General features: G+C 39.7%; 55 protein-coding genes, 16 tRNA genes, 3 rRNA genes and 1 pseudogene (2 of these 75 only partly in view). 61 read left to right on the top strand and 14 right to left on the bottom strand.

The features are described 5' to 3' along the window. A protein-coding gene (recX, locus tag QFZ72_RS25570) for a recombination regulator RecX (protein WP_307438965.1) crosses the window boundary here: on the top strand, positions 1-552 show its 3' portion. The gene continues 258 nt to the left of window position 1, outside the view; the window shows 552 of its 810 coding nt (coding positions 259-810); the start codon falls outside the window, past its left edge; its stop codon occupies positions 550-552. A gap of 4 nt (positions 553-556) precedes the next feature. Here the strand turns inward: recX and QFZ72_RS25565 are convergent, their stop codons facing one another. Next, entirely contained in the window at positions 557-1228 is a 672-nt protein-coding gene (locus tag QFZ72_RS25565) for an SDR family NAD(P)-dependent oxidoreductase (protein WP_307438963.1), read from the bottom strand. Between the two features lie 69 nt (positions 1229-1297). On the opposite strand from QFZ72_RS25565, the gene QFZ72_RS25560 reads away from it, so the two are divergent. After that, complete coding sequence (locus QFZ72_RS25560) at positions 1298-1636, top strand: YfhH family protein (protein ID WP_252203581.1); 339 nt, start codon at positions 1298-1300, stop codon at positions 1634-1636. A gap of 39 nt (positions 1637-1675) precedes the next feature. On the opposite strand, the gene QFZ72_RS25555 is transcribed toward QFZ72_RS25560, so the two are convergent. Together QFZ72_RS25555 and QFZ72_RS25550 are read right to left on the bottom strand one after the other, a co-directional pair. After that, positions 1676-1834 (bottom strand): YpzG family protein, encoded by a 159-nt coding sequence (locus QFZ72_RS25555; protein WP_307438960.1) that lies wholly within the window; start codon positions 1832-1834, stop codon positions 1676-1678. A gap of 30 nt (positions 1835-1864) precedes the next feature. After that, a complete protein-coding gene (locus QFZ72_RS25550) occupies positions 1865-2029 on the bottom strand; it encodes a small, acid-soluble spore protein K (RefSeq protein WP_252208029.1) in 165 nt (54 codons plus the stop codon). A 112-nt stretch (positions 2030-2141) separates the two neighbouring features. Here QFZ72_RS25550 and QFZ72_RS25545 point away from each other — a divergent pair, with 112 nt between their 5' ends. Continuing rightward, positions 2142-2411, top strand: a complete 270-nt coding sequence (locus QFZ72_RS25545; protein ID WP_307438957.1) for a YfhJ family protein — start codon at positions 2142-2144, stop codon at positions 2409-2411. Positions 2412-2445: 34 nt separating this feature from the next. Here QFZ72_RS25545 and QFZ72_RS25540 read toward each other — a convergent pair whose 3' ends face one another. Beyond that, positions 2446-3426 (bottom strand): metal-dependent hydrolase, encoded by a 981-nt coding sequence (locus QFZ72_RS25540; protein ID WP_307438955.1) that lies wholly within the window; start codon positions 3424-3426, stop codon positions 2446-2448. 331 nt (positions 3427-3757) lie between these two features. Between QFZ72_RS25540 and mutY the strand changes: the two genes are divergently transcribed. Continuing rightward, positions 3758-4846: an A/G-specific adenine glycosylase gene (gene mutY, locus QFZ72_RS25535; RefSeq protein WP_307438954.1), complete on the top strand. Its 1089-nt coding sequence runs from the start codon at positions 3758-3760 to the stop codon at positions 4844-4846. A 166-nt stretch (positions 4847-5012) separates the two neighbouring features. Here mutY and QFZ72_RS25530 read toward each other — a convergent pair whose 3' ends face one another. Continuing rightward, positions 5013-5237, bottom strand: coding sequence for a hypothetical protein (locus QFZ72_RS25530; protein WP_307438953.1), 225 nt, complete (start codon positions 5235-5237; stop codon positions 5013-5015). 88 nt (positions 5238-5325) lie between these two features. Here QFZ72_RS25530 and fabL point away from each other — a divergent pair, with 88 nt between their 5' ends. The 11 genes from fabL to QFZ72_RS25475 all read left to right on the top strand — a co-directional run bounded on the left by fabL (position 5326) and on the right by QFZ72_RS25475 (position 16425). Beyond that, complete coding sequence (gene fabL / locus QFZ72_RS25525) at positions 5326-6078, top strand: enoyl-[acyl-carrier-protein] reductase FabL (protein ID WP_307438951.1); 753 nt, start codon at positions 5326-5328, stop codon at positions 6076-6078. Positions 6079-6176: 98 nt separating this feature from the next. Then, positions 6177-6353: a gamma-type small acid-soluble spore protein gene (locus tag QFZ72_RS25520; RefSeq protein WP_307438950.1), complete on the top strand. Its 177-nt coding sequence runs from the start codon at positions 6177-6179 to the stop codon at positions 6351-6353. A 323-nt stretch (positions 6354-6676) separates the two neighbouring features. Continuing rightward, entirely contained in the window at positions 6677-6997 is a 321-nt protein-coding gene (locus tag QFZ72_RS25515) for a YgaB family protein (protein WP_307438949.1), read from the top strand. Positions 6998-7141: 144 nt separating this feature from the next. Continuing rightward, positions 7142-7672, top strand: a complete 531-nt coding sequence (gene ntdP, locus QFZ72_RS25510; protein ID WP_307438947.1) for a nucleoside tri-diphosphate phosphatase — start codon at positions 7142-7144, stop codon at positions 7670-7672. A 186-nt stretch (positions 7673-7858) separates the two neighbouring features. Further along, entirely contained in the window at positions 7859-9601 is a 1743-nt protein-coding gene (locus QFZ72_RS25505) for an ABC transporter ATP-binding protein (protein ID WP_307438945.1), read from the top strand. Between the two features lie 406 nt (positions 9602-10007). Continuing rightward, positions 10008-10961: an ABC transporter ATP-binding protein gene (locus QFZ72_RS25500; RefSeq protein WP_373464718.1), complete on the top strand. Its 954-nt coding sequence runs from the start codon at positions 10008-10010 to the stop codon at positions 10959-10961. Further along, positions 10942-11910 carry an ABC transporter ATP-binding protein gene (locus tag QFZ72_RS25495; protein WP_307438942.1) on the top strand — a complete coding sequence of 323 codons (969 nt, stop codon included), beginning with the start codon at positions 10942-10944 and terminating at the stop codon, positions 11908-11910. The genes QFZ72_RS25500 and QFZ72_RS25495 overlap by 20 nt, the downstream gene beginning before the upstream one ends. Positions 11911-11962: 52 nt before the next feature. Further along, positions 11963-13573 (top strand): ABC transporter substrate-binding protein, encoded by a 1611-nt coding sequence (locus QFZ72_RS25490; RefSeq protein ID WP_307438941.1) that lies wholly within the window; start codon positions 11963-11965, stop codon positions 13571-13573. 59 nt (positions 13574-13632) lie between these two features. Next, on the top strand, positions 13633-14634 hold the full coding sequence (locus QFZ72_RS25485) for an ABC transporter permease (RefSeq protein WP_307438939.1): 1002 nt from the start codon (positions 13633-13635) through the stop codon (positions 14632-14634). Positions 14635-14651: 17 nt separating this feature from the next. Next, the gene (locus QFZ72_RS25480; RefSeq protein ID WP_307438937.1) at positions 14652-15548 is read left to right on the top strand and encodes an ABC transporter permease; all 897 of its coding nucleotides are present in this window, start codon (positions 14652-14654) and stop codon (positions 15546-15548) included. 307 nt (positions 15549-15855) lie between these two features. Further along, positions 15856-16425 (top strand): YdhK family protein, encoded by a 570-nt coding sequence (locus tag QFZ72_RS25475; protein WP_307438935.1) that lies wholly within the window; start codon positions 15856-15858, stop codon positions 16423-16425. 268 nt (positions 16426-16693) lie between these two features. Here the strand turns inward: QFZ72_RS25475 and QFZ72_RS25470 are convergent, their stop codons facing one another. The 3 genes from QFZ72_RS25470 to QFZ72_RS25460 all read right to left on the bottom strand — a co-directional run bounded on the left by QFZ72_RS25470 (position 16694) and on the right by QFZ72_RS25460 (position 24056). Continuing rightward, entirely contained in the window at positions 16694-17776 is a 1083-nt protein-coding gene (locus QFZ72_RS25470) for an aromatic acid exporter family protein (protein WP_307440005.1), read from the bottom strand. Positions 17777-17977: 201 nt separating this feature from the next. After that, the gene (locus QFZ72_RS25465) at positions 17978-22450 is read right to left on the bottom strand and encodes a glutamate synthase-related protein (RefSeq protein WP_307438933.1); all 4473 of its coding nucleotides are present in this window, start codon (positions 22448-22450) and stop codon (positions 17978-17980) included. Between the two features lie 310 nt (positions 22451-22760). Further along, entirely contained in the window at positions 22761-24056 is a 1296-nt protein-coding gene (locus QFZ72_RS25460; protein WP_307438932.1) for a glutamate-1-semialdehyde 2,1-aminomutase, read from the bottom strand. A 130-nt stretch (positions 24057-24186) separates the two neighbouring features. Here QFZ72_RS25460 and modA point away from each other — a divergent pair, with 130 nt between their 5' ends. From modA to perR, 6 genes are all read left to right on the top strand, one after another. Then, complete coding sequence (gene modA / locus QFZ72_RS25455) at positions 24187-24975, top strand: molybdate ABC transporter substrate-binding protein (RefSeq protein ID WP_307438930.1); 789 nt, start codon at positions 24187-24189, stop codon at positions 24973-24975. Continuing rightward, on the top strand, positions 24965-25621 hold the full coding sequence (gene modB, locus QFZ72_RS25450; protein WP_307440003.1) for a molybdate ABC transporter permease subunit: 657 nt from the start codon (positions 24965-24967) through the stop codon (positions 25619-25621). Before modA ends, modB begins: the two co-directional genes overlap by 11 nt. A 96-nt stretch (positions 25622-25717) precedes the next feature. Continuing rightward, positions 25718-26122: an ion channel gene (locus QFZ72_RS25445; RefSeq protein WP_307438928.1), complete on the top strand. Its 405-nt coding sequence runs from the start codon at positions 25718-25720 to the stop codon at positions 26120-26122. A 63-nt stretch (positions 26123-26185) separates the two neighbouring features. Next, positions 26186-26656 (top strand): thioredoxin-dependent thiol peroxidase, encoded by a 471-nt coding sequence (gene bcp, locus QFZ72_RS25440; RefSeq protein ID WP_307438927.1) that lies wholly within the window; start codon positions 26186-26188, stop codon positions 26654-26656. A gap of 171 nt (positions 26657-26827) precedes the next feature. Further along, complete coding sequence (locus QFZ72_RS25435; protein WP_307438924.1) at positions 26828-27781, top strand: D-2-hydroxyacid dehydrogenase; 954 nt, start codon at positions 26828-26830, stop codon at positions 27779-27781. A gap of 117 nt (positions 27782-27898) precedes the next feature. Continuing rightward, complete coding sequence (gene perR / locus QFZ72_RS25430; RefSeq protein WP_307438922.1) at positions 27899-28336, top strand: peroxide-responsive transcriptional repressor PerR; 438 nt, start codon at positions 27899-27901, stop codon at positions 28334-28336. Between the two features lie 79 nt (positions 28337-28415). Here perR and QFZ72_RS25425 read toward each other — a convergent pair whose 3' ends face one another. Further along, positions 28416-28769: a YgzB family protein gene (locus QFZ72_RS25425; protein ID WP_070877017.1), complete on the bottom strand. Its 354-nt coding sequence runs from the start codon at positions 28767-28769 to the stop codon at positions 28416-28418. Between the two features lie 214 nt (positions 28770-28983). Between QFZ72_RS25425 and QFZ72_RS25420 the strand changes: the two genes are divergently transcribed. The 24 genes from QFZ72_RS25420 (at position 28984) to QFZ72_RS25305 (ending at position 39484) form a co-directional block, all read left to right on the top strand. Further along, entirely contained in the window at positions 28984-29856 is an 873-nt protein-coding gene (locus tag QFZ72_RS25420; RefSeq protein WP_307438918.1) for a nucleotidyltransferase-like protein, read from the top strand. A 241-nt stretch (positions 29857-30097) separates the two neighbouring features. After that, positions 30098-31647 (top strand): 16S ribosomal RNA (locus QFZ72_RS25415). A gap of 233 nt (positions 31648-31880) precedes the next feature. Next, positions 31881-34811 (top strand): 23S ribosomal RNA (locus tag QFZ72_RS25410). Positions 34812-34939: 128 nt separating this feature from the next. After that, positions 34940-35055, top strand: a 5S ribosomal RNA gene (rrf, locus tag QFZ72_RS25405). Together the 16S, 23S and 5S rRNA genes with 16 tRNA genes alongside form the textbook arrangement of a ribosomal RNA operon. A gap of 15 nt (positions 35056-35070) precedes the next feature. After that, positions 35071-35145: transfer RNA gene (locus QFZ72_RS25400), tRNA-Asn, on the top strand. Positions 35146-35149: 4 nt separating this feature from the next. Then, positions 35150-35239, top strand: a tRNA-Ser gene (locus QFZ72_RS25395). A gap of 14 nt (positions 35240-35253) precedes the next feature. Beyond that, positions 35254-35328: transfer RNA gene (locus QFZ72_RS25390), tRNA-Glu, on the top strand. Between the two features lie 16 nt (positions 35329-35344). After that, a tRNA-Val gene (locus QFZ72_RS25385) sits at positions 35345-35420 on the top strand. Positions 35421-35462: 42 nt separating this feature from the next. Then, positions 35463-35539, top strand: a tRNA-Met gene (locus tag QFZ72_RS25380). A gap of 3 nt (positions 35540-35542) precedes the next feature. Next, a tRNA-Asp gene (locus QFZ72_RS25375) sits at positions 35543-35618 on the top strand. Between the two features lie 24 nt (positions 35619-35642). Next, positions 35643-35718: transfer RNA gene (locus QFZ72_RS25370), tRNA-Phe, on the top strand. A gap of 22 nt (positions 35719-35740) precedes the next feature. Further along, positions 35741-35816: transfer RNA gene (locus tag QFZ72_RS25365), tRNA-Thr, on the top strand. A 10-nt stretch (positions 35817-35826) separates the two neighbouring features. Further along, a tRNA-Tyr gene (locus QFZ72_RS25360) sits at positions 35827-35911 on the top strand. An 18-nt stretch (positions 35912-35929) separates the two neighbouring features. Next, positions 35930-36003: transfer RNA gene (locus QFZ72_RS25355), tRNA-Trp, on the top strand. Between the two features lie 27 nt (positions 36004-36030). Then, positions 36031-36106: transfer RNA gene (locus QFZ72_RS25350), tRNA-His, on the top strand. A gap of 31 nt (positions 36107-36137) precedes the next feature. Further along, a tRNA-Gln gene (locus QFZ72_RS25345) sits at positions 36138-36212 on the top strand. A 59-nt stretch (positions 36213-36271) separates the two neighbouring features. Continuing rightward, positions 36272-36346, top strand: a tRNA-Gly gene (locus QFZ72_RS25340). A gap of 8 nt (positions 36347-36354) precedes the next feature. Further along, a tRNA-Cys gene (locus tag QFZ72_RS25335) sits at positions 36355-36428 on the top strand. Positions 36429-36447: 19 nt separating this feature from the next. After that, positions 36448-36536 (top strand) — tRNA-Leu (locus QFZ72_RS25330). 20 nt (positions 36537-36556) lie between these two features. Beyond that, a tRNA-Leu gene (locus QFZ72_RS25325) sits at positions 36557-36637 on the top strand. A gap of 119 nt (positions 36638-36756) precedes the next feature. Beyond that, entirely contained in the window at positions 36757-37683 is a 927-nt protein-coding gene (locus QFZ72_RS25320; protein WP_307438916.1) for a tyrosine-type recombinase/integrase, read from the top strand. Between the two features lie 154 nt (positions 37684-37837). After that, a complete protein-coding gene (locus QFZ72_RS25315; RefSeq protein WP_307438914.1) occupies positions 37838-38701 on the top strand; it encodes a hypothetical protein in 864 nt (287 codons plus the stop codon). A gap of 30 nt (positions 38702-38731) precedes the next feature. Beyond that, positions 38732-39088, top strand: a complete 357-nt coding sequence (locus QFZ72_RS25310; protein ID WP_307438912.1) for a MerR family transcriptional regulator — start codon at positions 38732-38734, stop codon at positions 39086-39088. Between the two features lie 171 nt (positions 39089-39259). Further along, positions 39260-39484 carry a hypothetical protein gene (locus QFZ72_RS25305; protein WP_307438911.1) on the top strand — a complete coding sequence of 75 codons (225 nt, stop codon included), beginning with the start codon at positions 39260-39262 and terminating at the stop codon, positions 39482-39484. A 59-nt stretch (positions 39485-39543) separates the two neighbouring features. On the opposite strand, the gene QFZ72_RS25300 is transcribed toward QFZ72_RS25305, so the two are convergent. Further along, on the bottom strand, positions 39544-40212 hold the full coding sequence (locus QFZ72_RS25300) for a BA5345 family protein (protein ID WP_307438909.1): 669 nt from the start codon (positions 40210-40212) through the stop codon (positions 39544-39546). A gap of 312 nt (positions 40213-40524) precedes the next feature. Between QFZ72_RS25300 and QFZ72_RS25295 the strand changes: the two genes are divergently transcribed. Beyond that, positions 40525-40995, top strand: a complete 471-nt coding sequence (locus tag QFZ72_RS25295) for a hypothetical protein (RefSeq protein WP_307438907.1) — start codon at positions 40525-40527, stop codon at positions 40993-40995. 212 nt (positions 40996-41207) lie between these two features. Here the strand turns inward: QFZ72_RS25295 and QFZ72_RS25290 are convergent, their stop codons facing one another. Next, on the bottom strand, positions 41208-42332 hold the full coding sequence (locus QFZ72_RS25290) for a protein kinase family protein (RefSeq protein ID WP_307438906.1): 1125 nt from the start codon (positions 42330-42332) through the stop codon (positions 41208-41210). A gap of 214 nt (positions 42333-42546) precedes the next feature. On the opposite strand from QFZ72_RS25290, the gene QFZ72_RS25285 reads away from it, so the two are divergent. The 7 genes from QFZ72_RS25285 to QFZ72_RS25255 all read left to right on the top strand — a co-directional run bounded on the left by QFZ72_RS25285 (position 42547) and on the right by QFZ72_RS25255 (position 48222). Continuing rightward, a complete protein-coding gene (locus QFZ72_RS25285; RefSeq protein WP_307438905.1) occupies positions 42547-44031 on the top strand; it encodes a DEAD/DEAH box helicase family protein in 1485 nt (494 codons plus the stop codon). A gap of 95 nt (positions 44032-44126) precedes the next feature. Further along, entirely contained in the window at positions 44127-44387 is a 261-nt protein-coding gene (locus QFZ72_RS25280) for a hypothetical protein (RefSeq protein ID WP_307438903.1), read from the top strand. 922 nt (positions 44388-45309) lie between these two features. Then, entirely contained in the window at positions 45310-45579 is a 270-nt protein-coding gene (locus tag QFZ72_RS25275) for an HK97 family phage prohead protease (RefSeq protein WP_307438900.1), read from the top strand. Then, positions 45560-46921, top strand: coding sequence for a phage major capsid protein (locus QFZ72_RS25270; protein ID WP_307438899.1), 1362 nt, complete (start codon positions 45560-45562; stop codon positions 46919-46921). The genes QFZ72_RS25275 and QFZ72_RS25270 overlap by 20 nt, the downstream gene beginning before the upstream one ends. A gap of 121 nt (positions 46922-47042) precedes the next feature. Further along, positions 47043-47267 (top strand): hypothetical protein, encoded by a 225-nt coding sequence (locus QFZ72_RS25265; protein WP_307438897.1) that lies wholly within the window; start codon positions 47043-47045, stop codon positions 47265-47267. Positions 47268-47489: 222 nt separating this feature from the next. Further along, complete coding sequence (locus QFZ72_RS25260) at positions 47490-47933, top strand: P27 family phage terminase small subunit (RefSeq protein WP_307438895.1); 444 nt, start codon at positions 47490-47492, stop codon at positions 47931-47933. Between the two features lies 1 nt (position 47934). Then, on the top strand, positions 47935-48222 hold the full coding sequence (locus tag QFZ72_RS25255) for a hypothetical protein (RefSeq protein WP_307438893.1): 288 nt from the start codon (positions 47935-47937) through the stop codon (positions 48220-48222). Between the two features lie 287 nt (positions 48223-48509). Here QFZ72_RS25255 and QFZ72_RS25250 read toward each other — a convergent pair whose 3' ends face one another. After that, a complete protein-coding gene (locus QFZ72_RS25250; RefSeq protein ID WP_307438892.1) occupies positions 48510-50363 on the bottom strand; it encodes an AIPR family protein in 1854 nt (617 codons plus the stop codon). Between the two features lie 145 nt (positions 50364-50508). Here QFZ72_RS25250 and QFZ72_RS25245 point away from each other — a divergent pair, with 145 nt between their 5' ends. From QFZ72_RS25245 to QFZ72_RS25230, 4 genes are all read left to right on the top strand, one after another. After that, on the top strand, positions 50509-50901 hold the full coding sequence (locus tag QFZ72_RS25245; RefSeq protein WP_307438889.1) for a hypothetical protein: 393 nt from the start codon (positions 50509-50511) through the stop codon (positions 50899-50901). A 289-nt stretch (positions 50902-51190) separates the two neighbouring features. Then, complete coding sequence (locus QFZ72_RS25240; RefSeq protein WP_307438888.1) at positions 51191-51385, top strand: hypothetical protein; 195 nt, start codon at positions 51191-51193, stop codon at positions 51383-51385. 261 nt (positions 51386-51646) lie between these two features. After that, positions 51647-51901: a hypothetical protein gene (locus tag QFZ72_RS25235; protein WP_307438886.1), complete on the top strand. Its 255-nt coding sequence runs from the start codon at positions 51647-51649 to the stop codon at positions 51899-51901. Positions 51902-52018: 117 nt separating this feature from the next. Beyond that, on the top strand, positions 52019-52186 hold the full coding sequence (locus tag QFZ72_RS25230) for a hypothetical protein (RefSeq protein WP_307438884.1): 168 nt from the start codon (positions 52019-52021) through the stop codon (positions 52184-52186). Between the two features lie 318 nt (positions 52187-52504). Here QFZ72_RS25230 and QFZ72_RS25225 read toward each other — a convergent pair. Together QFZ72_RS25225 and QFZ72_RS29655 are read right to left on the bottom strand one after the other, a co-directional pair. Beyond that, positions 52505-53567: pseudogene (locus QFZ72_RS25225) on the bottom strand (IS3 family transposase); the annotation flags it as partial. 192 nt (positions 53568-53759) lie between these two features. Next, on the bottom strand, positions 53760-54035 hold the full coding sequence (locus QFZ72_RS29655; RefSeq protein WP_373464640.1) for a Mut7-C RNAse domain-containing protein: 276 nt from the start codon (positions 54033-54035) through the stop codon (positions 53760-53762). Positions 54036-54069: 34 nt separating this feature from the next. On the opposite strand from QFZ72_RS29655, the gene QFZ72_RS25215 reads away from it, so the two are divergent. From QFZ72_RS25215 to QFZ72_RS25200, 4 genes are all read left to right on the top strand, one after another. After that, positions 54070-54279: a hypothetical protein gene (locus QFZ72_RS25215; protein WP_307438879.1), complete on the top strand. Its 210-nt coding sequence runs from the start codon at positions 54070-54072 to the stop codon at positions 54277-54279. 264 nt (positions 54280-54543) lie between these two features. Beyond that, on the top strand, positions 54544-55485 hold the full coding sequence (locus tag QFZ72_RS25210; RefSeq protein WP_307438877.1) for a carbohydrate ABC transporter permease: 942 nt from the start codon (positions 54544-54546) through the stop codon (positions 55483-55485). Then, positions 55485-56312 (top strand): carbohydrate ABC transporter permease, encoded by an 828-nt coding sequence (locus QFZ72_RS25205; RefSeq protein WP_307438876.1) that lies wholly within the window; start codon positions 55485-55487, stop codon positions 56310-56312. Before QFZ72_RS25210 ends, QFZ72_RS25205 begins: the two co-directional genes overlap by 1 nt. A gap of 83 nt (positions 56313-56395) precedes the next feature. Then, a protein-coding gene (locus QFZ72_RS25200; RefSeq protein WP_307438873.1) for an ABC transporter substrate-binding protein crosses the window boundary here: on the top strand, positions 56396-57671 show its 5' portion. It continues 8 nt past the right edge of the window; the window shows 1276 of its 1284 coding nt (coding positions 1-1276); the start codon lies at positions 56396-56398; the stop codon falls past the right edge of the window.

The following is a 57671-nucleotide window of genomic DNA, read 5'->3' as shown; positions in this document are numbered from 1 at the left end:
ATGCTGCTGAAAAAAGAGTATGAAGATGCCGTTGTTTCTGAAGTGATGCACCAGCTGCGCCACTATAAATATGTAAACGATGAAGAGTTTGCAGATGCATATATCCGCACGCACTGGAAAACCGGGGGAAAAGGTCCTGGTGTGATGAAGCAGGAGCTTTCATTAAAAGGCATCAGCAAGGACATTGCCGAAAAAGCTCTTTTGCAGTATTCAAAAGAAGATCAAGTGGAACAAGCGATGGTCCACGCCGAAAAGGTTGTTCGGAAAGAAACGAAGATCTCCACTGTACAGATTAAGCAAAAAGTGGAACAGACACTTATGAGAAAAGGCTTCAGTTATGATGTCATCTCTATTGTAAAAGAAGAATTAATGTATGAAAATAATGATGATGAAGAGTGGAATTCCCTTGTTCTTCAGGCAGAAAAACTGAAAAGGAAATATGCCAAAGGAGCACAGTCTCAATATAAAATGAAAATGAAGCAGGCCCTATACAGAAAGGGTTTCTCAATTGAAATCATCGACCGTTATTTAAACGAAGAAGAGCAGGATTGATATCCTACTCTACTATGATTTCGGTTCTGCCGTCATCAAGGCGATAAATCTTTTCTGCAATAACTGCCGGTGATTTAAGACGGGTTTTATCTTTAATGTGTTCATTATTGTCCCAAAAGGGTGTATCCATGCCGCCCATATAAGCTCCGGCAATCGTAATGTCCGTTCCGTCCAGCTCTTTTACAAGACTTTCTGTAAAACCCCTGACGGCGAATTTCGATGCAACGCACACACTTTCGTTTACCTTGCCCCGCAGTCCGGCAGTAGAGATAATATTTAGAATTTTACCTGTACCTTTTTTCATGAATTCTTTTATAAAAGCCTGGGTTAAAAAAATAGTGCCTTTTACATTTGTATCCAGCATTTCACTGATATCTTCAGCTGATAATAAAGTGACTGGCCCAAAGTGGCCTACTCCCGCATTATTAATAAGTACAGCTGCATCGTGCTTGGTGAACAACGATGTGCATAAGGACTTCACTTCATCATGATTTTGGATATTCACGGTATATGTAAAGACTTCAAGCTCCTGGCTTTGCTGCAGAATGTCTTTCGTTTGCTGAAGCCGTTCATGATTTCTCCCGATTAAAATGATTTCATTAAAATCTTTGCTGTATTGCAGAGCGAGTGCTCGCCCAAGCCCTGAACCGGCTCCTGTAATAGCTATAGCTGACATTGGCTCACTCCTTCTAATTATTACTTATATTCTATACTTATTTTAACGAAATGAGAAAGGATGATCATTTTGCAGACAAAACGATACAGTACTCTGACTGAATATGAGCTAAAAACAGAAATTGCCCAGCTGCGTGAAAAAGCGCGTAAAGCGGAACAATTGGGAATGATAAATGAGTTTGCTGTTTTAGATCGTAAAATGACAATGGCGCAAGCCTATTTACTGAATCCGGACAGCTTCTTGCCTGGAGAGGTTTATGAAATTGAAGGAGCACCCGGAACATTTTTCAAAATCTCCTATATGAATGGTGTCTTTGCCTGGGGCTATCGTCTGGAAAGCCCAAGTGATGAAGAGGGTATTCCAATTTCAATGCTCGGTGAGAAAAAGGATGAAAACGAACCACACTGAATGACTTTCATTCAGCATGATTCGTTATTCCTTAAAAATCTATGATCTTTTTTTTGTTTCTGCTTCTAAAATAATTAAGTCCTGGGTCAGCTGTGTCTGTCCATTTACCTGAGAATGTGCATGCTTAGGATTAGCCCAGGGCTGCTGAAACGGATTTGCATATCTGTTGTTATAGAACTTCTTATGGTTTGAACCCATTATAAGCACCTCCGCAAAATTTGTGAAAAATCAAGAACCAATATCATTGCGTTCGCCTGATGCTCTCATTCTTTCCTGCGGGTTAGTGTTGGTTGTACCATTCGCTCTTTTTGAGGCGAAGTCATCTTTTGCTCTTGGTTCTCCCTCAAATTTGTTGCTGGATTGAATCGGAAAGTCTTTTGCTTTATTCCGCATGCGTATGACCTCCAATGGGTTTAAATAGCTTCAATAACTGAAGCGTATTTATAGTATGTGATGCTGCAGCTAAAACTATAAGCATGAATCAATGCCTCAGGGGTGATGAAAAATGGAAACATATTATGAACGTTTAACTAAGCTGCTGATGGAAAAAAATCCGTCCTTAAGCTTTGAAAAAGCCCGCACCTGGATTGAACTCCTCTGGGAGGATTTTGAAGCAACATACGCCAAAGCCGGCGAAAAGTACCGCGGAAAAAATGTAACGGAGAAAATAGTGACGCAATGGATTACCAACTACGGTGAGCATTTGCATGAGTTTTTAGCAACAAATCCTAAATACAAGCATTTACTGAATGATGATGATCATTTGCTGCATTAAAAAACTTGGCTCCGATTGGGGCCAAGTTTTTTATTTATTCGGGAAGAAGATCTAATTTTTTTCTGAGCTTTTCCTCGCTGAATATCCAGCCTGTATACGAACTGACAATGTTTAAATCCTGATCGAGCTGAACGATGGCAACAAAGGGGTAATGCCCTTTGCTCCGGTAGCGCAAGTCGATAAATTTCACCTCGTAATGGTCTGTGTATTCGTCAACCTCCCACCTGTAAACAGGGGAGAAAGATAAGAACGCAGAAATATTTTCATCCCGTTCAGCAGCTTTAATAACATCTGTTTGAGGTACGGGAACCCGTTCATATTCATCAAGGATTGTCAGTTCATTATTAAGTGAACGTCCCACGTAGTAATGGTTTTTTGAAATGATCGCGATCCGCCATTTTCTGAATTTCATCGTTGGGGAAATAATGATTTTTTCTACATCGCCATATTTCGCATGAATTTTATGAACAATTCTTCTCTTCATAATAAATCTGAGAATGTAGTACCCGAACGCAACGATAAAGACTGTTAAAAATGTATAGCCTGCAGGTGCTCCAAATATCCAAACCACAATTCCTGCTGTATAAATCAAGAACAAGATTGGATCAAAGGTATTGATCATGCCAAGTGCGATCCACTTTTGTGAAAATGGGCGAAGTGCCTGGGTTCCGTAGGCATTAAAAATATCAACAAATACATGAAGTACAACAGCGACTGTGGTCCATATGGCCAAATGCAGCAAATCAGCCCGCGGGAAGATCCAGTACAAAAGAGCAGTAATCAAAACGGACCAAAGAATTACAGCAGGTATAGAGTGAGTAATCCCACGGTGATTGCGAATATATTTAGCGTTATTTCTAAATTTTAATACGGTATCAAGATCGGGTGCCTGAGACCCTGCAATGGCTCCGATCATAACGGCCTGTGCAGTCACAGGATCTGTGCCTACTGAGGGATCAAGTGTTGCAAGCCCGCCAAGAGCAATACCCATCACAACATGTGTGCCTGTATCCACTCATTAAAACCTCCTGTCACTATCTTATGATGAAATAAGGTTTTCTCATCCCTTTATTTTATAGGATACATTACTGATTATTATGGTTTATGTGAGAAGGCATGCCTGCCCCTTTTTAATTTGCGGCGAATGCTGTATGATTTTTTAAGAAATAAGAACTAGAAATTTTTGCGCATTGGTGTCTAGCTCCATCGCCCAACTTCTCGGCCAGAACGGATCTGTCATGCCTGCGAAAAACGGGGCTTGCGTTTTTCTTAGTTGAAACAAATGAAAGCCTACCATCTATTTTCCCAAATTTCCTATAAAAATAACATACGGAGGATATTTAAATATGCTCGACTCAATTGATAAAAATTTACATTCATTGAATATAGACGAATTTAGAAAAGATTTAATTTCGTGGTATTTGCTTGAGAAAAGAGATCTGCCTTGGAGACTTAATCAGGATCCTTATAAAATATGGGTATCTGAAATTATGCTTCAGCAGACAAGAGTTGATACAGTTATTCCGTATTTTCTTGCCTTTACAGAAAAGTTCCCGACACTTGAAGCCCTGGCTGATGCGGATGAAGAAGATGTTCTGAAAGCGTGGGAGGGACTTGGCTATTATTCAAGAGTACGCAACTTGCATTCAGCTGTTAAAGAGGTCATGAGCAGCTACGGGGGCATTGTACCTGATACACCTGAGGAGATCAGTAAACTAAAAGGAGTGGGTCCTTATACAAAAGGGGCCATTTTGAGCATTGCCTATAACGTGCCGGAGCCTGCAGTAGATGGAAATGTGATGAGAGTGATGTCGCGTATTCTATCTATTTGGGAGGATATCGCAAAGCCAAAAACCCGCAAGATTTTTGAAAACATTCTATATGAGGTAATCTCAAAGGAACAGCCTTCAGAATTTAATCAGGCATTAATGGAGCTTGGCGCGATTATTTGCACCCCGACGTCACCAACATGTCTTATGTGCCCTGTCAGAGAGCATTGCCACGCGTTCCATGAAGGTGTGCAAAGAGAACTCCCTGTCAAAAGCAAGAAGAAAAAGCCTAAACAAGTCACTATGGCCGCTGCCGTTCTGAAAGATGAAGATGGCCATTATTACATCCATAAACGCAATTCTTCAGGACTTCTCGCTAATTTATGGGAGTTTCCAAACTGTGAAACATCGATTGACATCGTCTCGCAAAAAGAACAGCTTGTGAATTTCCTGAATGATGAATATGAGACAGATGCTGAGCTTGAGCCGCTTACAGGCACCATTCAGCATATATTTTCTCATTTAGTCTGGAACATTTCCGTCTATACCGGTCAGCTTAAACCTGGCAGCAGCTATAAAGATCTTGTAAAAGTGACAGAAACTGAAATGCAGAGATACGCGTTTCCTGTTTCACATCAGAAGATTTATCAGATGTCACTTCAGTAATGTTTTTGATAAAAACGGGTGAGAGTGTGCAGAAATTTGTGTGAGTTTCCAATAATTCACATAATTACATAATTTACAGAGAAAGAAGTTTTAACGCGTGAACAAATAAATTGATATGCGCCATTTAAAAACACACAAAACCGGCCTGTTTAACGGCCGATTCGTGTTAGTCATAGCTTATTTTTGTCCCGTGTGTGTAATCAGCTTCATTGCGTTTTAAACCGCCCCGTTCTTCAATTTCCTGTATGATCTCACGGTGTATTGTTTGCCCTTCGGCGTTTAAATAAAGCATCATTTGCTGAAGTCCATGATGAAAGTAAGCTAATTCATTGTCCTTCCACTCATGGATGGACATCATGGATAATTCAGTCATATCACGGCCTACATACATAAGCAATCCTCCTCTACTACTCGCTTGTCCTATTGTTTGATACAATATAGGCAACTATACGATTAACAGCAAATAAGGAGATGTAAAAATGAACCAGAACAAAACAGCTCTAATTACAGGAAGCAGCCGCGGAATCGGGAAAGCAATCGCACTCCGTCTTGCTAAGCAGGGATACAATATTGTCATCAATTATGCCAGAAGCAAAGGTGCAGCTCTTCAGACAGCAGAAGAAATTGAAGCGCTTGGCGTAAAGGCGCTTGTAGTAAAAGCAAACGTAGGAAAACCTGAAAAAATTAAAGAGATGTTTGCCGAAATAGATGAAACCTTCGGCCGTTTAGATATATTTGTAAACAATGCTGCATCAGGTGTATTAAGACCATTAATGGAGCTTGAAGAAAGCCACTGGGACTGGACAATGGATATTAACAGCAAGGCTCTTTTATTCTGTGCTCAGGAAGCTGCGAAGAGAATGGAGAAAAATGGCGGAGGAACAATTGTCAGCATCAGTTCTTTAGGTTCGATCCGCGTTCTTGAAAATTACACCACTGTTGGAGTATCAAAGGCTGCACTCGAATCTTTGACACGCTACCTGGCAGTCGAGCTTGCATCAAAAAATATTGTGGTGAATGCTGTTTCAGGTGGAGCTGTTGATACAGAAGCACTGAAGCATTTTCCAAACCGCGAGGAACTGCTTGCTGATGCGAGAAGAATGACTCCTGCAGGACGTATGGTGGATATGGAAGATATGGTTGATGCCGTTGAATTTCTCGTTTCAGACCAGGCATCGATGATCAGAGGACAGACCATTATCGTGGATGGCGGACGTTCCCTCCTGATGTAAAAAGAAAAAATTGAACCACAAAAATCAAAAATAAAATTAAAAACTTTGGATATTAATTTCACCTCCGGGACATGATATATTTCGTGGAGGTGATAATCATGGCAAATCAACAACAACCAAACAAAGCTCAAGCTGGCACAAACGTACAACAAGTAAGACAACAAAACGCTCAAGCTGCACAAGGTCAACAACAATTCGGAGCTGAGTTCGCTAGCGAAACAGATGCTCAACAAGTGAAAAAACAAAATCAACAAGCTGAAGCTAAGAAAAAATAAAACTCTTAATTTAAAAACAGCTTAAAAAGAGACACTTCTTCCTTGTGAGAAGAAGTGTCTTTTCTATTTTTATTTAACGTTGAAGCTCGTTTAACTTGATCAGCGGTCAGCTGGCCCTACAATGTAACCTTCCGCACTTCCCCACAAGATGAGTAGATTCACCCGCAAAATACATCCTTCGTATATATCGATAAATTCAGGCTGTTTAACGTTTCCCTAATTTATTGGATACAAACGAAAATCATGTATCTATAACGTGCCGAAAGACACTATTCTGTATCCGACAAAACCTCTTATTCCTCAACATATAAAGTCAAAGGAAAATGATTTATGAAGAAGAAAAAGTATGTGTACAAATCAGCAAGACAGAAGAGAGAGGTGTAGTTGGATTGAAAGATTTTGATCAATTAGTCGGCAATCAGCTCCAGACGATGGAAAAGCTGCTGTGCCTGCAATCTGAAATTGAGAGATGTCAGCAGTTAAAGGAGCAGCTGAGCAATCTTCCGGATGAAATAAAATGCAAGGAGATTGAGTCAGAGATTGACTTTATGAAGGATGAACTGTATATGATTCAGAAAGTGTTTGAAAAGCAGACAGAAGAGGTGATTCTTTCTTATCAGGCTGTTCTGCCATTAAGCAAATAAAGGGCTATTTCGAGAGTCTCCCAAAACCTCAGGGCGGCTCTTTTATTTTCTTTTTTTTCCTGCAAACGGTATAATAGTAAAAACAATTAGTTGAAGATCTTTGCTCTTTCAGCAAAGCGGCTATACGGAAAGTAGGGGAGTAAAATGGGATTTCCCAAGGAAGGAGATAACATACAAATTCATAGCTACAAACATGATGGGCATATTCACCGAATTTGGGATGAAACAACAGTATTAAAGGCTAGTCAGCATTGTATTATCGGCGGAAATGACAGGACGGTTGTGACAGAATCCGATGGCCGAACCTGGATTACCCGTGAACCTGCCATTTGTTACTTTCATACTAAGTACTGGTTTAACGTAATAGGCATGATCCGGGAAGATGGCATTTATTATTATTGCAACATAAGCTCGCCATTCGCATGGGATGATGAAGCGCTGAAATACATAGATTATGACCTTGATGTTAAAATTTTTCCTGATATGACCTATATCATCTTAGATGAAGATGAATATGAATATCACCGTAAAAAAATGAATTATCCTGATGTCATCGATCTAATTTTAAAGAGCAACCTTGAAAAATTGCTGCGCTGGATCAGACAGCAAAAAGGTCCGTTCTCAGCAGAATTTATCGATGTGTGGTATGAACGTTATTTAACACATGTAAAATGATTTGTTATCCGTTCAGACTTCCACTTAGATAGCAGATTTGGGGATGTACAACCTGAAAGCCTGTTTGATAAACAGGCTTATTCTTTTTGCCGGGATATTTTCTAAATCCAATCATGCGCTGCAGAGGCGGGAATGAGATGCTCTGCTTCGCGCAAAATAGACAAAGAAAGGGGGAGACAAAGGCCCTTGAGTTCTGTAAAACGTTACATGAAATTCGTCAAACCATATAAATTTCAAATAGCAGGAACGATCCTAATTGGAATTATAAAATTCTCTATTCCTTTATTAACACCACTGCTGCTTAAGTATGTAGTAGATGATATATTAGGCGGAAAAATGTCAGCTGATGAAAAAACGGCAAAGCTGCTGACAATAATGGGAATCATGTTCGCCATTTTCCTTATAGTCAGGCCGCCAATTGAATATTATCGCCAATATTTTGCACAATGGACAGGCAGCAAAATCCTTTATGATATAAGGGACAGCCTGTTTACACATCTGCAAAAACTCAGTCTCCGCTACTATGCAAACACAAGAGCGGGAGAAATTATCTCGAGGATCATCAACGATGTTGAACAAACGAAAAACTTTGTCATCACCGGTCTAATGAACGTATGGCTTGATATTTTTACAATCGTGATCGCAGTGATCATCATGTTTACAATGGATATCAAACTTACACTGGTATCAATCATTCTGTTTCCTCTTTACGGCTTTTCTGTTAAGTACTTTTACGGAAAGCTGAGATATCTGACTAGAGTCCGATCTCAAGCTCTGGCGCAGGTGCAGGGACATCTTCATGAGCGAGTTCAGGGGATGCCTGTCATCCGCAGCTTTGCCATTGAAGAACATGAGCAGGCTGAATTTGATAAAGAAAACCATAACTTTTTAACGAAAGCACTCGATCATACAAGCTGGAATGCTAAGACGTTTGCTGTTGTGAATACAATTACGGATGTTGCCCCCCTGCTTGTTATATCATATGCAGCCTATCAAGTTATTCATGGGAACATGACAGTTGGGACAATGGTAGCATTTATTGCTTATATTGATCAGCTTTATAATCCGCTCAGACGTCTTGTTACGTCTTCAACTACTCTCACTCAGGCCCTGGCATCCATGGACCGTGTGTTTGAACTAATTGATGAAGAGTACGATATCACAGACAAACCGAATGCTATCGAAGCAAAAGCGGTAAATGGAACAATTGAATTTGAAGAGGTGTCGTTCAAATATGGCGAGAAAGAACCGATGATCCTTGATCATATCTCGTTAAAAGTGAACAGAGGGGAAACGATTGCCTTAGTAGGCATGAGCGGAGGCGGAAAATCCACCTTCATCAGCTTGATTCCGCGTTTTTACGATGTTTCAGAAGGGCGCATTCTTCTTGATGGGATTGATATCAGAGACTACCGGGCTCAAAGCCTGAGAGATCAAATTGGTATGGTTATGCAGGATACGTTTTTATTCAGTCAGACTGTTAAAGAAAATATTCTGATCGGCAAGCCTGGAGCAACGGATGAAGAAGTGTTTGAAGCCGCAAGAGCAGCTAACGCCCATGATTTCATTTTAGGCTTTCCTGATGGCTATGATACAAAAGTCGGTGAACGCGGTGTTAAGCTTTCAGGCGGCCAAAGACAAAGACTTGCCATTGCAAGAGTTTTCTTAAAGAATCCTCCAATTCTTGTTCTAGATGAAGCAACGTCAGCTCTTGATTTGGAAAGCGAGCACCTCATACAGGAAGCGCTGGAGAAGCTTGCTCAGGACAGAACTACGTTTATCGTAGCTCATCGTCTTTCAACCATTACACATGCTGATAAAATTGTTGTCGTAGAAAACGGGAAAATTGCAGAACAGGGGACTCATTCTGAGCTAATGGAGAAACAAGGCCATTATTATTCTCTATTCCAGATTCAGCAATTAGATTAGTCCATGTTTTTCTATCATAATAAAATCATATCTTTAGGAAAAAAGAATTCCATAATAAGTAAAATAAGCAATCCTTTCGGGATTGCTCTTTTTTTTGCTTCAAAAATGCTTCAAAAGTGCTTCAAAGGACATGAATTTAATTAACATAATCACTTTATCAAAGTAATGTAATAAAACTATTTAGGTACAAAGGACTATTTTAATATTTGGAATATTTAGTCTATAATTTGTACATATCCAATTTTTTTGTATTTTGAATAGTATCTTACAGAAATATCATGAGAAAGCATAGAGGATGATCCGACATCATATGTTTTAAGTTGTTGGAAAAAGAGTATCCTCACTGGGGGTGAACGGTCTGACACGGGAAAAAATTTTAGAAATCAGGGATTTAAGCATTACATTTATGCAAAGCAAAGAAGAAACGCGTGTTGTGGATTCCATTCACTTTGACGTACATAAGGGAGAAGTTTTAGGAATTGTAGGAGAATCGGGATGCGGAAAAAGTGTGACTTCGCTTTCAATTATGGGGCTATTGCCAAAGAAAACATCAAAGCTTACAGGAGAAGTGCTGTTTCAAGGGAAGGATCTTCTGAAGCTGAATGAAAAAGCACTCCGGAAAATGCGCGGAAATGAAATTGCGATGGTCTTTCAGGAGCCAATGACTTCGCTTAATCCATTATTTAAAATAGGCAACCAGCTTGAAGAGTCACTTCGTGTTCATCAGAACTTAACTAAAAAACAGGCAAAGGACCGGGTCATTCAAATTCTAAAGCTGGTAGGACTGCCAAGACCTGAGGAGTTATACGGAGAATATCCCCATCAGCTGTCCGGAGGTATGAGGCAGCGTGTCATGATTGCGATGGCGATGATCTGTGATCCGAAGGTGCTGATAGCCGATGAGCCGACAACTGCACTTGATGTAACGATTCAGGCACAAATACTGAAATTAATGAAAGACCTAAATGAAAAGCTGGAAACGTCCATTGTATTTATCACACATGATCTTGGTGTGGTAGCAGAAATGTGTGATCGCGTCATGGTCATGTATGCAGGACAAGTTGTGGAAGAGGGAAGCGTCAAAACCATCTTCAAAAATCCTAAGCATCCTTACACAAAAGGGCTTATGAAATCAGTGCCTGATATCCGGCATAAAAATGACAGGTTATATTCCATTTCAGGGCAGGTGCCGCGTCCTGGCACGGTTCAACAGGGATGTCTGTTTGCAGGGCGCTGTGAATATGCAATAGCTGAGTGCATGAATGATGCACCTCCGCTGTACAAGTTAGAGGATTCCCATCAATCAAGATGCTTTCTGGCACGAGAGGAGGCTATTCATCATGACGAAGCCTTTGCTTAAAGTGGACAAGCTGTCAAAGCATTTTCCGATAAATGGCGGAGTGTTAGGCAGAAAAGTTGGTGCAGTCAAGGCGGTAAATGATTTGTCTTTTGAAGTATATGAAGGAGAAACACTTGGAATTGTCGGTGAATCGGGCTGCGGGAAGTCAACTATGGGCCGTCTTCTGCTGAAACTGATCGATGCTACAGAAGGATCTGTTACTTTTCAGGAAGAACAGCTGCTCTCTAAGTCTCCAAAAGAGATGAGAAAGATGAGGCGGGAGCTGCAGATGGTTTTTCAGGATCCTTATGCATCGCTGAATCCCAGAATGACTGTAGAGCGAATTCTTGAAGAGCCGCTTATCGTACATAAAATTGGAAACAAGGAGCAGCGCAGGCAAAAAGTAAAATCGATGCTGAAAATTGTCGGTCTTGATGAAGCTTATGGAAAAAGATATCCGCATCAGTTCAGCGGAGGACAGCGCCAAAGAATCGGGATTGCAAGAGCCTTAATGACAAATCCGAAGCTGATCATTGCAGATGAGCCAGTTTCTGCTCTGGATGTTTCCATACAATCTCAAATTCTGAATCTATTAAAAGACCTGCAAAAGGAATTTTCATTAACATATATTTTCATTTCCCATGACCTGGGAGTCGTTCGCCACATCAGTGACCGGCTTGGAGTCATGTATTTGGGAAGTTTAGTAGAGCTTGCAGACAGCGAGCAGGTGTACGCCGAACCGCTGCATCCGTATACAAAAGCGCTGCTTTCTGCCGTGCCTCTCCCGGATCCTGAGGCAGTTAAAGAACAGATTGTTTTAAAAGGGGATCTTCCGAGTCCGTCCGATCCGCCTAAAGGGTGTGCTTTTCATACGAGATGCCCTGCCTGCTTTGAACCTTGCAAGGTGAAAAAGCCCGCATGGACTGAAGTAAAAGAAGGTCATTATGTCGCGTGTCATTTATATCAATAATGGCACAGATGTGATTGATAGATTGATTAATAGGAAATAGGGGGATGTATGCGTGAAAAAGAAAAGCCTGTTGGTCTCAATTATGTTTGTGCTGCTGTTATCAGCGGCATTGATGGGATGCAGCTCAAATGACACCTCATCAGATGGTAAATCAGAAGGCGGAAGCAGTGAAAAGAAACAGGAAAGTCTTGTTTTTGGACGTGGCGGGGATTCTACATCACTTGATCCAATTACAACGACAGAGGGAGAAGCATTTAAAGTAACTGTCAACGTATTTGAGACACTGTTGAATTACGGTGAGCAGGATACAACTGTTCAGGAAGGTCTTGCAACAAAATGGGAAGTTTCTGAAGATAACCTGACGTATACTTTTACTTTAAGAGAAGGCGTTAAATTCCATGACGGCACGGACTTCAACGCTGAAGCTGTTGTATTCAACTTCGAGCGCTGGATGAACGGGGATGCCGATAAATTCCCTTACTACACAATGTTTGGCGGATTTAAAAAAGATGATGGCCATGTAATTAAAGAAGTGAAAGCAGAAGGCGAGAATAAAGTTGTTTTCACACTAAAGCGTCCTCAAGCTCCGTTCTTAAAGAACCTTGCGATGTCTCCATTTGGAATTGCAAGTCCTGCTGCTATTGAAAAGCACGGAGATAAATTCAGAGAAAATCCTGTTGGAACAGGTCCATTTAAATTTGTAGAGTGGAAGCCGAACGACAGAATCGTTTTGGAGAAAAATAAAGACTACTGGATGAAAGGATACCCGAAATTAAATCAGGTAATCTTTAAATCCATTCCGGAAAACTCAGCCCGCTTAAATGCATTGCAGACGGGAGAAATTGATTTAATGGATGGAGTGAATCCATCTGATACTGCATCTATTACAAGCAATAAAGATTTACAGACGTTTGAGCGTCCGTCCATGAACATAGGATATGTCGGATTAACGACAAACCGCAAGCCTCTTGATAACAAACTTGTGCGTCAAGCATTGAACCATGCAGTAGATAAACAGGCGATTATTGATTCTTTCTATGGCGGCCTTGCTGAACCTGCGAAAAATCCAATGCCGCCTTCATTAGAAGGCTATAACGATGAGATCGAGCCATACCCGTATGATTTGGAAAAAGCAAAAGAGCTTCTTGCTGAAGCTGGACATCCTGATGGCTTTAAAATGGAGCTTTGGGCAATGCCTGTACCGCGTCCGTATATGCCAGAGGGTATGAAAGTGGCTGAAGTTCTTAAATCAAGCTTTGCAAAAATCGGTGTTGAAGCCGAAATCAAAACATATGACTGGGCAACTTATTTAGACAAAGCAAGCAAAGGGGAAGCGGATTCCTTTATGCTCGGCTGGACTGGGGATAATGGAGATGCTGACAACTTCCTTTATACTCTTTTAGACAAAGACAGCATCGGCAGCAATAACTATACGTACTACAGCAATGATGAACTTCATGACATTCTGATTGAAGCACAGTCTAATGCTGATCAGGAAGAACGCAACGAGCTCTATAAAAAAGCGCAGGAAATCATTAAAGAAGATGCACCTTGGATCCCGCTTGCTCACTCAACGCCAATTTTGGCCGGAAGCAGCAGCTTAACTGGATTCATGCCGCATCCAACTGGATCTGACATTTTAACAAAGGTTGAATTTAAGTAATCTTGAAGGAGGAGGACTTGTCCTCCTCCTTTTTTCAGAAATAAATGCGAGGTGAGACGATGGTTTCATACACAGTAAGAAGAATTGGATTGCTCATACCGGTTTTAATTGGGATGACACTAGTAGTTTTTTCTATAATCAGAGCCATTCCGGGCAACCCTGCACAGGTCATTCTCGGGCAGCGCGCTACACAGGAAGCAATCGAAAAATTAACGCAGCAGCTTGGTCTTGATCAGCCTTGGTACTTACAATATTTTGATTATGTTGGGGGACTTCTGACGGGTGATCTTGGTCAGTCTATTCGAACAGGAGCACAAATCAGCAAGGAAATGACTCCTTATTTGGCTGCAACAATGGAACTGACGATTTTTGCTATGATAATTGCAATCGTGGTAGGGATCAATGCAGGAATCATCAGTGCCTGGTTCCGGAATTCGTGGTTTGATTATACAGCAATGGTTATCGCATTAGTCGGAGTGTCGATGCCGATATTCTGGCTTGGACTAATGGAGCAGTATGTCTTCTCCATTCAGCTTGGCTGGCTTCCTACGACAGGGCGGGAGGAAATTCGGAATCCGATAGATTCTATCACAAATCTTTACTTGCTCGACACCCTTCTGCAGGGCAGATTTGATCAATTTATTGAAGTTCTCAAGCATATTCTTCTGCCGGGAATTGCGCTCGCGACGATTCCAATGGCGATCATTGCAAGGATTACCCGTTCAACTATGATTGAAGCAATGGAGTCGGATTTTATCCGGACAGCACGCGCTAAAGGTCTTCATATGTTCTGGGTTGTATACAAGCATGCTTTAAAAAATGCCATCATTCCGATTTTAACAATTATTGGACTGCAAACTGGTTTATTGCTTGGCGGAGCCATTTTAACAGAAACCATTTTCGGCTGGCCGGGGATGGGAAGGTATATTTTTGATGCCATCAGCTATCGCGATTATCCGGTTATCCAATCCGGAATCTTAATTATCGCAACGATTTTTGTATTTATTAACCTGATTGTTGATCTTTTATATGCTGCAATTGATCCAAGGATTAAATATTAGGAAAGGGGGAGACTGCTATGTCACTACCATCGCTGCAGGAGCAGCAGACTGCCATTATAAAACAGGAGAAGGTTGTCACTCCTTTTCAGCAGAAGCTGCGCGTCTTTTTACAAAATAAATTAGCAATCGCAGGAAGCTTTCTCGTCCTTTTCTTTATTATTATTGCAATCACAGCACCGCTGATTGCCCCTCAAGGCATTGATGAGCAGGAGCTCTCAAAGAGATTGCTTCCTCCTTCATCTGAGCATTGGTTTGGAACGGACGATTTTGGCCGGGATATTTTTTCAAGAGTCCTGTTTGGGGCAAGAATTTCCCTGTGGGTTGGCTTTTTCTCAGTTCTTGGATCAGCAATAGTGGGAACACTTCTTGGTATCATGGCTGGCTATTACGGCCGTGTTATTGATACCATCATTTCAAGGATTTTTGATATCATGCTTGCCTTTCCGAGCATTCTGCTTGCCATTGCGATTGTTGCTATTTTAGGACCTTCCCTGCAGAATGCACTGATCGCCATTGCTGTCATTAACATTCCGAACTTTGGCAGGCTGATCAGAGCGAAAGTGCTAAGTGTAAAAGAAGAAGAGTACATACACGCAGCAAAAGCGGTCGGAACAAGCGATACCAGAATTCTGCTTGTTCATGTTCTGCCGAATAGCCTTTCGCCGATTATTGTACAAGCTTCTCTTGCGATTGCAACTGCCATTATTGAAGCGGCTGCTCTTGGATTCCTTGGACTTGGCGCACAGGCTCCAAATCCTGAATGGGGAAAAATGCTTGCCGATTCCAAGCAATATTTAGTTCAGGCTCCTTGGACACTGTTTTTCCCCGGTCTTGCCATTATGCTTACCGTTCTTGGGTTTAACTTAATGGGTGACGGACTTCGGGATGCGCTCGATCCAAAAGGGAAGCATTAATAAAGCAATCTACATGAAGAGTCCAGATCCTATGAGATTTGGACTCTTCTCATTTGTGGGGAGTACTAACGGGGAAAGAAAGATTTTTTTTATAGATTAGCAGGTATATAATCTTCCGCAGTTGTGTCTAGCTCCACCTCCTAGCCCCTCGGCCAGAACAAATTCACCCAAAAAGTCAAAACCGTACTTTTCGGGTGAATTCTTATCTGTCTGTCGGGTCTGACCAGTCGGTTCCGTTCTTGGTGCACAAATTCTGCACAATTCTTTTGTATAATGTAATCAAAGCTTATGGGAGGATGAGGAAAATATGAAGAAAAAAAAACTGACTATCTTTTTATCGCTGATCACGGCCGTTTCATTGTCTCTTGGTGCTTGCGGAAACAGTGCAGGGGATCAAGGAGAAAAAAAGGAAGATTCGGAACATATGGATCATGGCAGTATGAATCACTCAAGCTCTGGAGAAGTGCCTGAAGGGTTAAAAGAGGCGGAAAGTCCATCTTATGAAGTAGGAAGTAAAGCAATTATCAAAACAGATCATATGGAAGGTATGAATGGTGCCGAAGCTGTGATTTCGGGTGCATTTGATACAACTGTTTATGCCATCTCCTATACTCCTGAAGGGGGCGGAGAGCCTGTTGTGAATCATAAATGGATTATTCATGAAGAAATCAAGAATGCTCCTGAACAACCGTTAAAAGCAGGAGATGAAGTAACTGTCGAGGCGAGCCATATGGAAGGCATGGAAGGCGCGGAGGCTGTCATTGATTCTGCTGAAAAAACAACGGTATATATGGTCGATTACACCCCTGAAGGCGGCGGTGAAGAAGTGAAAAATCACAAATGGGTGACAGAAAGTGAGTTAGGCAAAGCTGAATAATAAAAAAGCCTGTGTTCGCATTGATTGTTGCTATTCGTAAGGTTATTACACACGCATTAAGTTAACAGCCATGATCTTTACATCAAATGTAAGCGGGAAATGGAGCAGAAAAATCACCTTCAGCCTGAAAAAAGTGCGTCAAAGAGATATAAATTAGTTTATACGACGTATCTATATTGAAAATCTAAAACCTAAAAGTTTACAGAAAAAGCCTAAAAAAAGAGAACTAACCATTAACGGTTTAGTCCTCTTTTTTTACTAATTCAAATCAGCTGGTTTCTTCGATTTCATTAATTTGAAGTTCATTTTCATCTTTATGATAATTATGGAAGCTGTTTATAAGAGTATCTAAATGCTCCAGCTGCTCGCTATAGTCAATGATGACAGCTATAAGAGGGAGCAGATGATAGAAGCACTCCTGATCAATGCAGTTTCCTTTAAATTTCATAAAAGTATCGACGAGCTCCTGCTTGTTAAACAGGCCTTCCTTAATGAGGTCAGTTGTGGACTGCGGTTTAATTTTGCCTATAAATTTCAGGAGGCTTCTTTCATGAAAATCGATCAAATAGTCCAGCTCATTGACAAGAATCTCTTTAAAATCTTCTGGAAGGTGATGCAATTCATTTTCCAGCCTGTGGAGCTTTTTCAGGGTATCCAAGGAACGATTCGATGTAACAAGCATTTGCCTGAACAGGACGAGCTTGCGCGATTTTGCATAGATATTTCTTTTGAAATAAGCCCGTTCTTCCTTATACAGCAGATAAAGCTGATCAAGCTTAATCATTTTATCTTTTATTTTCTCAATGTCTGTTTTCAGTTCGCTGTAATCAGAAACCTGCCTCATGTTAATGCGGATCCATTTGATTATTTCCTCCGTATTGTCCACAATCCTGTAGTATAGCTTTGTTTCGTATTTAGGCGGAATAAAGATTAAGTTGACTATGAAGGCCGATAAAACTCCGAGCAGGACCGTTCCAAAACGGATGAGAGAAAATTCAATGAAATCTTCCCCCGGACTTTCTAAGATCGCAATAACTGTAACGATGGATACAGGAATCGTATTTTCAATTTTTATTTTTAAATTAATCGCTATGACAATAATTACAGTTAAACCAATAACAAACGGATGGGGACCAAAGATCAGCCCGAACAGTATGGCAAAGGCTGCTCCGATGATATTTGCCTGTACTTGCTCAATGACAGATAGATAAGAGCGATATATGGTTGGCTGGATTGCAAAAATGGCTGCAATACCTGCAAACGCGGGAGACGGTATTTTTAATAACGTGGCCAAGTATAGAGCCAGCGTAATGGCTATCCCCGTTTTTATAATGCGGGCACCAAGTTTCATAAGGTGTGTATGGACATTCCCTTCTTTACTAATTGTTGTTGGGCTGTTTCGCACAAATGAAAAAGAACAATGTTTGCAGAAAAGCCTTCTTGTTAAATAATTAATGACTATACAACGTTTAAACAAATTATTCAAGTTACATTTTCACGTTTTGGTAAAAAAAAATAACACCTGACAGGCAGGTGTTATTTGAAAGTAGTATTATTCAGTTGATACAGATGGGTCTGCCTGCTCTTTAACAGGCACCAGCTGAATAAAGTTATTTTTTAAATCCTGTAAAAGCGGTTTTAGTTCTTCAGCTTCATCATTTTGACCATGACGCCCGAGAGCATCGATGTATGTTGTAAGCAATTCTGATACATCACTCTGGCCTTTTGAATTTAGAGGTGAAATGTCAATTTTAGCGCCTTTTGCAATTCGGCGTTCTAAAGCCTGCTTTGTTAATCCAAGTTCAGGCTGATGTCTGACATACACAACCCCGCCAGTCATCCCTGCACAAATCCATGGGCCTGGATCTCCCATGACAAGTCCTCTGCCGTTTGTCATGTATTCAAACGCAAATCCTTTAATATTGGCGTTTACTCCCATATTACCCTTCTCATTTGCAGGAATTGGCTTATCAATCTTACCGCCAATAATCATGTCTGCTCCTGACAGGCGAATTCCAGCGCGTGCGTCCGCATTGCCTTGTACTAGCAGCAGGCCGCTTTGCGCGCCATAGCCAAATCCTTTACCAACAGAACCGTTGTAGTACTTTCCGTCAGTTCCTTTAGATTTGAATACTTGGATGCTGCCTCCAAATGACGTTTTGCCTGTGCCATCCTGCGCTCCGCCTTCAACACGGATATTAATGCCGCTTGAATTATAGGCGCCAAGACCGTTTCCTGGAATAGAGCCTTCTTTATAATAAAGCTCAACGTCATCCAGTTTTTTGTACGAGCCGTCGAGACGGCCGCGCACTCTGTGACAGGAAACCCGGCTGCCGAGGATGCGCTGTTCAGATGTAACGCTCGAGAATTCTCTTGAATCATGAAGTTCATTGTCATCGTAATCTAAATACTCAGCTCCGGCTGCAACAGCGAGACGTTTGCTTTCTATGCTTGCTGCAACTTCTTTATGAGAAAGATTTTGAATATCCAATGTTTCAAGCAAGAGTGACAGATCCATTTCTTCTTTGCCGCGCGTTTGCTCAAGCAAGTCAGATCTTCCGACAAGCTCCTGAAGATTTGTAAATCCAAGTGATGCTGTCAGTGCCTGAAGCTCTGAACCGAATGCGCTGAACAAATTAACAAGGCCCTGTACAGCAGGATCGTATTTTCTTGGAACAAAGCGTCTTAAGCCATGTTCTTTTGCCTGTGCTTCTGATTCAATTTGAGTGGCAATCCCCACGTGGCATGTATCTAAATGACAGCCGCGGCATGTTGTACAGCCGATTGCAATCATCGATAATGTTCCAAAACCGACGCGGTTCGCTCCAAGCAGAACAACTTTCATAACGTCGAGTGCACTTTTAATTCCGCCGTCTGCCCAAAGCTCTACTTTTTCACGCAATCCAGCTTCGAGTAATGCGTTATGTGCCGCTTTAACACCGATTTCAACAGGCAGCCCAACATGCTGAAGTGCATGGATGCGGGCTGCACCAGTACCGCCGTCAAAACCGCTCAGCGTGATGATGTCAGCTCCGGCTTTTGCAATTCCTACTGCTATCGTTCCGATGTTAGGAACAACAGGAACTTTAACTGAAACCTTTGCCTGATCATTAGCTGTTTTCAGTTCAGAAATCATTTGCGCCAAATCCTCAATCGAGTAGATATCGTGGTTATTTGACGGAGAGATGAGATCTGATCCGATCGTGGCATTCCTGGATTCTGCAATTTTCGCTGTTACTTTTGAACCTGGCAAGTGACCGCCTTCACCAGGCTTCGCTCCCTGGCCGATTTTAATTTCCAGGAGGTTGGAAGAGTTCAGAAGCTCTGCATTTACGCCAAATCTTCCTGATGCGATTTGCTGTCCGCGTGTGCGCGGATATTTACCGAGCATATCTTTAATTTCTCCGCCTTCACCGTTCAGACTTACCATATTTAATTGTTCAGCAGCTTCTGCATAAGCACGGAATGCTACTTCATTTTGTGAACCGAAGGACATGGAGGCGATCACGAATGGAAGACTGTGCTCTCCGACTCCGATATTTACTTTTTCTTTTGGCACGGCAGTTTTAGCTGTTTTTAAGTCAGTCAAATGACGAATGGTAATCGGATTGCTTTCTTCCTGCTCTGTCAGTTTTTCGCGATAACCGTCATAGCTGCCCGTTTTTGCAACATCGCCAATCGCTTTCCAGATTCTCGGGAAAATGTGGAACGTCTTGCTTGGACGGGCTTTTTCATTTTCAAAGTCCTGGCTTCGTTCAAGTGCATCCGCTTTGAGGCTTTCAAAATTGTATTTAAGAGAACGAGAGCCTAAGAAATTTACAATGTTAAGCTCTTTTTCGATTTCTTCATTTAATCCGATTGCCGAGAAGAGTCGTCCATATCCTCTTAACTCATGAATGCCGATTGTAGAAATGACCTTCTCTAGTCCTTTGTTCAATGATTCATACAAGTTAACAGCAGGTTTTGCTGATTCTTCCTCAGCAACAGTAGCAAAAAGGATATATGGGCTGATTAAATTTGCTCCAAGACCGTATGCAATCATAATGTCATGCAGGGATCTGATGGCTCCTGTGCGAAGAACGATCGAGCAGTTTCTTCGCAGGCTTGCTTGAACCAACGCCTGATCAATAACGGAAGTAATCAAGTGCGGATCAATCCACAGCTTTCCGTTTTGATGGGCTTCCTGATCGTCAAGCACAAGTAATACAGCGCCTTCGTTTACAGCTTGAATAGCTTCAAGCTTCAGACGGTCAAGAGCGTCTTTCAGGCTCTCACTTTCAGAGTACACAGCAGATAGGACATACAGCTGTTTTTCCTTAGAGAATGTCTCGATAACTTCTTCATATGGAAGCTGTTCAATATGCTCAGGTGCCATTATTCCAAGCTTGCCTTCAAGCAATAATGGTGAAGGAAGCTCAATCATAGCTGTTCTTTCCTGCTGCTCAGTCAGTGAAGGGCGTTTCCCGATCACAGAGCGGATGGAGAAATGCTCTGACTCGCGATCACGGTCAATCGCCGGATTGGTAACAACAGCAACACTTTCTTTAATAAAGTCAGCAATGTTTTTCCGGTCTGGATGAATTGCTGCAAGCGGGCCATCATGGCCGAGCGAGCGAATCGGCTCGGCTCCTTTTTCAGCCATTTGCTCAAGCAGCTGAATGTGCTCGCGATCCCAGCCGAATGCAGCGTAATGTCCATTGTGAACTTTGAAAATAGGAGACGCTGAACATTTGCCTTTGCTGATTGGATGCGCCAATCTTCTGCGGTACCCGTCAATATCCGTCCTGCCTGAAAATCTTTTATAGACTTCCTCCTGAAGAGAAGGATACTCAAACAGTTCGATATCATCCTTGTTCCATTTAAGTCCAAGCTTCTCGCCAGGTCCAAGCGGTTTAGGCTCGCCTGCATATAGAGAAGTCGGAATGATTCCCGGTTCCGATGCAAATATATAGGAAGATTTTGATTCTACCTTCCATAATGGTCTGAGTCCCAAAGCATCTACGCTGAATACTGCTTCATCAGCGAATCTCGAGATAATGCCTGCAGGACCTTGTGCGAAATGGCCCCAAGCTTCACGAATATACGTGTATAAGTCCTGAAGGTGGTCTGGATATGCTTTAATTTCATTAATAATAGGAGGAAAAAGAACGTCGAGTGCTTCAAACAGGCTATAGCCGTCTCTTGCCACCAATGTTTCAATCGTTCTGTTCAAGTCTTGAGAATCACTTCCGCCGTCTGTAAGCGGAACATTCATCATTCTTGCTTCGTCACGAAGCTTTGCAATTGTATTGATTTCACCGTTATGACCTAACAGGCTAAATGGCTGCACACGAAAAAAAGTAGATAATGTATTAGTAGAATACCTGTTATGGCCAAGTGTCATCGTTGATGCTGCAAGCGGATTTGCAAGATCATGATAAAACTTCGGAAGTACATCTCCCGCACCCATAACCTTATAAACAGCAGCATGCTGACTGAGTGATGCGACATGTACATTGAGGTTTTTCTCAATCTGAATCGTCAGCTCAAAAAGATCCTTATTAAGAGATTCATGCTTGCCGGCTGGAATCATGGCAAATTGCCAAAAGAGAGGTTCTTCTTGCAGGGCGATGGGTCCTAGTGCAGATGATGTTGTGACTTTATCTGTTTCGAAAACAAGTTCGAAATTCTTTTCGGATAGAAGGTTTTTGATTTCTTTTTTCAATTTATCAGGGCTTTCGTTTTTAGACAAAAAGAGGTGTCCGACGATAAAATCGCCACGCTCGGCTAGCTGCTGATCAAGATTTGCGTCTGCAAGCTTCTGCTTCCAAAGGGCTCTTGGAATATCAATATGAATGCCGACACCGTCTCCTTCGCCGTTTATAAATCCGGCGCGGTGATTCATCGTAATCAATGCATCTATACATAAATCAATGTTTTCTTTAGTCGGCACGTTCCGTTTTTCGATGACTGATACAATGCCGCAAGCGTCATGCTCTGCGTTGTAATATTCCTTAAACTTACTTGGGCTCCAATTTTCTTTCATAAAAGCGGCTTGAAAGGGGAATGTGTTCCCTCTTATAGCCTTCACCTCCCAATAAAATATGAATCTATCATTTAAAACTATAGATTTCTTTGTAAGATTTAATAACAAAATTTTCAGAAATGTAATACTTATCATATCATTTAGATTAAAAAAATTCAATTATTTATGCATATTTTTGGGGGACACATACAAGTTTGAAAAGTTTAAATATTCATAAAAACGCACAGGCGCTTATTTGTAAACGTTTTCATTAGTAATTAAATAAATAAAAAAACAGGGACTAAAATCCCTGTTTGAATAAAATGTATATTTATACATTTTGCAACTGCCTGAATGAGCGCTCGACTGCAAGCAATGTTTCCTTGATATCTTCTTCTGTATGAGCAGTTGTAAGGAACCATGCCTCGTACTTGGAAGGAGCAAGATTAACCCCTTCATGAAGCATCAGTTTAAAGAACTTGGCGAACATTTCGCCATCCGTTCTTTCCGCCTGTTCATAATTGACAACCTTCTCTGTCGTAAAGTAGATGGTCAAAGCACCTTTCAATCGGTTCATCGTAATTGGAATTTGATAGGTTTCTGCATGTTTTTGAATGCCTTCTTCAAGTATTTGTCCAAGTTTATCAAGGTTTTCATATACACCTTTTTCCTGAAGCACTTCAAGACAGGCGATCCCTGATAAGATAGAGGCGGGGTTGCCGGCCATTGTTCCGGCTTGATAGGCAGGACCAAGAGGTGCAACTTGTTCCATGATCTTTTTTTTCCCGCCGTATGCACCAATTGGCAGACCGCCGCCAATGATTTTCCCGAGGGCAGTCAAGTCAGGTGTAACACCAAGCATATCCTGTGCTCCTCCGTACATAAAGCGGAATGCTGTGATGACTTCATCATAGATGACAAGAGCTCCGGCATCATGAGCAAGCTCGTTAATTGCTTCTAAAAAACCTGGATATGGTTCAACAATCCCGAAGTTTCCTACGATTGGTTCAACCAGAACAGCTGCAACCTCGTCTCCCCATTTCTCAAGTGCTTCTTTAAAAGGTTCAATATCATTAAAAGGAACCGTGATCACTTCATTTGCAATGCTTTTTGGAACCCCGGCAGAATCGGGTGTGCCGAGAGTCGAAGGTCCGGAGCCCGCCGCAACCAGCACAAGATCTGAGTGACCGTGGTAGCATCCTGCAAATTTAATGATTTTATCCCTGCCAGTATACGCCCTTGCCACACGGATCGTTGTCATAACGGCCTCTGTTCCGGAGTTGACAAAACGTACTTTGTCCATTGCCGGCATTGCCTCTTTCAGCATTTTAGCGAACTTCACCTCATGGGGAGTCGGAGTTCCGTAAAGCACGCCATCTTCTGCTGCTTTTTGAATGGACTTCGTAATGTGCGGGTGAGCATGTCCGGTAATGATTGGGCCGTATGCTGCCAGGTAGTCAATGTACTTATTTCCGTCAACATCCCAGAAATAAGCTCCTTTTGCTCTTTCCATCACAACTGGAGATCCGCCGCCTACCGCTTTATAAGAACGGGAAGGACTATTAACCCCGCCTACAATATGCTGCAACGCTTCTTCGTGAAGCTCTTCAGATTTAGTGAATTTCATGTTTTCCTCCTGAAAAAAATTTCTAAAGTCTATTCTAGCATGTTTAAAAAGGATGAAAAACTTTTGCGCATTTTTTTAGTATAATAGAAAGAAATAGATGATTCAGTAAGTAAAGGGTGGACGCTGACAAGTGCTGAAAAAATACCTGACTTTTCTTATTAGTATAGTTTTCTTAACATCATGCGTATCGCAGCAGAGCGGTCCTGAAAAGAAAACCGTTTTGCTCGTTTCGGCTGCAATAAGTTTAAAAGATTCATTGAATGAGATAAAAAACCAATTTGAGGAAGAGAATCCTTCTATTGAAGTACGCTATAATTTCAGTTCGACCGGCGCTCTAAAGCGTCAAATAGAACAAGGGGCTCCAGTAGATGTCTTTTTTTCTGCTTCAAAAGATCTTTTTGAACAGCTGGGTAAAAAAGGTTTACTAAACGAATCCCTTCAAATGGATTATTTGGGAAACAGCTTAGTGCTTATTACAAATAAAGAGAATGAAACATTAAAAATGCAGGACCTTGCATCAGGTGATTTTGGCAAGATAGCAATAGGCACACCGGAAACGGTTCCTGCCGGCAAGTATGCGAAAGAAGCTCTTGTGCATGATGATTTGTGGGAAAGGAACAAAGACCGAATGGTTTATGCCAAAGATGTGCGACAGGTCCTGTCTTATGTTGAAACAGGCAATGTTTATGCGGGAATTGTTTACAAAACAGATGCCTGGACTTCAGAAAAAGTGAATCAGACCCCGATAGAACCAGCCTCTTATGAGAGTATTATCTATCCAGCCGGTGTGCTGAATGAAACAGAACACGAAAGAGAAGCCGAAGTTTTTTTTCAATTTCTGCAGAAAGAACAATCGATAAAAGTATTTGAGCAGCAGGGATTTAAGGTGCTTCATAAAGGTGATCGCGATGTGGAGTGAATTCAGTCAGCCTATTGCGCTGTCGCTTCAGGTTGCGGTGGTATCCAGTGTAATAGTCGTATTAAGCGGAACTTTTATTGGCAGGATCATGGCAAGAACCTCGTTTAAAGGGAAAACAGTGATTGAGACATTCCTCATGCTGCCGCTTGTTCTCCCGCCTACGGTTGTTGGATTTCTCCTGATTGTCATTTTCGGAATGAATAGCCCGGCTGGTCAACTTATTGAACGCATGGCAGGATTTCCAGTTATTTTCACCTGGTGGGCAGCCGTAATTGCGGCATGCGTAGTTTCTTTTCCTCTGATGTATCAGGCTTCTAAGCTTGGCTTTCAAATGATTGATCGTGAAATCGAGGATGCTTCGAGGGTAGATGGAGCGGATGAACGTCAGGTTTTCAGGCATGTTTCGATCCCGCTCGCGATCCCGTCACTCGTCGCGGGGGCTGTTCTTGCGTTTACAAGAGCTCTCGGTGAGTTCGGGGCAAGCCTGATGTTTGCCGGGAATATTCCGGGGCAGACGCAGACGGCTGCAACTGCTATATATGTAGCGATCGATTCAGGGGATATGACGATGGCGTGGCTTTGGGCTGGGGCGCTTGTTTTGCTTTCGTTCAGTCTTTTGTTCGTTGTCCAGCTTATAAGAAAATAGATGCGAAATTTAATTTTAAGACAGGCCGAATATTAAGGACCTTCTTGTATATATTGTACCATTACGTGTTTTGGAGACATGAGGTGCTGCACATATATGGGAGGGTTATTTGCTATAGCTGTATCGTTGTGTTTGCTGATGAGTTTTAACATCTTCTTCCGCACATTTAAGGAACGAAATTTTCTATCTATAGATACACTGTTAATTGTCATCTTCTTATATCTTTCAATTTTGATTGGCTTTAGTATGATTTTCTTAATTTTGGACTCCAGCGGGTTTGAGGTGCTTGTTGATAATGGGGTTATTATGGAAGGAACCTATCTTGAGCGTTTGCATACTTGTCTGTATTTCAGCGCTGTTACTCTTTTTTCATTAGGATATGGAGATGTCATTCCGATTGGGTTTGGCAGACTGCTTGCCGTTCTCGAAGCGCTTATAGGATATGTTCTGCCTGCTGTTTTTGTTGCAAGAACGGTGTGGGGACTGGAAAAAGGGTCATAAGTTGAATCATTCTTTGGAATTGGGTAGTCTTAAGCTAAACCAATTTTTGCGGAGGCTGATAGTATGACAACTCAAATCGGACAAACTGCACCAGATTTTGAACTGACAGCTGATAACGGGGAAAAAGTGAAGCTTTCAGATTTTAAAGGAAAGCATGTCATTCTTTATTTTTACCCAAAAGATATGACCCCTGGCTGCACAACGCAGGCATGTGACTTCAGAGATCAGCACAAAAGCTTTGAGGTGCTTGATGCTGTCATCCTTGGAGTCAGTACAGATGCACAGAGCAAGCATGAAAAATTCAAAGCCAAGTACGATCTTCCATTTCTTTTATTGGTTGACGAAGATCACGAAGCTGCTGAAAAATACGGAGTATGGAAGCTGAAGAAAAACTTTGGAAAAGAATATATGGGGATTGAACGTTCAACTTTCCTTATCAATAAGGACGGCGAGCTTGTCAAAGAGTGGCGGAAAGTAAAAGTGAAAGGCCATGTTGAAGAAGCCCTTCAATATATGAAAGAAAATTTGTCATAACAGGCCTTTTTTTTAGAAATTGAGTCAAACGTCCAGACAAAAAATAAGAACCCTGAGTATGTTGTAAAGAAGGCATAACCTCCTCATTCGTTAGCGCAATTAAGTGCAGGAACTTTGGTTCCTGCACTCTTTTTATTCTGATAAAATAAAAGGAAAAAGGGGAATTTGAATGTGAAGATTTTATCAACAGTAAAGCTGCCCGGTTATTTGAAGGAAGAATTAGTAAATGAATTTCCAGAAGTGAATTTTAATTTTGACAACAGGATCAATGAAGTCATGGACGAAGTAAAAGAAGCAGAAGTGATTTTGACATACGGTGAAGATCTGACAGCTGACATTATTGGACAAGCAAAAGAACTGAAATGGCTGATGGTTGCGTCTGCAGGAATGGATAAGCTCCCTTTTGATGCGTTAATTCATCAGAATATACTGGTCACCAACTCTAAAGGTGTGCATAAGATTCCAATGGCTGAGTATACAATCTCAATGATGCTGCAAATTTCAAGAGAGTCACAGCAGCTGCGTGAGAATCAGCAGGAGAGAAAATGGGACCGCAGAGTAAAAATGCATGAACTCCATGGGAAAAAGATCTTTATATTAGGAGCGGGTGCAATCGGAACTGAAATTGCAAGGCTCGCAAAAGCTTTCGGGATGAAAACGGAAGGGATGAACAGATCCGGGAGAATCGTTGAATATTTTGATGAAATCCATACATACAATGGTTTAGAAGAAGGAATGAGAAAAGCAGACTTTGTTGTTTCTGTTCTGCCTAGTACAAAAGAAACGAAAGGGATATTGGATTATAAGATATTCAGCTTGATGAAACCAGAAGGCGTCTTCATTAACATTGGGCGCGGAGATGCGGTATGTGAAGATGATTTAGTAAAAGTGCTGAACGAGGGAAAGCTAAAGCATGCAGTACTTGATGTGTTCAGAGAGGAACCATTGAGACAAGATCATCCCTTCTGGGGAATGAAGAATGTAACAGTAACACCGCATTTGTCCGGCATCACAGAGAACTATCTCCCTAGAGCGATGGATATTTTTAAAACAAACTTGGCGTTATATATAGATGGAGATTATGCATCCATGGAAAATGCAATTGAATTAAGACAAGGATACTGAGGCAAAAAATCACAGCCAGGCTGTCTAACCGCAATTGACAAAAGTCCCAGTCACAATGTACACTATTTATAAATATTATAAAGTAAGAATGTTTTTCAGGAAAGAGGTGCATAGCGGATGTCTGAACATCAGTTAAAAGAAGCACTTGACACGCTGAAGCAGACTGGAGTGCGCATTACTCCCCAGCGTCATGCCATTTTAGAATACCTTATTCAAACTATGACTCACCCTACAGCTGATGATATTTATAAATCCTTGGAAAGCAAATTTCCAAATATGAGCGTTGCAACGGTCTATAACAATTTGCGTGTATTTCGCGAGGTAGGCCTTGTCAAAGAATTAACGTACGGGGATGCTTCGAGCAGATTTGATTTTGTCACAACGGAGCATTACCATGTTATTTGTGAAAAATGCGGAAAGATTGTAGATTTTCATTATCCGGGACTAGATGAGGTAGAACATCTTGCTTCACACGTGACAGGTTTTAAAGTAAGTCACCATCGTATGGAGATCTACGGAGTTTGCGGAAGCTGCGAAAAGAAAGAAATGCATTAAACGGACTGAATGTCTTTATAAGCATTCAGTCTTTTTTTCTAATATAAAAGCGGGGTGCATATACTGCACTCCGCTTTTTTTATTCGACCGTTTTGCGATTGTATTTTTCATCAAAGTCTTTGCCTTCCAGATTCGGATCCAGCGTCAGCGGTTCGTTGCAATACATGCACATATCAACCCTGCCGAGAATCTTCGTTGTTTTGCCGCATGAAGGGCATGTTACTTGAACAGCTTTAGTCGAGAGCATGCCGATCCAGAAGTAAACCACCGTGCTTCCTACTATAGATAATAACCCGAGCATCATGAATATGGTCATGACAATCGGAGAAGTTCTGAAGAAAATACCAATATACATAATAAAAAATCCAATAAAGACTAAACTCAATGCAAACGTGCGGATTTTATTAATCTTGCTAGAATATTTCGCTGCCATTATTCCAACCTCCTAAATACAAATATAGCACAAATGTAAGGGATTTCGCAGAAAATATCCAATGGTCCCTTAAATAAAAACGACATGAAATCTCAGAAAATAATAGATTCTCTCTCAGCATTCACTTATAATTTTGAGGTGCTGTATTTGAAAGGGATTTTATCTCTTATGTAGAATTCTGATATATAGTCATAAATTAAATGGGGGAATCACAATGGAAAATCTTCTCCGTCCTATTTATCAAGAGAGAGCAAGTCATCCAGACACATTAGCAATCGTCATGATTGAAAAGAGAAATCAAACATCACCGCTTACAGATAATTTGGATGTCGCGCTGCTTGTTATTGTAAAAGAAGCGAAGCAGCCTGTTTATATTAAGCATTATGAATCTGACAATCAAAAGGCTTCACTGAATATAGTGACTGATGAACAGATCCAGCAGTGGATCCTGCTTGGGACAAACCGCCGCATCGTAGAATGGATTTTAAATGGGAAAGTTCTATTTGACAGAAATGAATACCTTGGCAAGCTTTTGGATCGTCTAAAAATGTTTCCTTTCTCAGAACGCAGATTAAAAATCGGCCTCGAGTATGGCAAGCTTATTAGAAGATACTTGGAAGGCAAGGTGTTTTTTGAATCAAAGCAGTTCCTTGATGCGTACAATCATATCGTTCACGCCCTTCATCATCTGGCCAGGCTTGAAGTGATTGATCATGGATTTTATCCTGAGGTTACGGTCTGGAATCAAGTGAGGCAGATGGAACCGCAGGTTTATAAGCTGTATAAAGAGCTGGTTGAAAGTGAAGAGTCATTAGAAAAAAGACTTGAACTCCTCTTTTTGGCGAGTGATTTCCTGATCCACTCCAAATCAGAAATTGGTGCAGGACACCTGTTAAGCATCCTTTCTGAAAAAGAAGTGTGGCACTATGCAGAGCTTCTCGAGCATCCGGAAGCTAAATATTATTCGGTAGATTTAAGTGTGTTATTAGAGTTTCTTGTAGATAAAAATTTCGTTGAAGTTGTTCAGATTGAGACGAAAGGACAGAGAATTTTCCATCGCGGATATTCTGTTACAAAAAAGTATTGACTTAAGTTTTTTACGATGATATATTAATAAGCGTCGCTGCTGAAGCAAGTTCAAACATGACGGCGCAGACAGCGACTTTCAATTAAAAAAACTTCTTAAAAAATGTTGACACTGAGTTAACGAAATGTTATATTAAGAAGGTCGCTTCAAGAGCGAAAATGATCTTTGAAAACTAAACAAAACCAAAAGCGTACCAAACGTTTTAAATTTTTAAGTCAGCAACAAATTGAGTCACAAATTTTCTTCGGAGAGTTTGATCCTGGCTCAGGACGAACGCTGGCGGCGTGCCTAATACATGCAAGTCGAGCGGACTTGCTGGAGCTTGCTCCAGCAAGTTAGCGGCGGACGGGTGAGTAACACGTGGGCAACCTGCCTGTAAGACTGGGATAACTCCGGGAAACCGGAGCTAATACCGGATAGTATCTTGAACCGCATGGTTCAAGTTGGAAAGACGGTTTCGGCTGTCACTTACAGATGGGCCCGCGGCGCATTAGCTAGTTGGTGAGGTAATGGCTCACCAAGGCAACGATGCGTAGCCGACCTGAGAGGGTGATCGGCCACACTGGGACTGAGACACGGCCCAGACTCCTACGGGAGGCAGCAGTAGGGAATCTTCCGCAATGGACGAAAGTCTGACGGAGCAACGCCGCGTGAGTGATGAAGGTTTTCGGATCGTAAAACTCTGTTGTTAGGGAAGAACAAGTGCGAGAGTAACTGCTCGCACCTTGACGGTACCTAACCAGAAAGCCACGGCTAACTACGTGCCAGCAGCCGCGGTAATACGTAGGTGGCAAGCGTTGTCCGGAATTATTGGGCGTAAAGCGCGCGCAGGCGGTTTCTTAAGTCTGATGTGAAAGCCCCCGGCTCAACCGGGGAGGGTCATTGGAAACTGGGAAACTTGAGTGCAGAAGAGGAGAGTGGAATTCCACGTGTAGCGGTGAAATGCGTAGAGATGTGGAGGAACACCAGTGGCGAAGGCGACTCTCTGGTCTGTAACTGACGCTGAGGCGCGAAAGCGTGGGGAGCGAACAGGATTAGATACCCTGGTAGTCCACGCCGTAAACGATGAGTGCTAAGTGTTAGAGGGTTTCCGCCCTTTAGTGCTGCAGCTAACGCATTAAGCACTCCGCCTGGGGAGTACGGTCGCAAGACTGAAACTCAAAGGAATTGACGGGGGCCCGCACAAGCGGTGGAGCATGTGGTTTAATTCGAAGCAACGCGAAGAACCTTACCAGGTCTTGACATCCTTTGCCACTTCTAGAGATAGAAGGTTCCCCTTCGGGGGACAAAGTGACAGGTGGTGCATGGTTGTCGTCAGCTCGTGTCGTGAGATGTTGGGTTAAGTCCCGCAACGAGCGCAACCCTTGATCTTAGTTGCCAGCATTCAGTTGGGCACTCTAAGGTGACTGCCGGTGACAAACCGGAGGAAGGTGGGGATGACGTCAAATCATCATGCCCCTTATGACCTGGGCTACACACGTGCTACAATGGATGGTACAAAGGGCTGCGAGACCGCGAGGTTTAGCCAATCCCATAAAACCATTCTCAGTTCGGATTGCAGGCTGCAACTCGCCTGCATGAAGCTGGAATCGCTAGTAATCGCGGATCAGCATGCCGCGGTGAATACGTTCCCGGGCCTTGTACACACCGCCCGTCACACCACGAGAGTTTGCAACACCCGAAGTCGGTGGGGTAACCGCAAGGAGCCAGCCGCCTAAGGTGGGGTAGATGATTGGGGTGAAGTCGTAACAAGGTAGCCGTATCGGAAGGTGCGGCTGGATCACCTCCTTTCTAAGGATATATGAGGACGCTTTTGGTTTTTGTTTGGTTTTGAGAGATCATTCTCTCTATGATAGAAGACAAATCAACTGATTTGTCAGTTGTTCTTTGAAAACTAGATAACGTAATTGATAACAAGTAATTCACTGAGATTTACGCTTACCATAATTAGTGATTTTCTAGACATTTATGTCTAAACAAACAACGAAATGCGAAACGCATCTGATGATGCGATTGACCATTTAGGTTAAGTTATGAAGGGCGCACGGTGGATGCCTTGGCACTAGGAGCCGATGAAGGACGGGACTAACACCGATATGCTTTGGGGAGCTGTAAGTAAGCTTTGATCCAGAGATTTCCGAATGGGGAAACCCACTGTTCGTAATGGAACAGTATCTTTATCTGAATACATAGGATAAAGAAGGCAGACCCGGGGAACTGAAACATCTAAGTACCCGGAGGAAGAGAAAGCAAACGCGATTTCCCAAGTAGCGGCGAGCGAAACGGAATTAGCCCAAACCAAGAGGCTTGCCTCTTGGGGTTGTAGGACACTCTATACGGAGTTACAAAGGAACGGGGTAGATGAAGCGACCTGGAAAGGTCCGTCAGAGAAGGTAATAACCCTGTAGTCGAAACTTCGTTCCCTCCAGAGTGGATCCTGAGTACGGCGGGACACGAGAAATCCCGTCGGAAGCAGGGAGGACCATCTCCCAAGGCTAAATACTCCCTAGTGACCGATAGTGAACCAGTACCGTGAGGGAAAGGTGAAAAGCACCCCGGAAGGGGAGTGAAAAGATCCTGAAACCGTGTGCTTACAAGTAGTCAGAGCCCGTTAATGGGTGATGGCGTGCCTTTTGTAGAATGAACCGGCGAGTTACGATCCCGTGCAAGGTTAAGTTGATGAGACGGAGCCGCAGCGAAAGCGAGTCTGAATAGGGCGTTTCAGTACGTGGTCGTAGACCCGAAACCAGGTGATCTACCCATGTCCAGGGTGAAGTTCAGGTAACACTGAATGGAGGCCCGAACCCACGCACGTTGAAAAGTGCGGGGATGAGGTGTGGGTAGCGGAGAAATTCCAATCGAACCTGGAGATAGCTGGTTCTCTCCGAAATAGCTTTAGGGCTAGCCTCAAGTATGAGAGTCTTGGAGGTAGAGCACTGATTGGACTAGGGGCCCTCATCGGGTTACCGAATTTAGTCAAACTCCGAATGCCAAAGACTTGCTCCTTGGGAGTCAGACTGCGAGTGATAAGATCCGTAGTCAAGAGGGAAACAGCCCAGACCACCAGCTAAGGTCCCAAAGTATACGTTAAGTGGAAAAGGATGTGGAGTTGCTTAGACAACCAGGATGTTGGCTTAGAAGCAGCCACCATTTAAAGAGTGCGTAATAGCTCACTGGTCGAGTGACTCTGCGCCGAAAATGTACCGGGGCTAAACGTATCACCGAAGCTGTGGACTGTTCTTACGAACAGTGGTAGGAGAGCGTTCTAAGGGCGTTGAAGCTAGACCGTAAGGACTGGTGGAGCGCTTAGAAGTGAGAATGCCGGTATGAGTAGCGAAAGAGGGGTGAGAATCCCCTCCACCGAATGCCTAAGGTTTCCTGAGGAAGGCTCGTCCGCTCAGGGTTAGTCGGGACCTAAGCCGAGGCCGAAAGGCGTAGGCGATGGACAACAGGTTGATATTCCTGTACCACCTCCTCACCATTTGAGCAATGGGGGGACGCAGGAGGATAGGGCAAGCGCGCTGTTGGATATGCGCGTCCAAGCAGTTAGGCTGAGAAGTAGGCAAATCCGCTTCTCATATAAGGCTGAGCTGTGATGGCGAGGGAAATTTAGTACCGAAGTTCCTGATTCCACACTGCCAAGAAAAGCCTCTAGCGAGGTGAGAGGTGCCCGTACCGCAAACCGACACAGGTAGGCGAGGAGAGAATCCTAAGGTGAGCGAGAGAACTCTCGTTAAGGAACTCGGCAAAATGACCCCGTAACTTCGGGAGAAGGGGTGCTTTTTAGGGTTCATAGCCCTGAAAAGCCGCAGTGAATAGGCCCAGGCGACTGTTTAGCAAAAACACAGGTCTCTGCGAAGCCGCAAGGCGAAGTATAGGGGCTGACGCCTGCCCGGTGCTGGAAGGTTAAGAGGAGAGGTTAGCGCAAGCGAAGCTTTGAATTGAAGCCCCAGTAAACGGCGGCCGTAACTATAACGGTCCTAAGGTAGCGAAATTCCTTGTCGGGTAAGTTCCGACCCGCACGAAAGGCGTAACGATCTGGGCACTGTCTCAACGAGAGACTCGGTGAAATTATAGTACCTGTGAAGATGCAGGTTACCCGCGACAGGACGGAAAGACCCCGTGGAGCTTTACTGTAGCCTGATATTGAATTTTGGTACAGCTTGTACAGGATAGGTAGGAGCCTTGGAAGCCGGAGCGCCAGCTTCGGTGGAGGCATTGGTGGGATACTACCCTTGCTGTATTGAAATTCTAACCCACAGCCCTGATCGGGCTGGGAGACAGTGTCAGGTGGGCAGTTTGACTGGGGCGGTCGCCTCCTAAAATGTAACGGAGGCGCCCAAAGGTTCCCTCAGAATGGTTGGAAATCATTCGCAGAGTGTAAAGGCACAAGGGAGCTTGACTGCGAGACCTACAAGTCGAGCAGGGACGAAAGTCGGGCTTAGTGATCCGGTGGTTCCGCATGGAAGGGCCATCGCTCAACGGATAAAAGCTACCCCGGGGATAACAGGCTTATCTCCCCCAAGAGTCCACATCGACGGGGAGGTTTGGCACCTCGATGTCGGCTCATCGCATCCTGGGGCTGTAGTCGGTCCCAAGGGTTGGGCTGTTCGCCCATTAAAGCGGTACGCGAGCTGGGTTCAGAACGTCGTGAGACAGTTCGGTCCCTATCCGTCGTGGGCGCAGGAAATTTGAGAGGAGCTGTCCTTAGTACGAGAGGACCGGGATGGACGCACCGCTGGTGTACCAGTTGTCTTGCCAAAGGCATCGCTGGGTAGCTATGTGCGGAAGGGATAAGTGCTGAAAGCATCTAAGCATGAAGCCCCCCTCAAGATGAGATTTCCCATCACGCAAGTGAGTAAGAACCCTGAAAGATGATCAGGTTGATAGGTCTGAGGTGGAAGCGCGGTGACGTGTGGAGCTGACAGATACTAATCGTTCGAGGACTTAACCACAGTCTAATAAAGTGTATAACCTAAGTGAATCTTGTTATCAAACGTTATTTAGTTTTGAAAGAATAACTTCTTTCAAAAAAAAGCTTGAAATCTTTTGATTTCATAGTATAATAATTTTTGTCACTATGTCTGGTGATGATGGCAAAGAGGTCACACCCGTTCCCATGCCGAACACGGAAGTTAAGCTCTTTAGCGCCGATGGTAGTTGGGGGTTTCCCCCTGTGAGAGTAGGACGTTGCCAGGCTGGTGAAAATATTATTCCGCAGTAGCTCAGTGGTAGAGCTATCGGCTGTTAACCGATCGGTCGTAGGTTCGAGTCCTACCTGCGGAGCCATTTTGGAGAGCTGTCCGAGTGGCCGAAGGAGCACGATTGGAAATCGTGTAGGCGGTAACCCGTCTCAAGGGTTCGAATCCCTTGCTCTCCGCCACTACTTATATAAATGGCCCGTTGGTCAAGCGGTTAAGACACCGCCCTTTCACGGCGGTAACACGGGTTCGAATCCCGTACGGGTCACCAACATCATTTTCACTGCGGAGGATTAGCTCAGCTGGGAGAGCATCTGCCTTACAAGCAGAGGGTCGGCGGTTCGAGCCCGTCATCCTCCACCATCTTTACTGAATAAAGCAGCACAAAACTTCATTTATTATTGTCGCGGGGTGGAGCAGTCTGGTAGCTCGTCGGGCTCATAACCCGAAGGTCGCAGGTTCAAATCCTGTCCCCGCAACCAAATGGTCCCGTGGTGTAGCGGTTAACATGCCTGCCTGTCACGCAGGAGATCGCCGGTTCGATCCCGGTCGGGACCGCCATTCTTAATTAAAAAAGAATAAAATGGCTTGGTAGCTCAGTCGGTAGAGCAAAGGACTGAAAATCCTTGTGTCGGCGGTTCGATTCCGTCCCAAGCCACCATTTTTACTTCATACTATTAAATGCCGGTGTAGCTCAATTGGTAGAGCAACTGACTTGTAATCAGTAGGTTGGGGGTTCAAGTCCTCTTGCCGGCACCACTTACAGTGTGGAGGGGTAGCGAAGTGGCTAAACGCGGCGGACTGTAAATCCGCTCCCTCCGGGTTCGGCGGTTCGAATCCGTCCCCCTCCACCATTTTATAAAAAAGAATATAGGGGCATAGTTTAAAGGTAGAACAGAGGTCTCCAAAACCTCCGGTGTGGGTTCGATTCCTACTGCCCCTGCCAATAATTTAAATCTTATATAGTATAATGGCGGTTGTGGCGAAGTGGTTAACGCACCAGATTGTGGCTCTGGCATTCGTGGGTTCGATTCCCATCAGTCGCCCCATTTTTTACTTAATAGGTTTTTTGTTCTGTTTTGGGCTATAGCCAAGCGGTAAGGCAACGGACTTTGACTCCGTCATGCGCTGGTTCGAATCCAGCTAGCCCAGCCATTTTTCATTAAGAGTCATCTTTGTGCAGCTCCTGCATAAAATACATTACGATACGATTTGCGGAAGTAGTTCAGTGGTAGAACACCACCTTGCCAAGGTGGGGGTCGCGGGTTCGAATCCCGTCTTCCGCTCCAATAGTTGAGGCGGCATAGCCAAGTGGTAAGGCAGAGGTCTGCAAAACCTTTATCCCCGGTTCAAATCCGGGTGTCGCCTCCAATTTTTATTTATCACCCTTGCCGGGGTGGCGGAACTGGCAGACGCACAGGACTTAAAATCCTGCGGTAGGTGACTACCGTACCGGTTCGATTCCGGTCCTCGGCACCATCTTCATCACAATTTCATTTGCCGGTGTGGCGGAATTGGCAGACGCGCACGACTCAAAATCGTGTTCCTCTGGAGTGTCGGTTCGACCCCGACCACCGGTATCAAAGATCTAATGAAATCAAGACTTCAACGATTATGTTGAGGTCTTTTTTTGTGTTTACCAACACGACATAAATAATTCAAAATCGTGTGCGTCGAATCGTGTGCGTAGGGGGTTGTGGTGGGTAGAAGAGGAAAACTTACAAATGAAGAACTACTAATTCTAAAGAAGAAGATAACAGATGATGAAGCTTTTGAAATTTTTTTTAGAGATTGTTATTTAAGAAACTTGAGACCAGCTACCATTGAGTATTATAAAAACGAATTCCATGCAGCGAAGAAAATTATTAAGAAGCAACTAGTTGATTGTCAGCAGTTTGATATTGAAACATTCATTTTAAAAAGCAAACAATTCATGAAAGTAACAAGTATCAATACTCGTTTAAGAGCTCTTAAATCTTTTTACAATTTTTTATATAAGAACAAGCACAATGATAAAAATCCGATGAAAAATATTAAGCTGTTAAGAGACAGACAAAAGACGATTGAAACCTTAGATAATAAAGAGATTGAAAATTTGCTGAAAATAATACGACAACAAAAATCGTTCATTGGCTTTAGGGATGAAGTAATACTATTAATATTTTTAGATACAGGTGTTCGTTTATCTGAGCTAGTAGGAATAGAAGTAAATGATGTAATGGATAATTCTATTATAGTTAGAAAAACTAAAAATTTATTTGAAAGAACAGTTTACCTATCTGATGTTACTGTAGATCAATTAAAAAGATACATCAAGATTAGAGGGAATGTAGAAACAGATAAACTCCTCATTACTCAAGATAATGGAGAACTGAAGCCACACAGTATACAAACGAGGTTTACGAAGTATGGGAAGGATGCGCGAATAACAAAACGTGTAAGTCCTCATACCTTTAGACATACAATGGCAAAACGAATGATAGTAGCAGGAATTGATGCATTTAGTCTTATGGCAATTTTGGGCCATCAGGACATAGCAATAACAAAGAAGTATGTAAATCTATGGGGATCTGATATTGAAAAGAAACATAAGGAGTATGGAGCATTAAGAGGGATTAAATTATAAAGGTATACGAACTTGTGTTCGTGTTATAAAATTAATAAAAGAGATGGTAAATGAGTTTGGCGGCTCTACCATCTCTAAATACAAGACACAGAAGATTGACCTCTGTATACTAATTATTACAGGTCTTCTTTGTTGTGTCAAAGGGAGAAGAACAATGAAGTTAATATCTATTCTAAGTGGTAAAGGATTTGTAATGTATAACAAAGAGTTAGCCCATGAAGTTTCCGTAAATGGATCTATTATCTTTGGTCAGTTATGCTCAAGTTACGAAAGCTTCGGTAGCAAGAATATGTTAAAAATCAAGAACAACAAAGAATATTTCTTCTTAACATCTGAAACGTTAGAAGAAGAAACTGCATTAACTTACAAGCAACAACTCAAAGCAGCTAAAGAATTAGAAGAACATGGCTACATTGAAACAAGGGTAATGGGAATGCCTTCAAAGAAATACTTCCATATCACTCCTAAAATTGAAACTAAATTAGTAGGAATACCTAGCTCTTCCAAAAGGGAAGACTTGATTAACTCTTTAACTGATGAATCAGAAGACAATAAGCAGTCTCCAAGGTATGACGAAAGGGAATACCTAGCTTTACCCAAAGGGAACACCATGCCTGACCAAAAGGTAACCCTAAAAATAAATAATAAAAAAGAACAAGATAAAGATATTTATAATTTCAATTGTAATTACAAGGAACCTCTGTCTTCAGATGAATTTAGTCTTTTACTAACCAATGCTGCTAATGAACTGTATACCAAGTTTTCTATTGGAAGGTATTCTAAGAAGCAATGGAATACACTTATTGAAAAATTTGTAAATGATACAATTGAAAGCAACAGGTATTTAAAGGTACCATTACATAAGATTAAAGGATATGCTTTTAAGTCTCTAGAAATAATCACGAATAACTCAGACTATAAACATTCCGAAGAATTTGATGAGTATAAAGAAACGATGTACGAGCTTTCAAACAACAAGACTAAAAATAGTCACTTATTTAACTGGTTAGAAGTTTAATTAATAATATTTTTTCCTAGGAGGCTCATAATGAAAATTAATGAAGTGTCTGCTATGCTAGGCTTAAGTGCTTCAGCTTTAAAAAAGTATTATCTCCTGTTTGAAAAGAATAATTATAAGTTCACTAGAAGTAAGCAAGGTCAGCTAGTTTTTTCTGAATATGAAGTTGAGTTGTTTAGAAAGCTAATCCATTTAAAGAATGAACCTGGAAATACTGTGGAAAAGTCAGTAGAAATTTTATTGAATAAGGAGCCACAAAAGAACAAAGAGCTTGATTTAATGCAATTATTGATTCAACAAGGAATACAGCTAAATATTATTTTAGATAGTATTAAAGAAATTGATAATAAGATTAAAAAATTAAATAAAAAAGTAGATAAGCTATAAGCGTTAATTAATAAGAAATTCGAGAAGGTTAGATAACGAGGTAAAAGGATATCCTCGGATAGTCTTCAAAAGCTCTAGAATGCCCCAGATTACACAAGAAATAGCTGGATAATAGATTAATATTATCTAGCTTGTTTTTATCTTTAAATTAAATATGGGAGGTGATTAAAAATGAATGCAGAAAAATTATTCCAAATGATTAAGGAATTAGATAACGGCGAACGTTGGAAGTTATTGGATATGATGTATGATGAATATTACAATGTAAGAAGTAATCCAAACACGGAAGAGCGACTTTCTAATTTAGAGAAGGATGTAGAGTTCCTTTCTAAAAAAATCGGAATCCACGATATGTACTTCAATCGAATTCATAAAGAAGATGAAGATCGAGCTTAATGCTCGATTTTTTCCTTTCATCAATTAATGAAAGTTAGGATATTGCAAATATGGTATATTTATTGATCTAAGTCAATTCTTTCACGAGCTTTACTAAATTCTTTATTTAAAAAAGAATTTAAAAAGTTACCTTGAAAATGTATTAAGTTTTCTGAGTAATACTTAAAACCTTTATATACAGAAAAGGCTAAATATATTAACAATATAATCAAAAAGATTACTAACCAGTTTAGCTCATTTTCATGAGCAATAAATAGGACAGATATGAATGAAAATATAATTGAAACAAGCAGCGCCCCTAAGCCGTGTATTGTGGTTAATAAATATCTATACCGTTCTGCCACATATTCACGTTTATCTTTATCTATTAAAAGGAGCTGTTTATGCCAATGATACTCTATTAAATAGTATGCTTTATGTTGACTGATTTCATGCAAGTTTATTTTGAAAGCTTCTTTATTTTCGACTAAAGCGATTGTTTTTGAGATTATTTTAGAGGATTGATTTGTGAAAATCCAATTAAGAGAAAAATAAATTTGATGCATTAAATAACCAATCACTACTCCTACAAATCCTAATGCAATGAGAACGCCTAATAATTGAGGTACGGTAAAATCTTTAGTAAATAACACTCCATTTTCTACAGATAGATAACTTATGTAGGAAAATAGTATAAAAACCCATCCAGGTATTCCCCATCTAATTAGATACTTAGTCTCAATGTTCAACGTGAATACCCCATCTCTAAAATTTATTTCTCAATCTATATTACTATTTATTTACAAATAAAACCATAAACATTTAATAAAATTTTCATTTGATTAATACTCAGCGTCATCACACGCCCCTACGCTGCATTTATCTTTAGCTCTCCTTAATAATTATATTAAAGAGACATCCAGGAAGCGTGTAAAATGAGCCTTAAATAACTTTTTAAATAATTTTTTAATTAAATTTTTCATTTTTGCTTTACACTTTGTCATTCTTACCCTATAACAACTCCGTAAGAAAAACAAAACAAATTTACGGAGGTCATATTAATGGAAATTTTAATGAAAAGTTATGAGGATCGATTTTATCCGGCTGGGGATGTCTCAGTAGTAAAAGATGCTTCATTAGCAAAGATAAGATATTTATTCAATGTTTACAGCGCGGAAGATGGAAAGAGAACTGGATCAGCATTGTTTAAAACAGAAGCTGATGATAAGTGGCTTGATTACGAAGATTTTGTTCTGAAATATTTCGGCTTTGATATAAAAAGACTAAATTACAAAGATGTTGAAACTGAGCATATTGGTTGGGAAGACGAAGATGGAACTTTTAAGACTAATGAGGAAGTCTCAGAACGATTAAAAAAAGCCAGGGAAGAAGCAGAAGCTGAACGAGAGGAATATAAATCACCAACTAAAGAGGAGCGATTAGCCAGTCTTATCGAGTGGAGAGATAGGATCAATCAACAAATTAAAGAATTAACTGAAAATCCTGAAGCCGACGATAATATTTGGTTTTAGGCGTAGTAAGAGAATCGAGCATAATGCTCGATTTTTTTTTGCATAAAATCAATATTTTTATTAATTAAAACAAAAAGGACCTAAGTGGTCCTTTAGCAACTTCTTCAATTTGAGCGACCCATTCATCAATAAGATACTGAATTTTTTGTGCGGAAAGTGACTTATCAATTTAATACAAGAAGCTGTAAGTTAAACGATAATATCCAAATTTTTTAGAACGGTAAATCATCATCGTCTATTTCTATTTGTAATTTTATGGTAGATAATCTTACATCTATGTTATCTAGTACTATTTTTTGCTTATCTGGCCCTAATCCTTGTAAAAATTGATAAAAATTAATAACTATTGAAAGGGGTATATCTTTTATTGGTTTAAATGTATAAGGGTTATTAATAAAGCAATTTATTAATTGTCTATTATCCTGTATATAATCTTCCAAAGAACTATTTAGAATAAGAGTAGATAATTCATTCATTATTATATTTGGTTCTTTAACAGGCTCATATCTATTTGTATGGCTTACTATATATCTTGAAAGTACTTCTGCAAAATCCCTATATAAATTCTTTTCCTCTTCTGTAAACTTTATTGCAAGTACTCCTTGGGAAATATCAACTGAAATGTCTTGAAATTTTAAATATCTTTCACGTGGATCTAATTGGTTCATCTTATCAATTATATATTTAAATTTAAAATTAGGTAGATTCTCACCAAGAATCCTACTAAACAGATTTCCAACAAAGTAGATTTCACTTTGATGGTTGTATATTCCTTCAGAGGCCGTTTCGTTTGGCAACTGTGTTACAGGCCAGTTCAAAAAGACACTTCTCCCATTCTTATCTTCGCCTACTAACTTTTTCCCAAATCCAAAATCTATGACCTTAACATTCTCTTGATTATCTATCAATATGTTTGCAGGACGAATATCCCTGTGCAATATATTATTAGATTCTAGATATTCAAATGCAGATATTGTTTCAGTGAAAATTTCTGACCAGTCTTTCCAAATAGGCTCAAATTCGTCAATTTGAACTCCTTCTATATATTCCATTTGAAGATACCCTAGTTTATGTTCAGGATATAAATAGTAATTATAAACTCTTACAATGTTAGTGTGGGAAATAGTAAATAAAATTTTAATCTCATCGACAAATCGTTTATAATTTTCGTCAATATAGTTAAGATCTTTTGGTACGTACTTTTTAAATGCAAAAAACATATCTGTAGTTTCATCTTTAAAGAGGTGAGTATCTCCAGTTCCTCCTTGACCAAGGGGTTTTATGTGTATAAATTGTTTTTCCGTATTAAATTCAACTACGGTACCTGGTTTAACCATTTATCCTCATTCCCATCCTACCTATTTTTGTATTATTTTAACATAAATTTCTTTTTGTATTAACGTAATAGTATATTTTTAAATTTTGGTTTACACTTCGTCAATTTGACCCTTGAATAATAATTTGTAAATTCTTTTCCGGTTATGATTTACGTTTTTCTTTCTTCTGATAGAAAGCATATATAAAGAAATTTAATCAATCGGAGGAATCAAATTGATCAGTAAAGTTTATGTAAGCGATGTAATTACAGCAGATGTCGTTAAGAAGTTAAAAGCAGGCGGAAATTATCTTATTGGTTCTGAAATGGGCAGTGGGAAAAATCATTGGGCAAGAAATATATTGCTTCCTTATACTTTAGAAAACAGAAAACGAACTTTGATAATAACACATCGTGCTCAAACAAAAGCACAGCAAAACTCTTACTTAGCTTCATTTAAAGAAGAGTGTGAACGTCAATTCTTGGGCGGATTGTTTCGTACCGAGTCTTATCAAACTTTCTCAAACATGATCAAACGTAACGATCCAGAAATTAATCGATTCGATTATATTGTTCACGATGAAGCTCATGCTCTTGTTAGTGATGCTTCTTTCAATACTCAAACAGAAATTGTCTTCAATTTCTTAAATAAAAATATCGATTCTATCAAGATCCTTATGACGGGAACTTATGACGGACTTAAATATTTACCTTGGAAGAACAAGCTAGAAATTCTTAAAGAAGCGAATTATTACAATAACAACATCAACAATTTGTATCGTTATGAGAAAGACGAAACAATCTTGGCCATAGTTGATAATGAAGTCAAACAAGGAAATAAAGTTCTGGTATTCCATAATTCAATTGATACAACATCAGGCTTTAATATTGGCAATAGCGCAATTCTTCATGCTGGCAATCGTCTGGCTTCAAAAGAATTCAATCAAATAGCTACAACTCAACAATTTTCGGTTGATGTTTTAAATACAACAAAGCTTATGACTGAAGCAACAGAAATTAAGGACAAAAAGTTGAAAGCAATCGTTAACCACGGGCTAAGCGATATTGATGTTGTTGCTCAAGCACCAGCTCGAAGCAGAGACGAAGAAGGAATAGATTATTACTACAAACGAATTTCAAAGAAGTCTATTCTTGCAAAGCTGCGTTATCTTGACAAACAACTTGGCTATTATGAAAAATTTGATGAGCTAGGCGAGATCGAATTTGTTAAAGAATATGGATTGAACATCATTCATAAGTCCATGAAAGCTTTCTATTTGGACACTGTTATTGATCCAGTTAGCAATCAACAATATACACGATTGCGAGTATCAAACACAGGTTTAGCATCTTTAAGCTATCAATATGACTATTACGAATTCATGAATGAGTATGGATTCGAATCCGCAATTAGCAAGTATTTTCCTGATAAAGCTTACATTGACTTGGAACAATTAAAGCGTGAAGCATTCATTCAATTAGATATTGTTAAGAACTACATTGGGAAGAAAGTTTTCAAAGAACAGCAGCAGGAATTATGCAATGTAATTTGCAGCAAGTACGGATTACGAGCAAAGAACGGTTCTACAAAAGTCGGCATGAAAACTATCAATGCATTCTTTGAAGAAAATAATATCGGTTTTGTTATTGAGAGCCTTCAAGATAAAGACAGAAATTCAGAGACTTTCAATAAAAGGTATTGGATTCTTTCAAAACGCTAATGTTCTCAAAAAAGTTACCTTTGTTATTTAAATAGAAACATAACTAATTTGAGAACATTTAAATAACTAATCATAACTTCAGGAGGAAATTAATCATGGCAAAACGACACTTAACATTTGACGAACAAATTGCAGAACAACAACAAGAAGTATGGGAACTAGCTGGAATCTGCGATATCGACCAGTTGAACCTTCGAAATCGTATCTTTGAAAAAGGTCTTGTTATGGAAGAATCAGAATGCTTAATGACTCTTTATAAAAAGGATTCAGTTGATGTCAAAAAAGATTATTTTTTAGTCTTGGCTGAAATGAAGAAGTTTTATAGGAAAATATCAAAGTCCAGCTGTCGGAAGTAAGATTGCTTAGTTAAGCAAATAAGTATCAAAATATCGTACAGGATCTTCCATCTATGTATATATAATATATAGAGCGTTGCACAACCGTGCAATTATTCTATAACTTCTTTTCGATTTTAGAAGTTCTGAAATTTGTGAGTTGACGAGCCTTCAAGCTTCAAAACTTGAACGATTCACGTTTTCTTAATGCTTTAGATTCATTGAATACTTCCTATTTTAATTGCAACACAATGAGCCGGTCACTTCCATGTCTCGGCTTCTTCTTTTACAATTTAGCTGATAATCAGCAAACAATATAAGCACTTCGGTGCTACATGACGATTTAAATGTTGTCATATATGATTTCTCCGTGAGAATGGCTAGCCACCATTCTTTATTAAATTTAAAATTGTGGCTCACTCTAGCCATATATATACATGAGTGGTTGAGTCTGCGATGACAGTTCATATAACTAGAGCAACCAATCAATCAAAGAAGCATCCTAATAAGATGCTTTCTTTTTTTTATTATGCGCTCTTGCAGCGCTCCAATTGTCATTATCAAACATGCAACATCCTCAAGTTTCAGAAGGGTACCTGGTCAGTATCTAAGAAGGCGAGCTTAATTGCTCGTCTTTTTTTTACGATTTTTTAGTTTTGCACGTTCAAGCAATTTTAATAATAAATCTGGCACCGCTTTGCGGTGACTATTAACCAAATTACAGAATTGGTTAAGTCTCTCATATTGAGGTTTGTATCTTTACTTCTCTGGCATTAGAGGAGTTCTTTGAAAGCCTGATTCACTTTCAAAGCCTTGGCGTATCTTCGGATACGTCTTTTTTTATTTAAATAACTACTTACAAAAATAAATCGCTGTTCATTCAGCAAAAAGAAACGAAAGGATGAAGATCTTGAAAAAAAATATCGAACTACGAGTTCTGAATATGGAACTACGTTCAGATAAGAATAAAAGTATGACAGTCTCTGGCTACGTGAATAAAACGGAGCAGCTTAGTAACATTTTGGGTTCTGGAAAGAAATTCGTTGAAAAAATTTCGAAGGGTGCGTTTGATCGGGCAGTTCGCAATGCTAAGTCAGACATTCACTTTTTAGCAGAACACAATCCTAAAGAACTTTTATCTTCAACAAGAAATGGGTCATTGACGCTTACGGAAGATTCTACTGGTTTTATTTATGACTGCAGAGATTGCTGACACTTCATGGGGTCGAGATTATTACGAATTGATTAATTCTGGAATTCTACGAAATATGTCTTTCGGATTTCGGACGATCTCCGATTCTTGGAAGCCTACAGCTTCAGGCATTCACGAAAGAACTATTGAAGAACTTGAGCTCTTCGAAATTTCGGTTGTCAGAGATCCTGCGTATAGTGACAGTACTATTTCAGCTCGTGGAATAGACATAGTAGAAGCTGATATACCTACGGAAGTAGAAGTTGAAATTCAAGAAAGTGAAGAACGAGAGCTCCCGATAGATGTTCGTGTTTCAAAGTTAAAACTTAGCATAGCAAAGCAAGAAGAAGAAGTTCGAAGAGCTGAAAAGACATTAAATCTTTCACCAACTTTCAAGTTCATATTAATAAACGAAAAAGAGAAATTATCTGAGCTAAATGAAGAGTTCAGACAATTAAAAAATCAAATGGAGGAAATTGAAATGAAAAATGAAGAACGTGCATTACAAACAAAAGCGGTAGTAGGTAATTCAGCAAGTCCAAAGCTAGTTGATAGTATTGTAAAAAAATTAGAAAGCACCTCATCTGTATTTTCGAAATCTCGTAAGATTCCGTTCAATGGAGAAGAAATGAAGATTCCTTATGAAACAGCTTTAGTTGATGCAGTGTTTCTTGATGAAGGTTCAAACGCTCCAGAAATTGCGTTCAACTTGTCTAATCTTGCTGTAATGAATCAACGTCGAGTTGCAGTAAGTATTTCTATGTCTAAGCAGTACATGTTTGATTCCGGTGTTGATTTGTCTCAGCATGCTAGAGACCTGGTAGCTCGTAGAGTTCTTAAAAGAATTGAAAAGTCTATCATGGTTGGTAATGCTGCAAACGAATTTAAAGGAATTGCTCCTGACTCGAATGTTACTTCGAAAAATATTTCGTTAGGTGCAGCTACTCAGCTAGTCAATAATCTTCGAAGTGTATACTTTGCTGTTCATGAAGATTTCGTTGGAACCTCTTCTTGGTATATGTCTCGTCCATTCTTCGAAAAAGTAGTTGACTTCAAAGATAGCGACGGTAACTTCTATGTAAAGCAAATCGAATTAAATGGAAAAATTGTTTATACATTGTTTGGTGCTCCAATTGAAATTTCTAATGCTTTATCAGCTGGTGATACAATCGGACAAGTTCCAGTATTATTTGGGAGCATCGAAGATTGCTATACAGTCGGAGTTTCGAAAGACTTAGAAGTTAAAGATATTGCAGGCACTCCGAAAGTTCTTGCTGGTTCTGTTGGATTCCTCGCTGAGTTTTATGGTGATGGCCGAGTTCACAACTACCAAGCAATCGCTAAAGGAACAATTTCATCATAATCATTTATGCTCATTACTTCATAAACTTTGAGTGGTCGTTAATTCGGCTACTCTTTTTTTATTAAGACAGTAATAAGTACAACATAAATAGCAGATTAAATGTAGAAAGGATAGTTGATGTATGGATGAAAAGATTAGTTGTTTAGAAGCAGTAAGAGAAGACATTGGAGAGAAAGCATTTAAGTTTTCTTTAGCGAAGATTGTGGTCAATGATTACATCGAAGTAATGAAGTCAAGAGACATGAAGCTAAGTAGAAGTTTAGTGCTATCAAAAGTTAACTTAATACTGACAACACATGGCAGTGAAGAAGTTTCGTATGGTTATCTCAGAAATGTTGGCTACTAAAAAAAATGATTGGCCAAAACGACACCGCCTACCCTCCCGAAAAAAACTCGTACAGTCACGATAATAACAGGGGATGAGACGGTTTTACGATAGTACATTTTGAGCCCTAGCCCGTCGTATCATGCCTAGAAAGGACTGAATAAAATTAATTTAAAACCAGCACATCTAAAACAAGACAGCAATCCATATAGACAAGAAAAGAACATACAACAGAAGCATGAAATGAAGCAGCAGTTTTCATCTTCAAATTTGTCGAATCTTCCAGATCATATCTTTCTAAGAAATGAAAAAGTGTACGCAGCTTTAGTTTCCAACTTGAAGGATTTAGGACTCGGCTTTCATTTAAAAGATATTGATATTTTTTCTTTAGCAGCTGCAGCAAATACAATCGACTTACTGAATGAAATTGAAATTGGTCTTGTGAAGCATGGTGCAGTACAAACAATCATGACTCGTGAAGGATTTGAGAAAGTAGTTGCTTCCCCATATGTTCAAATGAGAAGTACGCAGCTTAACTTACTTCAGTCTCAGCTAAAGTCTTTGCAGTTAGATCCAGCTTCAAGACAGCTACTTACCCAGTCAGTTTTGAATGACGTAAATATGATAGATGATGAAATTGATGAAGGTGATGAATTGCTAAACAGCATCATGAAAAGGTTGGACTGATATGAAAGCATATAACAGAGAATACCCAACAACAACAGATAGTTGTCTGGATATTATGAGCTCTGCGAAAAATGGCAAATACACTCAAAAAGAAGCACTTAAGATTCTGCTTACAACGCCTGAACTTTTAGATCCTCTTCAATTCCTTCTGTTTAGCTACGATACAAATCTTCAAGATGCTGTTTCTTACAAAGATTATGTCGCTCTCATGAAGAACAAAGCAATGAAGACCAAGAATCAAGCTTTACTGAATATCGTTAAAGAATTGGATGGTGATAAGTTTGATTAAGCAATACAACTTCCTTATTGATGGAAGACTAATAACCGTTTCTGCATCAAGTCTTACTGAAGCAGAAAAGCTAGCAAAGCTAATATCTGAAGACATAAAAAAATAGCAGTCGATTAAGATTAAATTCTTAATTGGCTGCTATTATTTTTTATTTAATAATCAGTAGTAATGTCTGAAGTTCATTTATCAAACTGATATACTAAAGTGTTGTTCATATAACTTCCCAAGTAACTTTAAGCGATCCTCGTTACTTAACTCTTCTGTTCCTTCTAATATATCCTGAGTATTTAACTAACAGAATTTATTACCTCTATAATATCTTTATACACATCTTCAAATTCTATATCTTCTAAGATTTGATCAACTTTAAACTCTAGTATTTCCCAATTCTTAGGCTTGTGAACTTTATTTTGTAAAAATCCACGAAGATTATCTCCTACCTCATTCTTAATTAATGTATCTCTAAAATAGGAACGAAGTATTTTATGGTTAATCTTTAGAAGTTCGATATTCAAATCCCGGTTGTTAAATAACCTAGTGAAAAATTCAATGCTAATATCAGTTGGAGACTCAATCTCTAAGTGCTTAATTTGATTATATAGTCTGAGTAAAAATAAATAATAAGTAGAAACAAATAAGAAAGCAGCATTTTTTCTGAAATCGTTTGGACCAGCTTTGTAGTTAAGTTCTTCCTTTGCAAACTTTAGAACGAGAAAAGGAAATAAAAAGTGTTCCAATGGGAGTTTTTTTGTATCGTCGTTTATAATTTTTTCCCATTGTGAGCCTAATGGAGTTAATTCATTTGCTCTTCCGTATGCTACGTTAGGCATCTGTTTTATTGCAGCAGTAAATGATTGAATAATTTCCTTAGCAGGAAGTACAAATTTCTTAGAGTTTTTAACTGCTTCTAACAAGTAGTTATATTGGTCATTACCTTTGTACGATTTTTGTATTGATGGAGGCTCGGTTATAAATGAACCTCGCTGAATCTCATAATAGTATCCATATTGTTTAAAAGATATTTTTAGCGTTCTTTGAAAAGTGTCAAGAGCATAGAAATCTAATCCCTTAACAGCATTCTGGCTATTAGTATATCTAGTAATTTTATCTCTCAACTCTTTTTTTAAGTTTTCATCTGCGCTTTTCTTTGTTTTGATAATTTTTATTAGTATATATCCTTCTTGTTCAAGTTCATTTATTTCAGAACTTGTCATATTTTTGAAATAACCGGCTAATGTTTTAGCTGTTTGACATCCATTAACTATTTGTGGTGCTGTAATATTTACGAGACCTCTTACAAAAGCGTAATCATCACAAACGATCGTGACTCCGTTATTGTAGTACCAAAAATTATTTAATTCTTCTTTTAGTGTTTTTTTAATGCCTTGATTAATCTTTGTTCCTTTAAGGAAATTTCTAATATTTGAGTGGAATAAAGTATTTCCACCTTCGTTAACGAACTCGGCGAAATGATTAACCTTGACCATTGTAACGAGGGTACCAAAGCTTTCAAAGTTACTCTGAATTGGTAGTTTGATTTTTTTATCTCTGAAATTTTTAGGAAGCATACCTTTTTTAATTTCAATTGCTTCATGAATGTTTTCGAAATCATAAAAAAAATATTTTAAGTTTTTATATTCTTCTTTAACATTTTTAAGGGCACTCTTCTTTTGTATGTTTTCATGTTCACTAATGTCATTATTAGTAATATAGTAGCAATTGATTGTTTCGTTGTTTTGGTTTGCTTGTCTAACTTTCTTACACATTTCTAAAACATAATCTCTTTCACTATATGGAAGTTCCGTAGCTACTCTTTGACAATCTGCAATAAATCGCACCATAGAATCAATACTATGAGATGTTGAATATTTACTTTGTAGTATACAAATTTCACTGTTGTATTCAAATACAGCATCGATTCCATTGTCGAACTTACCGGATATTTCAACAGCATCATTAACTTCATCTTCTCTGAGCTCAAATATGTTGTATAAAATCCATTCACAGAAGCTGTTTCCTATTGAAACCATATTTGTTTTTTCACTATTTTCTTTCAAATATTCATCAATTGATGATGTAATATTATTCGTGAGATCTTGTTGATTTTTAATTGCTGTTTTATTATTTCTAATCTTAGACATGTTTGTTCCCCCCTAACTTATTAAGGAAATTATACCATTATAGTACATATTAACCATATTATCTCTGAATGTTTATGAATAAAATTTTAATTTTATTTTACATTTTGGATTACCTAGATATAAGAATATTGAGGTGATTCAAATGATGCCAACAAAAGAAGAACTTGCACAGCATCTTTTAGACAAAATGACGAATCAAGACATAGGCAAAATTTATGGAACGTCTTTTCAAAAAATAATCCAACTTATTAAGCGATATGAACTTAATCCAAATGAACTTAGAAAAGTAGATTTGCAAATTGTTTATTTGCATCTTCTTAATGGAAAAGTCGTTTATGTGGGAAGTGGTCTATGGTATCGGTGTAGAAGATATACTAATAGAAGAAACTTGATACATAGGCAGCTCATGCAAGATGGAATAATTATATATGAAATTGTTGCTGAATTTGAAGAAGCAGTTGCAGCAAGACGATATGAACACCAATTAATTGAGAAATACAAAAAGGTAGGACAAGCAATTTATAATAAACATGCATGATATCCTTGACTGATACTATAGACAGAGGCATAATAGTCAATAATCGTGTTCTTAAAAAAACACCAAAATTCAACTAATCATTGATATGATTGATTAGATATCAATTACCGTACAGATGTGGACTCAAAATCGTGTTCCTCTGGAGTGTCGGTTCGACCCCGACCACCGGTATCAAAAATCTATAGAAATCAAGACTTCAACGGTTATGTTGAGGTCTTTTTTTTGTTTTCTAACACGACATAAATAATTAAAAATCGTGTGCGTCGAATCGTGTACGTAGGGGATTGTGGTGGGAAGAAGAGGCAAACTTACAAATGAAGAATTACTAAAACTTAATAAAAAAGTAACAGATGAGGAAGCTTTTGAAATCTTCTTTAGAGATTGTTATTTAAGAAACTTGAGACCAGCTACTACAGCAGCTTACTTATTAAACTTATATCCTGAAGCTAGAAATTCTGATCCAATACTACAACTTAAGTACTGAGGAAAATTCGAAGATGGTTATACGGGAAGAGTAATTGATCCTCAAGAGTATCCGAAATTTGAAAGGTTAACGTCATTAACTCGTGCCAGAGCAAGGATACAAAATCAGTTTGGTTTGTACCAACCTACGAGTAAAGAAGTTATTAGACAAAGAAGAGCAAGGAGAGAAAACATGGTAGTGAAAAGTATGCAGTAGTTGGCAGTCTATGGATTGCTGATATAAATCGCAATATGGAGATACAGTTATATCTAAGAAAATGGATTGAAGAGAAGAAAGAACAATGAGTTAGAATACCAAAAAGAGTTTCATTTTACTGAGTCAAAGAGACAGCAACTAGACAGAGGTAAGTCATTAGATGAAACAATCTTTTCTTTATATTATCAAATTGTCCATTTAGGCTTAGAACATGAAGAAAAAACTGGAAGAGTAACTTTACCTAGAGACATTTATTATTATAAAGATAGTGAGGACGGAGATAAATTACGTTTTAATAGTGCTGAAACAGCTGCTCACTGACAGATTTATTGAACATTTGATGATAAATTATATCTTGCAGATCTTAACTCATTAGTCTCGTCTAAATTCTTTTTAATACAAATAGCTGATTTAGTTACAGGCAGTATATCAAGAGTTTTGAATAGAGAAGAAAATGGACCAAGGAATTATAAAGATGAACTTGCAGAATTTATATTAGAAAGCTTAGATATAAACTATCGTGAAGGGTTTTCTGTAGATAATTTAGATGAAATTAGTGAACTTGATTTGGAACAAGATAGCGCATTTGTTTATCTGTTTGATTAATCATTATATTTTGTGTTCTGCAGGGGTGGGGCGATAGAAAGGAAATGAACGGGTTAAAAAAAGAAGGATGTTAAAATAGGAACATAATATAAACGAGAACAATAGTAAACTCGGTTATATACAGTTTTACTACAATCAACTAAAAACCACCTCCGAAAATATATTCTATGTTAAAAATGCAATTATGGTGCTACAAAAGGAGGAAGTAAGATGAAGATTAGCACACAATTAGCAAGATGTAAGTAAAATATGCATTGCGCAAAATGAAAAAAGGAAATCAAAATGAAGTGACCCCAAAAAGTTAGACATATTATTTAATTAAGCTGCTTGTTGGGCAAGAGTCCGGTATTTTACCGGACTCTTGCCTTTTAATTTTGCCTTAATTCGTTTGTGATTATAGTAATGGATATACTTTCTGAGCTCTTGCTTAAAATGCTCGACACTTTTAAAGTCTTGGTAATAAAGAAATTCCGATTTTAAGATACCAAAGAAGTTTTCTATGACCGCATTGTCGTAACAGTTCCCTTTACGGGACATGCTTTGAGTGATGTTCTTGTTCTTTAAAGCCAGACGATATTTCTTGATTTGATAGTGCCATCCCTGGTCAGAGTGAATCAATAAATCATCATCCATAGTTTTTCGTTTAAAAGCCTTTTTTAACATATCTGAGACAAGGGAATAGGTTGGTCTGGATCCGATTGTATATGTGATAATTTCACCGTTGTATAAATCTAGCATCGGAGAAAGATAAAGTTTCTTTCCAAACAATTTGAATTCTGTAATGTCTGTGACCCATTTCTCATTCGGCTGAGAAGCCTTAAAATTCCGATTCAGCACGTTATCTGCAACCTTGCCTACTTCTCCTTTATACGACCGATATTTCTTCATGCGGACAAGGCACTTTAAGCCTAGTTCCTTCATAAGGCGATAAACTTTTTTATGATTAACTTGCTGTCCGCGATTTGCGAGTTCAGCACGAATACGCCGGTACCCGTATCGCCCTTTATGTTCATGATAAATGTCTTCTATCAGTGTTTTTAATTCTGCATCTTTATCTGGACGTCCAAGCTGTTTTACCCAATGGTAATACGTGCTGCGCGGAATACCTGCAAGCTTTAGGAGTGATTTCACTGGGAATACCTGCCTCAATTCATAGACTACTTGCGCTTTGTCTTGTTTGGTGATTTTTCCTTGTTTTGAACTAAGGCATTCAACTTTTTAAATAAGCAAGCTCCATGTTTAAGCGTTCAACCTCAGCTTGAAGTGCTTCGACCGTTACTTCAGCTTGTTCATCTTTTAAGATTTCTTTTTCATTTTCCTTCTTCATCAATGGACGCCCCTTTTTCCTTGGCATTAGGGCGTCCACTCCTAGTGTTTCGAATAACCTGATTCTTTTTTGAAAGTGAATCTATAAATTCTTTTACAACTCATGTACTGCTACGGTCTGTCCCCACTCGGGAGTACAATCCAATCTCGTCATGCTATCGATTAAGCCTTCATCTGCGAAAGGTGTAGTTGAGGACTTGCTAAATCTATCACGGATCCTTATAAAGAGTGAGGTAAGGCCCTCACTCTAATTTGTATTTGTATAATGGTGACCTTCGATAAACTGATCACAGTTTGTGCAGTAGCTTGTATAGGCATCTGGATAACCTGATTTTGTTTTTTCCTTTGTATAGTCTTTATCTGCGAGGTAAGCTGTATTGCATGTCTGGCATCTTAAGAAGTAGTCTTTATTCATTGTAAAATTGCTCCTTTTCATTTGATAATTTATTTGAACCTGTTTATTTTTCGATGTCAAGATGTTTTTTGAATAAATGTTAAAATAAAATTCTCCTTTCAGTAACATGTAGTCACCTAAGAAAAAAGGAGATGTTTGAAAAATGATTTACCTTTATAAATTTGAAGGGAAAAATTATTGGATTGAGGATTACAATTCTAGTCTAGATGGTGATCGTCAATTAATTATCAGATTGAACGAAATAGAAATTGAAGAATTTACTTATTTATTTCAAAAAATATTTAAAATGTTGAAAGAGGAGGGATATCTTGATGCCCGTGAAGTGATTGAAGAATTAAGTGAAGATGATTAACAATAGGATAAAACTACGCAATAAATAAGGAATCTTATTGGACGCCCTAACCCAGCGTTCTTTTTAATTTTATAAACGGTCAAAGGGTTCTCCGTTATATCGGAGGCCTTTTTTTATTATCGAAATGGAGATGAAGAAAATGAACGATTTAAAAAAATATAGTCAAAATATTGCACCTTCTTCGTCAATTTAGTCTCCCTATATAAGTAAGCGCTGCCATTATAATAAAAGAAAGCGATTACAATAAAAGGGGTGGTGATACGGTTGGAAACGAAAATTCAAACGAATCCGGTAAGCACAAAATCTCATTTGGAGGCAGTACCTAAAAAGAAATTTAAGTATAAGAGCTTACTAACATACGCTGCCTTTGTTGGACCGGCACTTTTATTTTTCTTAGTTATTCAGATTCTTCCGTTCTTAATGGGTCTTTATTATTCATTTACTTCATGGAATGGAGTCAGCTCGGCTGTTGAGTGGGTTGGAATTGAAAATTATAAGAAAATCTTTACGAACGATCCGGCCTTTTTTAATTCTTTTATGTTTACGACGAAATTTATGTTTGCGGCTGTTATTATTAGTAACTTAATAGGTTTTGCGTTTGCATTGATTTTAAATGCTGCGCTTAAAACCAAGAACATATTGCGGACCGTGTTTTTTATTCCTAACGTGATCGGCGGGTTATTGCTCGGATTTATCTGGCAGTTTATTTTTGTAAAAGGGTTTGCTTCGATCGGGAACATGACGGGCATCGAATTTTTCAAAATGCCGTGGCTAGGGGATGAAACGACAGCGTTCTGGGGAATTGTCATCGTATTTGCATGGCAGACCAGCGGTTATATGATGGTCATCTATATTGCAGCGCTTCAAGGTGTGGATAATTCCCTGCTGGAGGCTGCGAAAATGGATGGTGCATCAAGCTTCACACTTTTAACAAAAATCATTATTCCTTTAATATTACCGGCATTTACGATTTGTCTGTTCTTAACGATTTCGATGGCATTCAAGATCTTTGACCTGAATATTTCCCTGACAGGCGGAGGGCCATTCAATTCAACTCAGTCTGTAGCGATTAATATTTATCAGGAAGCCTTCCAGAACAATCGTTATGGATTAGGTACAGCGAAGTCCATTCTGTTCTTTGTAGTAGTTGCAATCTTTACTACAGTTCAGGTTATGATGACGAAGAAGAGGGAGGTTGAGGCTTAATGGGTAACCGGTATACAAGCAGGACGTTTATATTAGAGATAATAGCCATTGCCGTCGCGCTCATTTTCCTTATCCCGTTTTACTTCGTTCTGGTCAACTCAGTCAAGCCGTTTGCGGCAATCCTCATTGATGCTGCAGCATGGCCGAAGGAATTCATGTTTTCTAACTATGCCAAGGTGTGGGAGATCATCAACTTCCCTCGTGCATTCTGGAACTCCCTTGTGATTACAGTTTTCAGTAACATTGGTTTAGTTATCATAAGTTCGATGGCTGCGTGGAAAATGGTCCGCACGCCAGGAAAGTTCAGCAAGATTTTATTCATTCTCTTCGTAGCTGCCATGGTGATCCCGTTCCAGACGGTCATGATCCCGCTTATGAAGCTTGGCGGTACGCTCGGGATAACAAATAGTATTCCAGGCTTAATCATGATGTATTTTGGATTTGGTGTTCCGCTGTCGCTGTTCTTATATCATGGATTCGTAAAAACAGTTCCTGTGGAAATTGAAGAATCAGCGAAAATAGACGGTTGCAGCGAGTTCGGAGTATTTTGGAGAATTGTTTTCCCTCTCCTAAAACCGATTACTGTCACAGTCGTTATTTTGAACACGCTATGGATCTGGAATGATTATCTGCTTCCATTGCTGGTTCTCCAGGATGCAGAGCTGCGGACGATTCCGCTTGCAGCAAGCTCATTCTTTGCTCAGTATACGAAGCAGTGGGATATGGGTCTTGCCGCGTTAGTGCTTGGTATTACACCAGTCGTCATCTTCTTCTTATTCTTACAGAAGCACATTATCAAGGGCATTGCTTCTGGCTCAATCAAGTAAATATAAAGTTTCTGCATTCATTGGATGTTAATGGGTGCAGAAAATTATATAATATTATAGTTATCAAGGAGGTCAATCCATTAATGAAACGCTTTCTGTTATTATGTATGTCTTTAGTATTCGTATTTGGTATTATGGCTGGCTGTTCTTCTAAGGAAACGGCTAAAGATGGGGAGTCAGGCGGAGATTCTAAGTCTGGTGATGAAGTAGTAACGCTTAATTTCTTCCAGTTCAAGGTTGAAATTGCTGATCAGCTTCAAGAGATGATTAAAGAATTCGAAGCTGAGCATCCAAACATTAAAGTAAAGCTTGAAACAGTTGGCGGAGGTGCTGATTACGGTGCTGCGCTTAAAGCAAAATTCGCTTCAGGTGAAGAGCCGGATATTTTCAACAACGGCGGATTTAAAGAATTAGAGCTTTGGAAAGAAAAGTTAGCTGATCTATCAGGCGAGCCATGGGTTGAGCATGTTCTTCCAATCGGAAAAGTGCCAATGACAGATGCAGACGGCAAGCTTTATGGTATGCCTGTAAACCTTGAAGGATATGGATTTGTTTACAACAAAGATTTATTTGAAAAAGCGGGTATTACAGAGCCGCCTAAAACGATTGACGAATTAAAAGACGCTGCGAAAAAGCTTGAAGCTAAAAAGATCACTCCATTCTCTGCCGGTTATGGCGAGTGGTGGGTAATTGGACAGCATTTACTTAACATTCCATTTGCTCAGCAAGAAGATCCAGAAGCATTTATCGCTGGATTATATGATGGTTCTGAGAAAATCCCAGGCAACAAGCAGTTTAAAGAATTTAAAGAAGTATTAGACACAGAGCTTAAATATGCAAACGATAATCCATTAACAACAGATTACAATACTCAAGTTACACTGTTTGCTTCTGGTGAAACAGCAATGCTTCAACAAGGAAACTGGACTGAGAACATGATCACTGAAATCAATCCTGAAATCAACATGGGCTTCCTTCCAATTCCAATCAGCAATGATGATAGTGCAGGAAAACTTCCTGTAGGCGTTCCGAATAACTGGGTATTGAATAAAAACTCAGAGCACCTTGAAGAAGCTAAAACATTCTTAAACTGGATGGTTTCTTCTGAAACTGGTAAACGCTTCATCACAGAAGAATTTGCATTCATTCCAGCATTTGATAACATTGAGCCAGCAGGTCTTGGTGATCTGGGAACATCAATCCTTGATTACTCTAAGGAAGAAAAAACAATTCCTTGGACTTGGTTCAAATGGCCGGATGGAGCGAATAAAGAATTCGCAGCAGCTATTCAGGAATACGCTGCAGGCAAAATTGATTATGATACACTGCTTGAGAGATTCCAGACATCTTGGGATAACT

Origin of the sequence: Bacillus sp. V2I10, from assembly GCF_030817055.1 — a bacterium.
Lineage (GTDB): Bacteria > Bacillota > Bacilli > Bacillales > Bacillaceae > Bacillus_P.
The sequence above is the reverse complement of the archived record's forward strand: the minus strand, read 5'-3'. Positions and strand labels throughout refer to the sequence as shown.

Coding starts and splice junctions, on each gene's coding strand:
- QFZ72_RS25475 (WP_307438935.1), top strand. CDS start 15,856: ATGAAGAAAAAAAAACTGACTATCTTTTTATCGCTGATCACGGCCGTT.
- QFZ72_RS25280 (WP_307438903.1), top strand. CDS start 44,127: ATGGCAAAACGACACTTAACATTTGACGAACAAATTGCAGAACAACAA.
- QFZ72_RS25275 (WP_307438900.1), top strand. CDS start 45,310: ATGGAACTACGTTCAGATAAGAATAAAAGTATGACAGTCTCTGGCTAC.
- QFZ72_RS25255 (WP_307438893.1), top strand. CDS start 47,935: ATGAAAGCATATAACAGAGAATACCCAACAACAACAGATAGTTGTCTG.
- QFZ72_RS25460 (WP_307438932.1), bottom strand. CDS start 24,056: ATGAAATTCACTAAATCTGAAGAGCTTCACGAAGAAGCGTTGCAGCAT.
- QFZ72_RS25425 (WP_070877017.1), bottom strand. CDS start 28,769: ATGGCAGCGAAATATTCTAGCAAGATTAATAAAATCCGCACGTTTGCA.
- QFZ72_RS25215 (WP_307438879.1), top strand. CDS start 54,070: ATGATTTACCTTTATAAATTTGAAGGGAAAAATTATTGGATTGAGGAT.
- QFZ72_RS25550 (WP_252208029.1), bottom strand. CDS start 2,029: ATGCGGAATAAAGCAAAAGACTTTCCGATTCAATCCAGCAACAAATTT.
- QFZ72_RS29655 (WP_373464640.1), bottom strand. CDS start 54,035: ATGTTACTGAAAGGAGAATTTTATTTTAACATTTATTCAAAAAACATC.
- QFZ72_RS25480 (WP_307438937.1), top strand. CDS start 14,652: ATGTCACTACCATCGCTGCAGGAGCAGCAGACTGCCATTATAAAACAG.
- QFZ72_RS25265 (WP_307438897.1), top strand. CDS start 47,043: ATGGATGAAAAGATTAGTTGTTTAGAAGCAGTAAGAGAAGACATTGGA.
- QFZ72_RS25290 (WP_307438906.1), bottom strand. CDS start 42,332: ATGGTTAAACCAGGTACCGTAGTTGAATTTAATACGGAAAAACAATTT.
- QFZ72_RS25245 (WP_307438889.1), top strand. CDS start 50,509: ATGCCAACAAAAGAAGAACTTGCACAGCATCTTTTAGACAAAATGACG.
- bcp (WP_307438927.1), top strand. CDS start 26,186: ATGACAACTCAAATCGGACAAACTGCACCAGATTTTGAACTGACAGCT.
- QFZ72_RS25465 (WP_307438933.1), bottom strand. CDS start 22,450: ATGAAAGAAAATTGGAGCCCAAGTAAGTTTAAGGAATATTACAACGCA.
- QFZ72_RS25545 (WP_307438957.1), top strand. CDS start 2,142: ATGGAAACATATTATGAACGTTTAACTAAGCTGCTGATGGAAAAAAAT.
- QFZ72_RS25515 (WP_307438949.1), top strand. CDS start 6,677: ATGATTTATGAAGAAGAAAAAGTATGTGTACAAATCAGCAAGACAGAA.
- QFZ72_RS25315 (WP_307438914.1), top strand. CDS start 37,838: ATGAAGTTAATATCTATTCTAAGTGGTAAAGGATTTGTAATGTATAAC.
- QFZ72_RS25565 (WP_307438963.1), bottom strand. CDS start 1,228: ATGTCAGCTATAGCTATTACAGGAGCCGGTTCAGGGCTTGGGCGAGCA.
- ntdP (WP_307438947.1), top strand. CDS start 7,142: ATGGGATTTCCCAAGGAAGGAGATAACATACAAATTCATAGCTACAAA.
- QFZ72_RS25485 (WP_307438939.1), top strand. CDS start 13,633: ATGGTTTCATACACAGTAAGAAGAATTGGATTGCTCATACCGGTTTTA.
- QFZ72_RS25530 (WP_307438953.1), bottom strand. CDS start 5,237: ATGTATGTAGGCCGTGATATGACTGAATTATCCATGATGTCCATCCAT.
- fabL (WP_307438951.1), top strand. CDS start 5,326: ATGAACCAGAACAAAACAGCTCTAATTACAGGAAGCAGCCGCGGAATC.
- QFZ72_RS25555 (WP_307438960.1), bottom strand. CDS start 1,834: ATGGGTTCAAACCATAAGAAGTTCTATAACAACAGATATGCAAATCCG.
- perR (WP_307438922.1), top strand. CDS start 27,899: ATGTCTGAACATCAGTTAAAAGAAGCACTTGACACGCTGAAGCAGACT.
- QFZ72_RS25310 (WP_307438912.1), top strand. CDS start 38,732: ATGAAAATTAATGAAGTGTCTGCTATGCTAGGCTTAAGTGCTTCAGCT.
- QFZ72_RS25250 (WP_307438892.1), bottom strand. CDS start 50,363: ATGTCTAAGATTAGAAATAATAAAACAGCAATTAAAAATCAACAAGAT.
- modB (WP_307440003.1), top strand. CDS start 24,965: ATGTGGAGTGAATTCAGTCAGCCTATTGCGCTGTCGCTTCAGGTTGCG.
- QFZ72_RS25470 (WP_307440005.1), bottom strand. CDS start 17,776: ATGAAACTTGGTGCCCGCATTATAAAAACGGGGATAGCCATTACGCTG.
- QFZ72_RS25295 (WP_307438907.1), top strand. CDS start 40,525: ATGGAAATTTTAATGAAAAGTTATGAGGATCGATTTTATCCGGCTGGG.
- QFZ72_RS25495 (WP_307438942.1), top strand. CDS start 10,942: ATGACGAAGCCTTTGCTTAAAGTGGACAAGCTGTCAAAGCATTTTCCG.
- QFZ72_RS25260 (WP_307438895.1), top strand. CDS start 47,490: ATGAAGCAGCAGTTTTCATCTTCAAATTTGTCGAATCTTCCAGATCAT.
- QFZ72_RS25520 (WP_307438950.1), top strand. CDS start 6,177: ATGGCAAATCAACAACAACCAAACAAAGCTCAAGCTGGCACAAACGTA.
- mutY (WP_307438954.1), top strand. CDS start 3,758: ATGCTCGACTCAATTGATAAAAATTTACATTCATTGAATATAGACGAA.
- QFZ72_RS25500 (WP_373464718.1), top strand. CDS start 10,008: ATGCAAAGCAAAGAAGAAACGCGTGTTGTGGATTCCATTCACTTTGAC.
- QFZ72_RS25420 (WP_307438918.1), top strand. CDS start 28,984: ATGGAAAATCTTCTCCGTCCTATTTATCAAGAGAGAGCAAGTCATCCA.
- QFZ72_RS25305 (WP_307438911.1), top strand. CDS start 39,260: ATGAATGCAGAAAAATTATTCCAAATGATTAAGGAATTAGATAACGGC.
- QFZ72_RS25205 (WP_307438876.1), top strand. CDS start 55,485: ATGGGTAACCGGTATACAAGCAGGACGTTTATATTAGAGATAATAGCC.
- QFZ72_RS25445 (WP_307438928.1), top strand. CDS start 25,718: ATGGGAGGGTTATTTGCTATAGCTGTATCGTTGTGTTTGCTGATGAGT.
- QFZ72_RS25270 (WP_307438899.1), top strand. CDS start 45,560: ATGACTGCAGAGATTGCTGACACTTCATGGGGTCGAGATTATTACGAA.